The 57,549-nt window shown below is 64.4% G+C and carries 47 protein-coding genes and 2 pseudogenes (1 of these 49 only partly in view); 30 read left to right on the top strand and 19 right to left on the bottom strand.

Annotated elements, in window-relative coordinates; all coding sequences use genetic code 11:
* The 7 genes from ECTPHS_RS04560 to ECTPHS_RS04535 all read left to right on the top strand — a co-directional run.
* Positions 1–336, top strand: partial view of a flagellar motor protein gene (locus tag ECTPHS_RS04560; RefSeq protein ID WP_008931517.1) — the final stretch only. 405 nt of this gene lie to the left of the window's left edge; the window shows 336 of its 741 coding nt (coding positions 406–741); the start codon falls outside the window, past its left edge; it ends in the stop codon at positions 334–336.
* Positions 337–391: 55 nt separating this feature from the next.
* On the top strand, positions 392–1,282 hold the full coding sequence (gene motD / locus ECTPHS_RS04555; protein WP_008931516.1) for a flagellar motor protein MotD: 891 nt from the start codon (positions 392–394) through the stop codon (positions 1,280–1,282).
* The gene (locus tag ECTPHS_RS04550; RefSeq protein WP_008931515.1) at positions 1,279–2,076 is read left to right on the top strand and encodes a ParA family protein; all 798 of its coding nucleotides are present in this window, start codon (positions 1,279–1,281) and stop codon (positions 2,074–2,076) included. The genes motD and ECTPHS_RS04550 overlap by 4 nt, the downstream gene beginning before the upstream one ends.
* Positions 2,073–2,777: a chemotaxis protein CheW gene (locus ECTPHS_RS13900; protein ID WP_008931514.1), complete on the top strand. Its 705-nt coding sequence runs from the start codon at positions 2,073–2,075 to the stop codon at positions 2,775–2,777. The genes ECTPHS_RS04550 and ECTPHS_RS13900 overlap by 4 nt, the downstream gene beginning before the upstream one ends.
* A 91-nt stretch (positions 2,778–2,868) precedes the next feature.
* The gene (locus tag ECTPHS_RS04540) at positions 2,869–3,339 is read left to right on the top strand and encodes a chemotaxis protein CheW (protein ID WP_040405135.1); all 471 of its coding nucleotides are present in this window, start codon (positions 2,869–2,871) and stop codon (positions 3,337–3,339) included.
* A gap of 31 nt (positions 3,340–3,370) precedes the next feature.
* Positions 3,371–3,595, top strand: a complete 225-nt coding sequence (locus tag ECTPHS_RS14190; RefSeq protein WP_083838765.1) for a hypothetical protein — start codon at positions 3,371–3,373, stop codon at positions 3,593–3,595.
* Positions 3,592–3,984 (top strand): DUF2802 domain-containing protein, encoded by a 393-nt coding sequence (locus ECTPHS_RS04535; RefSeq protein WP_008931511.1) that lies wholly within the window; start codon positions 3,592–3,594, stop codon positions 3,982–3,984. Before ECTPHS_RS14190 ends, ECTPHS_RS04535 begins: the two co-directional genes overlap by 4 nt.
* Here the strand turns inward: ECTPHS_RS04535 and ECTPHS_RS04530 are convergent.
* Both ECTPHS_RS04530 and ECTPHS_RS04525 read right to left on the bottom strand, forming a co-directional pair.
* Complete coding sequence (locus ECTPHS_RS04530) at positions 3,969–4,277, bottom strand: EscU/YscU/HrcU family type III secretion system export apparatus switch protein (protein ID WP_008931510.1); 309 nt, start codon at positions 4,275–4,277, stop codon at positions 3,969–3,971. The two genes, ECTPHS_RS04535 and ECTPHS_RS04530, sit on opposite strands and share 16 nt — an antisense overlap.
* On the bottom strand, positions 4,277–5,536 hold the full coding sequence (locus ECTPHS_RS04525) for a flagellar hook-length control protein FliK (RefSeq protein WP_008931509.1): 1,260 nt from the start codon (positions 5,534–5,536) through the stop codon (positions 4,277–4,279). The genes ECTPHS_RS04530 and ECTPHS_RS04525 overlap by 1 nt, the downstream gene beginning before the upstream one ends.
* Positions 5,537–5,667: 131 nt before the next feature.
* Between ECTPHS_RS04525 and ECTPHS_RS04520 the strand changes: the two genes are divergently transcribed.
* On the top strand, positions 5,668–6,165 hold the full coding sequence (locus tag ECTPHS_RS04520) for a low molecular weight protein-tyrosine-phosphatase (protein ID WP_008931508.1): 498 nt from the start codon (positions 5,668–5,670) through the stop codon (positions 6,163–6,165).
* A 37-nt stretch (positions 6,166–6,202) separates the two neighbouring features.
* On the opposite strand, the gene ECTPHS_RS04515 is transcribed toward ECTPHS_RS04520, so the two are convergent.
* Positions 6,203–9,094, bottom strand: a complete 2,892-nt coding sequence (locus ECTPHS_RS04515; RefSeq protein ID WP_050814210.1) for an Rne/Rng family ribonuclease — start codon at positions 9,092–9,094, stop codon at positions 6,203–6,205.
* A gap of 430 nt (positions 9,095–9,524) precedes the next feature.
* On the opposite strand from ECTPHS_RS04515, the gene ECTPHS_RS15400 reads away from it, so the two are divergent.
* Genes ECTPHS_RS15400 through ECTPHS_RS04495 form a run of 4 tightly spaced genes read left to right on the top strand, consistent with a single transcriptional unit; the run spans position 9,525 to position 12,203 of the window.
* A complete protein-coding gene (locus ECTPHS_RS15400; protein ID WP_008931505.1) occupies positions 9,525–10,109 on the top strand; it encodes a pseudouridine synthase in 585 nt (194 codons plus the stop codon).
* Positions 10,106–10,492, top strand: coding sequence for a pseudouridine synthase (locus tag ECTPHS_RS15395; protein ID WP_008931504.1), 387 nt, complete (start codon positions 10,106–10,108; stop codon positions 10,490–10,492). The genes ECTPHS_RS15400 and ECTPHS_RS15395 overlap by 4 nt, the downstream gene beginning before the upstream one ends.
* 12 nt (positions 10,493–10,504) lie before the next feature.
* Complete coding sequence (locus ECTPHS_RS04500; protein ID WP_008931503.1) at positions 10,505–11,185, top strand: HAD family hydrolase; 681 nt, start codon at positions 10,505–10,507, stop codon at positions 11,183–11,185.
* A gap of 46 nt (positions 11,186–11,231) precedes the next feature.
* Entirely contained in the window at positions 11,232–12,203 is a 972-nt protein-coding gene (locus ECTPHS_RS04495; protein ID WP_040405131.1) for a S49 family peptidase, read from the top strand.
* A 24-nt stretch (positions 12,204–12,227) separates the two neighbouring features.
* Here ECTPHS_RS04495 and ECTPHS_RS04490 read toward each other — a convergent pair whose 3' ends face one another.
* Complete coding sequence (locus ECTPHS_RS04490) at positions 12,228–12,824, bottom strand: DUF502 domain-containing protein (RefSeq protein WP_008931501.1); 597 nt, start codon at positions 12,822–12,824, stop codon at positions 12,228–12,230.
* A gap of 167 nt (positions 12,825–12,991) precedes the next feature.
* Between ECTPHS_RS04490 and ECTPHS_RS04485 the strand changes: the two genes are divergently transcribed.
* Entirely contained in the window at positions 12,992–16,780 is a 3,789-nt protein-coding gene (locus tag ECTPHS_RS04485; protein WP_040405129.1) for a magnesium chelatase subunit H, read from the top strand.
* Between the two features lie 106 nt (positions 16,781–16,886).
* Here ECTPHS_RS04485 and nspC read toward each other — a convergent pair whose 3' ends face one another.
* The 3 genes from nspC to ECTPHS_RS04470 all read right to left on the bottom strand — a co-directional run bounded on the left by nspC (position 16,887) and on the right by ECTPHS_RS04470 (position 20,084).
* Positions 16,887–18,047, bottom strand: a complete 1,161-nt coding sequence (nspC, locus tag ECTPHS_RS04480) for a carboxynorspermidine decarboxylase (RefSeq protein ID WP_008931499.1) — start codon at positions 18,045–18,047, stop codon at positions 16,887–16,889.
* A 6-nt stretch (positions 18,048–18,053) separates the two neighbouring features.
* On the bottom strand, positions 18,054–19,253 hold the full coding sequence (locus ECTPHS_RS04475) for a saccharopine dehydrogenase family protein (RefSeq protein WP_008931498.1): 1,200 nt from the start codon (positions 19,251–19,253) through the stop codon (positions 18,054–18,056).
* Between the two features lie 162 nt (positions 19,254–19,415).
* On the bottom strand, positions 19,416–20,084 hold the full coding sequence (locus ECTPHS_RS04470) for a hypothetical protein (protein ID WP_008931497.1): 669 nt from the start codon (positions 20,082–20,084) through the stop codon (positions 19,416–19,418).
* An 81-nt stretch (positions 20,085–20,165) separates the two neighbouring features.
* Here ECTPHS_RS04470 and ECTPHS_RS04465 point away from each other — a divergent pair, with 81 nt between their 5' ends.
* Positions 20,166–20,999, top strand: a complete 834-nt coding sequence (locus ECTPHS_RS04465) for an HDOD domain-containing protein (RefSeq protein WP_008931496.1) — start codon at positions 20,166–20,168, stop codon at positions 20,997–20,999.
* 34 nt (positions 21,000–21,033) lie between these two features.
* Here ECTPHS_RS04465 and ECTPHS_RS04460 read toward each other — a convergent pair whose 3' ends face one another.
* Both ECTPHS_RS04460 and ECTPHS_RS04455 read right to left on the bottom strand, forming a co-directional pair.
* On the bottom strand, positions 21,034–21,966 hold the full coding sequence (locus tag ECTPHS_RS04460) for a 1-phosphofructokinase family hexose kinase (protein WP_008931495.1): 933 nt from the start codon (positions 21,964–21,966) through the stop codon (positions 21,034–21,036).
* A gap of 30 nt (positions 21,967–21,996) precedes the next feature.
* Positions 21,997–23,565, bottom strand: coding sequence for a S9 family peptidase (locus tag ECTPHS_RS04455; protein ID WP_008931494.1), 1,569 nt, complete (start codon positions 23,563–23,565; stop codon positions 21,997–21,999).
* Positions 23,566–23,806: 241 nt separating this feature from the next.
* Here ECTPHS_RS04455 and dauA point away from each other — a divergent pair, with 241 nt between their 5' ends.
* A complete protein-coding gene (gene dauA, locus ECTPHS_RS04450; RefSeq protein WP_008931493.1) occupies positions 23,807–25,540 on the top strand; it encodes a C4-dicarboxylic acid transporter DauA in 1,734 nt (577 codons plus the stop codon).
* Between the two features lie 67 nt (positions 25,541–25,607).
* On the opposite strand, the gene putP is transcribed toward dauA, so the two are convergent.
* Positions 25,608–27,080 (bottom strand): sodium/proline symporter PutP, encoded by a 1,473-nt coding sequence (gene putP / locus ECTPHS_RS04445; protein WP_040405170.1) that lies wholly within the window; start codon positions 27,078–27,080, stop codon positions 25,608–25,610.
* 266 nt (positions 27,081–27,346) lie between these two features.
* Here putP and putA point away from each other — a divergent pair, with 266 nt between their 5' ends.
* Complete coding sequence (gene putA / locus ECTPHS_RS04440) at positions 27,347–30,532, top strand: bifunctional proline dehydrogenase/L-glutamate gamma-semialdehyde dehydrogenase PutA (protein WP_008931490.1); 3,186 nt, start codon at positions 27,347–27,349, stop codon at positions 30,530–30,532.
* Positions 30,533–30,670: 138 nt separating this feature from the next.
* Here the strand turns inward: putA and ECTPHS_RS04435 are convergent, their stop codons facing one another.
* Positions 30,671–31,057 (bottom strand): hypothetical protein, encoded by a 387-nt coding sequence (locus ECTPHS_RS04435; protein WP_141565254.1) that lies wholly within the window; start codon positions 31,055–31,057, stop codon positions 30,671–30,673.
* Positions 31,058–31,403: 346 nt separating this feature from the next.
* Here ECTPHS_RS04435 and ECTPHS_RS04430 point away from each other — a divergent pair, with 346 nt between their 5' ends.
* Entirely contained in the window at positions 31,404–32,135 is a 732-nt protein-coding gene (locus tag ECTPHS_RS04430; protein ID WP_008931487.1) for a DUF4197 domain-containing protein, read from the top strand.
* A 20-nt stretch (positions 32,136–32,155) separates the two neighbouring features.
* Here ECTPHS_RS04430 and ECTPHS_RS04425 read toward each other — a convergent pair whose 3' ends face one another.
* Positions 32,156–33,229 (bottom strand): tartrate dehydrogenase, encoded by a 1,074-nt coding sequence (locus ECTPHS_RS04425; RefSeq protein WP_008931486.1) that lies wholly within the window; start codon positions 33,227–33,229, stop codon positions 32,156–32,158.
* Between the two features lie 134 nt (positions 33,230–33,363).
* Between ECTPHS_RS04425 and ECTPHS_RS04420 the strand changes: the two genes are divergently transcribed.
* From ECTPHS_RS04420 to hcp, 3 genes are all read left to right on the top strand, one after another.
* Positions 33,364–34,959 (top strand): DUF4139 domain-containing protein, encoded by a 1,596-nt coding sequence (locus ECTPHS_RS04420; protein ID WP_008931485.1) that lies wholly within the window; start codon positions 33,364–33,366, stop codon positions 34,957–34,959.
* A gap of 3 nt (positions 34,960–34,962) precedes the next feature.
* Positions 34,963–36,384, top strand: coding sequence for a DnaJ domain-containing protein (locus ECTPHS_RS13895; protein ID WP_008931484.1), 1,422 nt, complete (start codon positions 34,963–34,965; stop codon positions 36,382–36,384).
* A gap of 93 nt (positions 36,385–36,477) precedes the next feature.
* The gene (gene hcp, locus ECTPHS_RS04410) at positions 36,478–37,767 is read left to right on the top strand and encodes a hydroxylamine reductase (protein WP_008931483.1); all 1,290 of its coding nucleotides are present in this window, start codon (positions 36,478–36,480) and stop codon (positions 37,765–37,767) included.
* Positions 37,768–37,769: 2 nt separating this feature from the next.
* On the opposite strand, the gene ECTPHS_RS04405 is transcribed toward hcp, so the two are convergent.
* From ECTPHS_RS04405 to zapE, 4 genes and pseudogenes are all read right to left on the bottom strand, one after another.
* On the bottom strand, positions 37,770–41,093 hold the full coding sequence (locus ECTPHS_RS04405) for a PAS domain S-box protein (RefSeq protein ID WP_008931482.1): 3,324 nt from the start codon (positions 41,091–41,093) through the stop codon (positions 37,770–37,772).
* Positions 41,090–42,186: pseudogene (locus ECTPHS_RS04400) on the bottom strand (HD-GYP domain-containing protein). Before ECTPHS_RS04400 ends, ECTPHS_RS04405 begins: the two are co-directional and overlap by 4 nt.
* 90 nt (positions 42,187–42,276) lie before the next feature.
* On the bottom strand, positions 42,277–43,446 hold the full coding sequence (locus ECTPHS_RS04395; protein ID WP_008931481.1) for a nuclease-related domain-containing protein: 1,170 nt from the start codon (positions 43,444–43,446) through the stop codon (positions 42,277–42,279).
* Positions 43,447–43,568: 122 nt separating this feature from the next.
* Complete coding sequence (gene zapE / locus ECTPHS_RS04390) at positions 43,569–44,666, bottom strand: cell division protein ZapE (RefSeq protein ID WP_008931480.1); 1,098 nt, start codon at positions 44,664–44,666, stop codon at positions 43,569–43,571.
* Positions 44,667–44,885: 219 nt separating this feature from the next.
* Here zapE and trpB point away from each other — a divergent pair, with 219 nt between their 5' ends.
* From trpB to ECTPHS_RS13890, 3 genes are all read left to right on the top strand, one after another.
* Positions 44,886–46,115 (top strand): tryptophan synthase subunit beta, encoded by a 1,230-nt coding sequence (trpB, locus tag ECTPHS_RS04385; protein WP_008931479.1) that lies wholly within the window; start codon positions 44,886–44,888, stop codon positions 46,113–46,115.
* A 186-nt stretch (positions 46,116–46,301) separates the two neighbouring features.
* Positions 46,302–46,523, top strand: a complete 222-nt coding sequence (locus ECTPHS_RS04380) for a hypothetical protein (protein WP_008931478.1) — start codon at positions 46,302–46,304, stop codon at positions 46,521–46,523.
* A gap of 69 nt (positions 46,524–46,592) precedes the next feature.
* Positions 46,593–47,012: a hypothetical protein gene (locus ECTPHS_RS13890; RefSeq protein ID WP_008931477.1), complete on the top strand. Its 420-nt coding sequence runs from the start codon at positions 46,593–46,595 to the stop codon at positions 47,010–47,012.
* A gap of 126 nt (positions 47,013–47,138) precedes the next feature.
* Here ECTPHS_RS13890 and ECTPHS_RS04370 read toward each other — a convergent pair whose 3' ends face one another.
* Positions 47,139–48,308: a DUF5610 domain-containing protein gene (locus ECTPHS_RS04370; protein ID WP_008931476.1), complete on the bottom strand. Its 1,170-nt coding sequence runs from the start codon at positions 48,306–48,308 to the stop codon at positions 47,139–47,141.
* 226 nt (positions 48,309–48,534) lie between these two features.
* Here ECTPHS_RS04370 and ECTPHS_RS04365 point away from each other — a divergent pair, with 226 nt between their 5' ends.
* The 3 genes from ECTPHS_RS04365 to ECTPHS_RS04355 are packed head-to-tail and all read left to right on the top strand — an operon-like array spanning position 48,535 to position 52,108.
* The gene (locus ECTPHS_RS04365; protein ID WP_141565253.1) at positions 48,535–49,614 is read left to right on the top strand and encodes a hypothetical protein; all 1,080 of its coding nucleotides are present in this window, start codon (positions 48,535–48,537) and stop codon (positions 49,612–49,614) included.
* Between the two features lie 50 nt (positions 49,615–49,664).
* A complete protein-coding gene (locus ECTPHS_RS04360) occupies positions 49,665–50,759 on the top strand; it encodes an AAA family ATPase (RefSeq protein WP_008931474.1) in 1,095 nt (364 codons plus the stop codon).
* Complete coding sequence (locus ECTPHS_RS04355) at positions 50,756–52,108, top strand: VWA-like domain-containing protein (RefSeq protein ID WP_008931473.1); 1,353 nt, start codon at positions 50,756–50,758, stop codon at positions 52,106–52,108. The genes ECTPHS_RS04360 and ECTPHS_RS04355 overlap by 4 nt, the downstream gene beginning before the upstream one ends.
* A gap of 3 nt (positions 52,109–52,111) precedes the next feature.
* Here ECTPHS_RS04355 and pdxH read toward each other — a convergent pair whose 3' ends face one another.
* Together pdxH and ECTPHS_RS04345 are read right to left on the bottom strand one after the other, a co-directional pair.
* Positions 52,112–52,750 carry a pyridoxamine 5'-phosphate oxidase gene (gene pdxH, locus ECTPHS_RS04350; RefSeq protein ID WP_008931472.1) on the bottom strand — a complete coding sequence of 213 codons (639 nt, stop codon included), beginning with the start codon at positions 52,748–52,750 and terminating at the stop codon, positions 52,112–52,114.
* The gene (locus ECTPHS_RS04345) at positions 52,750–54,234 is read right to left on the bottom strand and encodes an NAD(P)/FAD-dependent oxidoreductase (protein ID WP_008931471.1); all 1,485 of its coding nucleotides are present in this window, start codon (positions 54,232–54,234) and stop codon (positions 52,750–52,752) included. The genes pdxH and ECTPHS_RS04345 overlap by 1 nt, the downstream gene beginning before the upstream one ends.
* Before the next feature lie 264 nt (positions 54,235–54,498).
* Here ECTPHS_RS04345 and ECTPHS_RS04335 point away from each other — a divergent pair, with 264 nt between their 5' ends.
* From ECTPHS_RS04335 to ECTPHS_RS04320, 4 genes and pseudogenes are all read left to right on the top strand, one after another.
* Positions 54,499–55,467 carry an MBL fold metallo-hydrolase gene (locus tag ECTPHS_RS04335; RefSeq protein WP_008931469.1) on the top strand — a complete coding sequence of 323 codons (969 nt, stop codon included), beginning with the start codon at positions 54,499–54,501 and terminating at the stop codon, positions 55,465–55,467.
* Positions 55,468–55,525: 58 nt separating this feature from the next.
* Positions 55,526–56,731, top strand: coding sequence for a TMEM43 family protein (locus ECTPHS_RS04330; protein WP_008931468.1), 1,206 nt, complete (start codon positions 55,526–55,528; stop codon positions 56,729–56,731).
* Between the two features lie 104 nt (positions 56,732–56,835).
* Positions 56,836–57,048, top strand: a pseudogene (locus ECTPHS_RS04325) (IS607 family transposase); the annotation flags it as partial.
* Positions 57,045–57,549, top strand: a 505-nt coding sequence (locus ECTPHS_RS04320) for a helix-turn-helix domain-containing protein (RefSeq protein ID WP_008931466.1), incomplete at its 3' end; no start/stop codon positions are given. The pseudogene ECTPHS_RS04325 and the gene ECTPHS_RS04320, both read left to right, overlap by 4 nt.

The following is a 57,549-nucleotide window of genomic DNA, read 5'->3' as shown; positions in this document are numbered from 1 at the left end:
GAAGATTTTCACACCCAGGCCGCCAAGGTCTATGAAAGCATGGGCATCTACGCGCCGACCATGGGCATCATCGGCGCGGTGATGGGCCTGATGGCAGTGATGCAGAACCTGGCCGATCCCAGTCGCCTGGGTGCCGGCATCGCGGCGGCCTTTGTGGCCACCATCTACGGGATTGCCTCGGCCAACCTGTTTTTCCTGCCGGTGGCCAACAAGCTCAAGGCCATCATCCAGAATCAGGGGTCTTATCGGGAAATGATCATTGAAGGAATCATCTCCATTGCCGAGGGTGAGAATCCGCGCAATATCGAAACCAAACTGCAGGGGTATCTGCACTGATCCGTTGGGCCATGCACCATGGCCGCGGCTCTGAGGAGGTTGCTGGAAGCCTGTCATGTCGAGACGTCGCAAAAAACACGAGGATCATGTCAATCACGAGGCCTGGGCGATCCCCTATGCGGATCTACTGACCCTCCTGTTGGCCTTCTTCGTGGTGATGTACGCGATCTCGTCGCTCAACGAGGGTAAATACCGGATTCTTTCCGAGTCCCTGGTCGAGGCTTTCAGGGCTACCCCCAGGACCATTGAGCCGGTTCAGGTGGGTGATCTGACCCGCTCACCACGTCCTTCCGTGGTGGAGCCGCCGCCCATCGCCTCTCTCGCGGAGCTAGGGCAGATGACCCGCAGCCTGGAAGAGATTCTGGTGGACATGGATCTGGATGGGCTGTCGGTGGCCATCGAGGGGATCAATGCCATGGCGGACCAGATCGAGGTGGCCATGGCGCCGTTGATCGAGGCAGGCCTGATCGAGGTGGGACGGGATCGACTCTGGATCGAGGTCCAGATCAATACCAGCATCCTGTTCGCCAGCGGCAGTGCCGAGCTGGCATCGGAAGCGGTACCGATACTGGAGAGACTGGCCGCCATCCTGGCCCAGTTTCCCGCGCGCATCCATGTGGAAGGTCATACCGACAATATCCCCATCAGCACGCCGGTCTATCCTTCCAATTGGGAGCTGTCATCCGGGCGGGCCGCCACCGTGGTCAACCTGTTTGCCCGCAATGGGGTGGATCCGGAGCAGATGGCGGCCATCGGATTCGGCGAATATCGCCCCAAGGCCGACAATGCGACACCGGAAGGGCGTCTGCAGAATCGTCGTGTCAATATTGTGGTGCTGGCGGGGCGTCGTCCCGGCATGGGAGAGGGTGCCCCACCGGAGATGCTGCGCGAGGACATCCAGATACTGTTGCATCAGGGACGACGAAGCATGGAGGATCAGCCATGACCGTAGTATGGGCTGTCGCCAATCAGAAGGGAGGGGTGGGAAAGACCACCACCACGGTATCCCTGGGCGGGCTGCTGGCAGCCAGGGGACATGAGACCCTGCTGGTGGATCTTGACCCGCACGGCTCCCTGACCGCCTATTTCGGCGGTGACCCGGAAGGTGCGACCGGTGGTGTCTACAGCCTGTTTCACCAGGCGGCGGAAGGCCGCCCGATCCAGGCAGCCGGAGCGGTACGCGCTACCCGGTTCGATCATCTGTACATTCTGCCCGCATCGACGGCCCAGGCCACGCTGGATCGTCAGCTGGGGACCCGGGAAGGCATGGGTCTGGTCATCAAGCGGGCGATCCAGGGACTTCAGGGGCGCTTTGAGTACGTCCTGCTGGATTGTCCGCCCATGCTGGGAGTATTGATGGTGAACGCCCTGGCGGCCTGCAGCAAGCTGCTCATCCCGGTACAGACGGAATATCTGGCCATTCGCGGGCTGGACCGCATGCTGCAGACATTGAAAATGATCCAGCGTTCCCGCAAGGACAGCCTGGAATATGTGGTGGTACCCACCTTGTTCGATCGCCGTACCCGCGCCTCCACCCAGGCGCTGTGGGAGCTGCGTGACAATTACAGCGACTGCCTCTGGCAAGGCGTGATCACCGTGGATACCAAGTTCAGGGAAGCGGCCATCGCCGGCATGCCCCTGCCCATCATGGTGCCGGATGCCCGGGGTACGGAAGCCTATGCCCGCTTGCTGGCTGCTTTACTGGGCCAGGACGACTTTCACCAAAGGGCCGCATCATGAATCAGCGGGATGACAGGCCGGAGGTGCACAAGCAACGGATCACGGTGGTGGATGAGCCCCAGGCACTCACCGCCTATCTGGATGATCTGCTGCAGGAAATCGCGGAAGTCACGCCGCATTCGTCCGTGCCTGAGGCACCGCCGGCCGTCGCCAAGCCCACGCCCCCCACTCCCGCACGCTCCCTGGTGACCCCGATCAGGCCTGCGCCGGTCGCCGTACCGCCGCCACCGCCCACACCGCCGGTGCAGGATCATCCCCCGGCCTGGGCACGAAAACCCTTTCAGTGTCTGCTGTTCCGGCTGGGCGGGGTGACGCTGGCGATTCCACTGGTCAAGCTGACCGGCATTCTGGCAATGCCCAGGGAAATCACCCCCATGCCTGGTCACAGTGCCCTGTTTCTGGGATTGACGGAACACCATGGCCGCAAGGTGAAGGTGGTGGATATCAGCCCCCACGTGCTGCCGCCGGATCGTCTGGCGCAAAGGCCGCCTCCCGGCAACCTGATCCTCATCGACGAGGGGCGTTGGGGACTGGCCTGTGATCGGGTGGAAGAAACCCTGATCCTGTCTCCCGAACTGGTGCGCTGGCGTTCGCCAAGCGGCAAGCGACCCTGGCTTTCCGGCACGGTGATCAAGCACCTGTGTGCGATACTGGATGCGGACTACCTGGCCCGGAGCCTGGAGCAGGGTACCTGGGGCTGAGGGCGCCTTCTGCAGCCTGAACATTCCGATATCAAGAACCATCGCCGGTCACATGACACGATGTTCCCGGCCCGAACAGAGGTTTCATTTCATGGCAAAAGAATCCCAGGCGGCAGCTGCCACTCAGTACGTCACTTTCCGGCTTGCGGAGGAGACCTATGCCATCAACGTCATGCAGGTGCAGGAGGTGCTGCGGGTGACGGAGATCGCGCCGGTGCCTGGGGCACCCCATTACGTACTCGGCATCATCAATCTGCGCGGCAATGTGGTCACGGTGATTGATGCCCGCCGTCGCATGGGCCTGATGGACAAGGACTCCGACGATGCCTCCAGGATCGTCATCATCGAGGTGAGTGGGCAGGTGGTCGGCATCATGGTGGACAGCGTGGCTGAAGTCATCGAGCTGGCGGCCCGGGATGTGGAGCCGGCCCCGAACGTGGGCAACGATGAAAGCTCCAAGTACATCCAGGGCGTGGCCAGTCGTGACGGCGAGCTGACCATCGTGGTTGACCTCAACAAGCTGCTCACCGATGATGAGTGGGCCGAGGTGGCAACCCTTTAAGAGGGATGACCTTCTTTTCCGGAGGCACGCCATGGCCGCAGATCTCCCGATTCCGCCTGCCCACCCACTGGTGCCGGGGCGCCCCGTGCCCGAGGAAGGGGACGAGCGGGGGCGGTTTCCCCGTTCTCCGCCCCGTCGCAAGCGACCGGAAGGCGATGCGGACGACGAGAGTCAGGATGACGGCAAGCCGCCCTCCGGGCCGCCGCGCAGGTCTGACCGGGATGATGACCCCAACCACATAGACGAATACGCATGATTCCTTACATCGTCATGACCCTGGCCTTACTGATTGCCATGGCAAGTGCCGCGGCCTGTTTCTGGCTCAAACACCAGCTGGATGGCATGCGCAAGCGACTGAACCTGCAGGAAACCTCTGTGCTGGCCCTGAGGGGTGCGCTCAGTGCGCTGCACAGCGAGGAACAGCAGTTCGAGGCCTATCGCAAGAAGGTGGATCAGCAACTGCGGCGTCTGGCGGAGCAGCAGGAGCAGGTACTCATGCGCGATGTGGATGAAGGCCCTTACCGGCAGGCCATGCGCATGGTCAGACAGGGGGCGACCCGGGATGACCTGGTGGCCAGTTGCGGGCTCTCATCGGGGGAGGCGGAACTGCTGCTGGCCATGCATCGCGATCAGTCCGTGTCCTGATGTCTGCCGGCATCGGCGGGCGTCCTGCCGCTGAGCAGGTAGACGAAGGCCAGGACTTCCGCCACCGCCACATAGAGATTTTCCGGAATCTCCTCGCCCAGGGGGACGCGGGAAAGGGTCATGCTCAGGGCGGCATCCCGATGAACGGGCACATCATGGGCCCTGGCGATGTCCAGTATCCGCTCCGCCAGCTCCCCTTCACCCTTGGCCGTCAGGCGTGGGGCGCCGCTGCCGCCGTAGTGCAACGCAATTGCCTGCCGCCGGCCCTGCTTGTGTTCGATGGGTGTCTTCATCAGGCGTGGCTGTCGATCCAGGGGCCGTCCGCGGCGGTGGGCGAGGGTTCCGGGGGTGTTCCGGTGCGGCAGTTCAGGCTGTGAACCTGAAGATTCCTGGCTTCCAGGTTGTCCTTGAGCCGGGGCAGGGCGTCTTCAAGGCGTCGGCGTGTCTCTTCCGAGTCGACCCGGAAGTGGGTGCTGACGTCCTGTCCCCGGACCACGATCCTGACATGCACCGGTCCCAGTTCAGGCAGATCCAGGGCCAGATCCGCTTTCCAGGCATGTTCATGGGCATCATCCCCGTGACCCTGGCGGGCCTCCCGTTCCAGACGCATATGGACGATGTCGACCCCCTGTTCTGCGCGCAGGGCCAGTTCCAGCAGCCAGCGCGGCGGAGAAACCTCGTCCGGTTTCTCCGTGGATGAAAGCTGATGGACCACCAGTCTGGCCAGGGATCGCTCCACCTGCTGGCGCAATGCGTCCAGCAGCAGAGGGGCGGGCAGGAGTGCGGCTCCGGCGGCCGCCGGTGCGCGAGGCTGGGCGGTCGGTGAGGTGTTGGGCAAGGGTGGCGGTAGGTCCGCCGTCGCTTGGCCACCCCGGGGCAATGCGGTGCGCGGCTGCAGGGGCAGGGCGCGCAGTTGTTCGGCCAGAGACAGCAGGCGTGCTTTCAGGTCCTGGGGGAGATCCGTGCGCGCCGAAGGCGCGGGGTGAGCGAGCCGGGCTTCGTAGAACAGGCCCGAAGCCAGTATCGCCTGGCGCAGACCTTCCGGGTTGGCAATGTGTGAGGGGGTGGGCAGGGTCTGCCACAGACGCTGCAAGGCCTGGGCTAGCGGTTCGGGAAGCCCCGGAACAGCGGCCTGTCCCGGCTGGTTCAGTGCGTGCAGGTTTGCCAGCAGGGGGGCCTGTCCGGACTGCTGAGGCGCCCACTGCCTGAGCAAGATCGGCAGGATTGCCTGCGGCGTATTCGGCAATGGAGAGTGTGGCGCGGACGGTTGTGGCGACGATGCTTCCCGCAGCAGAGCAAGTTCCAGTCTGGGGTTGACGGCGGTGACCTGCATCCGCAGGCTATCCCCGGCGCGTACGGCCACCGGCAGGCGTAGCGCCAGGATTTCACCCGCCAGCCGCAGCTGCACGGTCTCTCCTGCGCTCAGACTGCCGGTCAGAACCCTGGCCTGGAGGATCTGTCCGGTCTGGAGGCGTTGCAGGAGATTGCTCAGCGTGCCGGCCTGCAGGTCGGCAGGTGGGAGACGAATCAGCTGGGGAGCGGAAGTTTCCATGGATGGTCTAACCATAGCCTGCGTCGATGCCCCCTGGCAACGCGCCCGGAGAGTATCGGGATGGATGGTGAATGATCAAGAAATGGTTTCAGCGGCTCAGGCAGTCCGGGCCTGTTGGTGGAGATTTTGAGATGAAAGTGAATGTCCTGTTCGTTTGCATGGGGAATATCTGTCGATCCCCCATGGCTCAGGGTGTCTTTGAACATCATGTGGCACAAGCGGGTCTTGAGGATCTGATTTATGTGGATTCCGCGGGGACCCATGCCTACCACGTGGACGAGCCGCCGGACGAGCGGGCGCGACGCACGGCCCAGGCCCGAGGAATTGACCTGTCCGGACAACGGGCCCGGCGCATTGATCGTGCGGATCTGGAACGGTTTGATTACGTGATGGTGATGGACCGGGACAATCTGGAGAACGTCCGACTGATGGGCGAGGGACGTCCCGGCATGCGTCTGTCCCTGTTCATGGAGTTCGGCAGCCAATGGTCCGAGCAGGAGGTGCCGGACCCTTACTATGGCGGTTCCGCCGGTTTTGAGCGGGTCATGGACATGGTGGAAGATGCTTCCAGAGGATTGTTGTTGCACCTCTGTCAGACTCACGATCTTCCGTTGAAGGGCCGGGGGTAGTTCCCCCGGCCACTGGGTGGCAGAGCGGGTCGCGCCGTCAGCGATCCGTGGCGTCCGGTCCCTTGCCGCTGTCCACCGGCGGTGTTTCCTTAACGCTGTCCACCGGGTCGGCGGGAGCGGGTTTTTCGACCGCGGCCGATGTTTCCGGAGCGGTGGCTGCGACCGTGCCGGCATGCTCCTTCGCCGTCCTGGCCGCCTCTTCCTTGCTGGTGCCGGCGGTCGTGCGCCGGCCTTCACCGCGACGGGGGCCGGCGGGTCTCTGGGCCTTGACGGAGCCTGAGCGACGAGGCTCACGGGTGTCTTCCGTGACGCCCTTACCACCCTCGTCAGGCGTGGCCGAGGGGGTTGCCTGCGGGTCCTTGTCTCCCGCGCTCTCCTTTACCGGTGCCGGTGATGCCTTTTCCTGGGAGGACTGAGACATTTCACGGGGCAGCTCCACCTTGGGCGCCGGTGGCTCGGCAGAGCGAGGTTCCGTCGGGACGGCAAGAGGCTTGGCCGCCGCCGGTGGGGGCAGCTGGCGATTGGAATCGACAGCGGCATTTGTCCGGGTTTCCTGTCCGGGCTGCTCGGTTTTTGGCATGGATGTTCCAGCATTGTCCGGAGCGGCCTGGGCGGGTTCCCGGAGACGGCTGTATTCACGCTGTCCGGCAGTCTGTTCCACGACGTCGGAAGACGCCTTGCGGGCCTCCCCTGTTGTCTCCGGAGAGTTCTGAGCTTCGTCTTGACGGCCGTTTTCCGTGGCACGGGACTCATCACCCGAGCCGGTGCTGCGACGACGGCGACGGCCGCCCCTGCGTCCTCGACTCCGGGTACCGCCGTCCCGCTCCCGACGCTCCTGTGCGGGGGACTGGGCGGTTTCGCTGGGGCGGGATTCCTCCTGGGGTGCTGCTGGCGGTGTCTCGGTTGCAATAGGGGGTACGGGTTTGACGGCGTCGGCTTCTTCGGTGCGTCTGGTGGGTTCCGGGCGCTGACCGCCGTTGCCGCGCGAGCGCTCATCGCTGCCTGCATCCCGGCCGCGCCGGGAACGAGGGGTGCGTCGGGAGCGCCCCTTGCTCGTATCGGCATCCCCTTCCTGGGGCGGGCGTTCGCGCCGGGCGGGCGACGTGCTGCCTTCGGTCCGTTCTGTGCGGCCTTGGTTGCTCCGGGGCTCGGGGCTGCGGGCAGGCTGGCTGCGTTGTGCCGGGCGGGGCGCAGCCTGCGTCACCTGACGTTCCTCATTGGAGAACAGGCTGCTCCAGATGCGGCTGAACAGACCGGGCAGGGATACCGGGGAGGCGCTACGCCGATCCTGAGCGGCGGCTACCTGGGGCCGCGGCTGGGACTCCCGTGGTGCCGGGGAGGTGGTGGCGATGGTCTGCACCATGGCCTTCTCAAGACGGCTCTTGCGGGTCTGGTTGACCAGTTCAGGCTCATCTTCCGCCAGGAGCTGGTAGCTGTTCCTGCCCTCGAGTTCCTCCGCCACTTCCTCGCCGCGCATGCGTCGTACCGTGAAATGGGGTGTCAGCATGCCAGGGCTGGGTACCAGGGTAATGTCTACCCTGTAACGGGTTTCGATGGTGGAGATCACGTCCCTTTTTTCGTTCAGCAGGAAGGTGGCCACGTCTACCGGCAGGTGAGCCAGCACGCACCCGGTCTTCTCTTTCATGGCCTCTTCTTCCACCAGTCGCAGCACGGACAGGGACAGTGACTCCACGCTGCGGATGTGGCCGTGACCATTGCAGCGGGGGCAGACGATCTGGCTGGACTCTCCGAGGGAGGGGCGCAGACGCTGGCGAGACATTTCGAGCAGACCGAAGCGTGAGATGCGTCCTACCTGGACACGGGCCCGATCCACTTCCAGAGCCGAGCGCAGACGGTTTTCCACCTCGCGCTGGTTCTTGTTGGGGGCCATGTCGATGAAGTCGATGACGATGAGACCGCCCAGATCTCGCAGTCGCAGCTGTCGGGCAATCTCCTCGGCGGCTTCCAGATTGGTGTTGAGGGCCGTTTCCTCGATGTCGCTACCCTTGGTGGCACGGGCGGAGTTGACATCGATGGAGATCAGCGCCTCGGTGTGATCGATGACGATGGCGCCACCGGAGGGCAGGGTGACCTCCCGCTGGAAGGCGGCCTCGATCTGGCTTTCGATCTGATAGCGGTTGAACAGGGGGACGTGGTCTTCGTAGAGCTTGAGCTTGCGCAGGTTATTGGGCATCACCTGCTGCACGAAGTCCCGAGCCTGGTCGAAGACCTTGGCATCATCAATGATGACTTCGGCGATGTCGTTGCGCATGTGATCCCGCAGGGTACGGATGATGACATTGCTTTCCTGATAGATCAGGAACGGGCCCTTGCGGATTTCGGCGGCCTCGGCGATGGAGATCCAGAGGGTCTTGAGGTATTCCAGATCCCACTGCAGTTCTTCCACGCTGCGGCCGACACCTGCGGTGCGGGCGATCAGCCCCATGCCCTGCGGCACATCCAGTTGAGCCAGGGATTCGCGGATCTCGCTGCGTTCCTCGCCCTCGATGCGGCGTGACACGCCGCCGGCCCGGGGGTTGTTGGGCATGAGCACCAGATAACGCCCTGCCAGGCTGACGAAGGTGGTCAGGGCGGCGCCCTTGTTGCCCCGTTCCTCCTTTTCCACCTGGACGATGAGTTCCATGCCCTCCTTGAGGGAGGTTTTCGGCGAGGCTTCGGGGTTGTCGGGCTGGTTCAGATAACTGCGGGAGATTTCCTTGAAGGGCAGGAAACCGTGTCGCTCCGCGCCGTAGTTGACGAAGGCAGCTTCAAGGCTGGGTTCGACGCGGGTGACGACACCCTTGTAGACGTTGGCCTTTTTCTGTTCGCGGGAAGGTAGCTCGATGTCCAGATCGTAGAGTTTCTGGCCGTCCACCATGGCCACTCGCAGCTCTTCCGGCTGCGTGGCATTGACTAGGATTCGTTTCATGAAGTGTGTCTCGGGTGCAATGCCCGTCCACGCCCCGGCGCTCACAGGGCTTCGGCAGTGCTGCATGGAGGGGGCGCACGCCGCCGATCATCAGGGCGCATGCGAACAGCCATGGGAGCACGATGCCCGCATGTGCAGGGCATGGGGTCGTGGGGGCAAGATTGTCCAAAAAACCGCTCAGAATATTCAAAGGTTCTTTAATTTCTAGAGCGTGGATATCCATGACGGGGAACGACACATGCCCCTTGGGCAGGCATTCTCCGTTTGGTGTTCTGTCGGTCGCGGGAGGTGGGCGATTCGGGAGGGTTTGCGGCAACCGCGAGGCCGCGGGGCCGCCCCGATATCTGCCGAGTCAACCCAGCGCGACGCGTCATGATAGCAACCCGGTATAATTCCATCAAACCTTTGAGCGACCTGTTATTATTCGATCATGCCCAAAACCCCTGAATCCAGCCCTTCGACGGTTGTCCACGTCCAGGTCGGTGCGGCCGATGCCGGACAGCGCCTGGACAATTTCCTCCTGCGCCATCTCAAGGGTGTGCCCCGTACCCGGGTCTACCGACTCCTGCGTAAGGGTGAGGTGCGTGTCAACAAGGGTCGCGCCAAGCCCGATTACCGGGTCGTGACCGGGGATAGTGTGCGGATTCCACCGGTCAGCCGTAGCGAACCGCGACAGGATGACCGGCCGTTGCCCCAGGGGCTGGCGGATCTGCTGGAGTGGTCGGTGCTGCTGGAAGACGACGACCTGCTGGTGATCAACAAGCCCGCCGGTTTGCCGGTGCATGGGGGCAGTGGCGTGGCTGTGGGGGTCATCGAGGCTCTGCGCAAGATGGGCCGGGGCAAGCCCTTCCTGGAACTGGCCCACCGCCTCGACCGGGAGACCAGTGGCTGTCTGGTGCTGGCTCGTAATCGTCCGGCGCTGCTGGCCTTTCATGAACTTCTGCGTGGCGGCGGGATCGACAAGATCTATCTGACCCTGCTGGCGGGGCGGTGGCCGGGGGGGAGCGTCGAGTGAACGCGGGCCTGGCCCGTAATGCCCGTCGTGGTGGTATCCGGCTGGTACAGGTGGATGAGGAGGAGGGCCGCGACGCGGATAGCCTGTTCATCCCGGTGCGGCGTTTTGACCAGGCCACCCTCATGGATGTCCGCATCGGCACGGGGCGCACCCATCAGATCCGTGTGCACGCGGCCCATGAGGGGCATCCGGTGGCGGGTGATCGGCACTATGGTGATTTCGAGTTCAATCGCCGCTTGAAGAAGCTGGGACTCAGGCGCCAGTTCCTGCATGCCCGTGCCCTGCATTTCACGCTGCCGGGCAGTGATCGCACCTATGCCGTCGAAGCCCCGCTGGAACCGGAACTGGAGCAGGTGCTGGGGCGGCTTGCACCGTTGGATTGAGGTCTTTTCCCTGTGACATCTGAAAACCCCTATCAACTGCTGGTCTTCGACTGGGACGGCACCCTGATGGATTCGGTGGCGCGCATTGTGACCTGCATGCAGTCCACCATTGAGTTCCTGGGTATTGCCCCGTTGCCGGAACAGCGTCTGCGTCATGTGATCGGCCTGGGCATGCGGGAAGCCATCCTGCAGCTCTATCCGGATGCGGACGAGGATCTGTTCCATGCCTTCACCCAGGCCTATCGGGAACGGTTCCTGTTCACCGACGACACCCCCATGCCCCTGTTTGCGGGTGTGCCGGAACTGCTGGATGACCTGCGTGGACAGGGATACTGGTGTGCCGTGGCCACCGGCAAGTCACGGATGGGGCTGGATCGGGTGCTGGAGGAAACGGGCCTGGGGCCTCGCTTTCTGACGACCCGGTGCGCGGACGAGACACTCTCCAAGCCCCATCCCCAGATGTTGCTGGGCATCATGGACGAGCTGGGCGTCATGCCGGCGCGGACATTGATGATCGGCGACAGCACTCACGACCTGCTGATGGCCCGCAATGCCGGTACCGACGCCCTGGGTGTCACCTCCGGTGTCCATTCCGCCCGGGAACTGCAATCCCATGCCCCCAGGGGCCTGCTGGAAGGGGTGGCGCAATTGCCGGAGTGGCTGAAGCGCCGGTGCCAGGGGCGGTCCTCATAGGGCCTGTGGTCGAAAACATCATGTGCAATCAAGGATACTTCAACCGATGAATGCTTCAATGGATCCCGATGACGGCCAGCGCCGTTCCGCCCCGGAAAATTGGGAGCGGGAGGCGCTGCGTGAGATTGCCCTGGCAGGTGTCAAGGAGCGTCGCGCCGCCCGCCGCTGGGGTATCTTCTTCAAGCTGCTGGGCTTTGCCTACCTCTTCTTCATCCTGTTTGCGGTGATGGACTCCATGCCGGGCCGGGACGCGGATCGCAAGGCGCCCCACACCGCCCTGGTGGATGTCCAGGGCATCATTGCCGAGGGGAGTGCCGCCAGTGCCGACCTGGTGGTGAGGGGCTTGCGGGCCGCCTTCGAGAACCGCAATACCGTGGCGGTGATCCTGCGCATCAACAGCCCGGGCGGCAGTCCGGTACAGGCCGGTTACATCAATGACGCCATCCGGCACCTGCGGGAGCAGCATCCCGATATCCCGCTCTATGCGGTGATCTCCGATGTGGGGGCTTCCGGCGGCTACTATGTGGCCGTTTCCGCGGACCGGATCTATGCCGACAGGGCCAGCATCATCGGTTCCATCGGGGTGCGCATGGACAGCTTCGGCTTTGTGGACGCCATCGACCGCCTCGGCATCGAACGCCGTCTGATGACGGCGGGTGGCAACAAGGGTCTGCTGGATCCCTTCATGCCCGTGCAGGCGGATGAAAAGGCCCATGTCCAGGCCATGCTGGATCGTATCCACATGCAATTCGTGGAGGCGGTGAAGACCGGTCGTGGCGATCGGCTGGCGGATGATCCCCGCCTCTTCACCGGCCTGATCTGGACCGGCGAGGAAGGCGTTGAGCTGGGTCTGATCGACGGCCTGGGCAGTGCCGGTTATGTCGCCCGGGAGGTGGTCGGCGAGGAGCGGATCGTGGACTTCACCCGGCGCCAGGATCTGTTCACCCGTCTGGCGGAAGGCCTTGGGGTGGCTGCCCTGAGGGTGTTCCAGGACGGGTTCCAGGGCACCTTGAGATAGCGCCGGCAGCGGGAGTGTGCAGGATCAGTCATCGTTCTTGTGGGCGGAGACACCGGCGGTGAGGGTATAGCGCATGGCATCTTCCAGGGACAGATCCAGTGGTTCCACCCGCTCCCGCGGCAACATCAGGGTGTAGCCGCCGATCTGATAACTCATGGGCAGGTAGACGGCGATCATCCCTTTGCCGCCCAGGTTGTCGGGCAGTCCGGTAAAGTCCTCCCGGGTGACGAATCCCACCAGCTTGCCTTCCAGCCCCGGCAGGGTGACCAGCACCGCCTCACCGAAGCGCTTCTGGATGTCGCTGGAAAACAGCCGGGTCACGTCCCGCACCGTGCCGTGAATGGTCTTCACCACCGGGATGCGCTGCATCCAGCCTTCCACCCAGTTGAAGATCCCCTGCACGATATAGGCCCGCATCAGCAGCCCCAGAGCGAAGATCAGGCCGATACCAGTGATAAGCCCCAGGCCCGGGAAGTACAGCATATCGGGCAGGACCCATTGCAGCACCGCGCCCAGCAGGTTTTCCAGGGTGTTGCTCAGCCACAGCAGCAGCACAACAGTGACCAGTAACGGCAGAATGGCCGCCAGGCCGGTGAGGAAGGTTCGGGTAATTCCTTTCAAGACAGGTCTCCACTTGAACTGAACACGATAAAGCTCAACTATACCCCGGGTTGTTGTCTAGCTTGGTTGACACCCGGGGCAGGGCGATCTAATTTGACACGCATTCCAGGGTGAATTCGTCCGACCGCCTCACCCGGCCCAATCTATCAACAGGCACCAAGAGCATCATGGCAACAAAGCCCAAGTCCACAGTTGATCATACTCCCGTCCGGGTTGTCATCGTGACCATGGACACTCATCTGGCCAGTGCCACGGACCGGGCACGGATCAAGCTACAGAAAGACCTGCCGGGCCTGACGCTGAGCCTGCATGCCGCCTCCGAGTGGCAGGGCGACCAGGAGGCCCTGGAGGCCTGCCGGTCGGACATCGAGAAGGCAGACATTATCATCGCCACCATGCTGTTCCTGGAAGACCAGTACAAGCCCATCGTGCCGGCCCTGGAAGCCCGTCGCGACAACTGCGATGCCCTGGTCTGCGCCATGTCCGCCGCCGATGTGACCAAGCTGACCCACATGGGCAGCTTCGACATGTCCAAGCCCAGCAGTGGCCCCATGACCCTGCTCAAGCGCCTGCGGGGCAACAAGGGCAAGGAATCCGGCGGGACCGCCGGCGCCCAGCAGATGAAGATGCTGCGGCGCATTCCCCAGCTTTTGCGCTTCATCCCGGGCACCGCCCAGGACGTCCGCGCCTACTTCCTCACCCTGCAGTACTGGCTGGGCGGTTCGGAAGAGAACATGAGCAACATGATTCGCTTCCTCGTCGACCGCTATGCCTCCGGCCCTCGCGCCGCCCTCAAGGGCAAGGTGCCGTCCTCCATGCCGGTGGAATATCCCGAGACCGGCATCTATCACCCGGACATGAAACCGCGCATCTCCGACCGTCTGCAGGACCTGCCGGCCCGCTGGTCCGACAAGAATGCCAAGGGTCGGGTCGGGGTATTGGTGCTGCGTTCCTATGTCCTGGCGGGTAATGCCGGCCACTACGATCCGGTCATCCGCAGCCTGGAAGAGGAAGGCATGCAGGTGGTGCCGGCCTTCGCCTCCGGCCTGGACTCCCGTCCCGCCATCGAAAAGTTCTTCATGAAGGATGGCCGCCCCACGGTGGATGCCGTGGTGTCCCTGACCGGTTTTTCCCTGGTGGGCGGTCCCGCCTACAACGATGCCCGCGCCGCCGAGGAGATCCTGTCCAAGCTGGATGTGCCCTATGTGGCCGCTCATCCGGTGGAATTCCAGACCCTGGATCAGTGGGGCAACTCCGACCGCGGCCTGTTGCCGGTGGAAAGCACCATCATGGTGGCCATCCCGGAGCTGGACGGCAGTACCGTGCCCATGGTCTACGGCGGGCGTCCCGGCGGCGAAGGGGCGGTCTGCCAGGGTTGCGACACCCCCTGTACCTTCAGCCAGATCGAGAATCCTCAGGACATGTCCACCTGCAAGGAGCGTACCGCCATGCTGGTGGCCCGGGTGCGCAAGCTGGTGGAGCTGCGCCGCTCCGAGCGCGCCCAGCGCAAGGTGGCCATCGTCCTGTTCAACTTCCCGCCCAATGCGGGCAATACCGGCACCGCCGCCTACCTGGCGGTGTTCGAATCCCTCTTCAATACCCTCAAGGCCATGAAGGCGGAAGGGTACCAGGTGGATTTGCCCGAGAACGCCGACGCCCTGCGCGAGGCGGTGATCAACGGCAACCGGGAGCAGTACGGCTCCGATGCCAACGTCCATACCCTGATCCCCGCCGAAGAGCACGTGCGCCGGGAACGCTGGCTCAAGCAGATCGAATCCCAGTGGGGCGCCGCGCCCGGCAAGCTGCTCAGCAACGGCAGTTCCATCCTGGTCCAGGGACGGCAGTTCGGCAACGTGCTGGTGGCCGTGCAGCCGTCCTTCGGCTACGAAGGCGACCCCATGCGCCTGCTGTTCGAGCACGGCTTTGCCCCCACCCATGCCTTCTCCGCCTTCTATCGCTACCTGCGGGAGGATTTCAAGGCTCACGCGGTGCTGCATTTCGGTACCCACGGCGCCCTGGAGTTCATGCCCGGCAAGCAGGTGGGCATGTCCGGCACCTGCTGGCCGGACCGTCTCATCGGCGATCTGCCCAACCTGTACCTGTACGCTTCCAACAACCCCTCGGAAGGAGCCATCGCCAAGCGCCGCGCCGGTGCCACCCTGATCAGCTACCTGACCCCGCCGGTGGCCCATGCGGGGCTGTATCGCGGTTTGCTGGATCTGAAGAGCTCCCTGGAGCGCTGGCGCGGTCTGGAGCCGGAACAGGCCCATCAGCGGGAGGAACTGGCGGCCCTGATCCAGTCCCAGGCCGCCGAGCTGGAGCTGTGCAAGGCCGAGCCCCTGTGGGATGTCTCCGATGCCGGGGATGCGGACACGCAGATCCTCAAGCTCAACGAACAGATCCTGGAACTGGAGTACACCCTCATTCCCCACGGCCTGCACGTGGTGGGGCAGCCCCTGTCCGAAGAGGAGCGGGTGGACATGCTCCTGTCCATGGCCGAGGCCACCGACGAGAGTCGGCCCGACCGTGACCTGATCGAGGCCCTGGTCCGCACCGGTTCCGCCGACAAGGCGGTGAAGCAGACCGGCGCTCAGGTGGACGACGCCACCCTGGAGCGTCTGCGTGAATTGGCCAACGCCGACCATCTGCTGGCCCAGGAAACGGAGCTGGAAGGCATCCTCAAGGCCCTGGACGGACGCTACCTGCGCCCGGCCCCGGGCGGTGACGTCATGCGTACCCCCGAGGTGCTGCCCACCGGTCGCAACCTGCACGGCTTCGATCCCTTCCGGATCCCCAGTGCCTATGCCCTCAAGGATGGCGCCCGCCAGGCGGAACGCCTGCTGGCCCGCCATGTGGAAGAAGGCAACCCGCTGCCGGAATCCATCGCCCTGGTGCTGTGGGGCAGTGACAACCTCAAGACCGAGGGCAGCCAGATCGGTCAGGCCCTGGCCCTGGTGGGTGCCAGACCCCGGTTCGACAACTATGGTCGCCTGGCCGGCGCCACCCTGATTCCCCTGGAGGAGCTGGGGCGTCCCCGGGTCGACGTGGTGATCACCCTGTCGGGTATCTTCCGCGATCTGCTGCCGCTGCAGATCAAGCTGCTGGCCGAGGCCACCTTCCTGGCCGCCAGCGCCGATGAGCCGCTGGATCAGAACTTCGTCCGTGCCCATGCCCTGGCCTACCAGGAGAAGCACGGCTGCGATCTGGAAACCGCCGCCCTGCGGGTCTACGGCAATGCCGACGGTGCCTACGGCTCCAACGTCAACAACCTGGTGGAGAACGGCCGCTGGAACGATGAGGACGAACTGGCCGATACCTATACCCAGCGCAAGGGCTTTGCCTATGGTGTTTCCGGTCGTCCGGTGAAGCAGGATGCCCTGCTCAAGAGCATGCTGGCGGACGTGCAGCTCACCTATCAGAACCTGGATTCCGTGGAGTTGGGCATCACCACGGTGGATAACTACTTCGACACTCTGGGCGGTATCAGCCGTGCGGTGCGGCAGGCCCGCGGTGGTCAGGATACCCCGGTCTACATCGGTGATCAGACCAAGGGTGACGGTACTGTTCGCACGTTGTCGGAGCAGGTTTCCCTGGAGACCCGGACCCGGATGCTCAATCCTAAATGGTACGAAGGGGCCCTCAAGCATGGCTACGAGGGCGTGCGCCAGATCGAGGTGCATATCACAAACACCATGGGATGGTCCGCCACCACCGGTCAGGTGCAGCCCTGGGTCTACCAGAAGCTGTCCGAGACCTTCATGCTGGATCCGGAGATGCGCGAGCGTCTGGCCTCGCTTAACCCCACCGCCTCGGCGAAGATGGCCAATCGTTTGCTGGAGGCTTCAGAGCGCAACTACTGGCAGCCCGACGAGGAGACCCTGGAAGCCCTGCGCCGTGCCGGCGAGGAGCTGGAGGACCGTCTGGAGGGCACCTACGAGCAGCCCCCGGCGGCCTGATGGGGTGAAAGGGATGACATGAAAAAAGGGCGGGATATCCCGCCCTTTTTCGTGCCTGTCTTTCTGGTTTCGGCGTGTCCGGGTTCCTGTCGTCCCGGAGAATCCGTCAGCTCAGTCGCTGCATGTAGTCTTCATAACCGAAGGTCTTCACCGTCCTCACGGCCCGGGTATCCTCATCCACCCGGCAGATGGCGGGCAGGCGGATGCCGTTGAAGGTGGTGGTCTTGACCATGGTGTAGTGGGCCATGTCGGTGAACACCAAGCGCTGTCCGATCTCCAGGGGCCGGTCGAAGGAATACTCCCCGATGATGTCCCCGGCCAGACAGGTGGAGCCGCCCAGGCGGTAGGTGAAGGTCTTCTCCCCCGGCATGCCCGCGCCGATGATCTCCGGTCGATAGGGCATCTCCAGCACGTCCGGCATGTGGGCGGTGGCGGAGGTGTCCAGGATGGCGATGGGACCGGCGTTCTGCACGATGTCCAGCACCGTGCACACCAGGTAGCCGGTGCGCAGGGCGATCGCCTCGCCCGGCTCCAGGTAGACCGTCACCCCCGGATGGCGGGCACGGAAATCCCGGATCAGGCGGATCAGCCGCTCCACGTCATAGTCGTCCCGGGTGATGTGGTGTCCGCCGCCGAAGTTGATCCACTGCCGGCCGGGGATGTACTGCCCGAACCGGGCCTCGAAGGCCTCCAGGGTGTGCTCCAGAGCATCGCTGTTCTGTTCGCACAGGGTGTGGAAGTGCAGGCCCTCCAGGCCCGTCAGGTCCACGCCGGCCAGATCCACCGCCCGGGTCCCCAGGCGGGAGCCGGGGGCGCAGGGGTCGTACAGGGCCACCTTGCCTTCGGAATACTCCGGATTCACCCGGATGCCGCAGGAGATGTGCCGGGCCGCCCCGGCCACCTGCTTGCGAAAACGCTGCCACTGGGTGGGGGAGTTGAAGCTGATGTGGTCGGCATATTGCACCACCACTTTCATCTCCTCCTCGGTGAAGGCAGGGGAGTACACATGCACCTCCCCGCCGAACTTCTCCGCCCCCAGGCGGGCCTCGTCCTGGCCGCTGGCGGTGGTGCCCACCAGGTATTCCCGGACCATGGGGAAGGTATCCCACATGGCGAAGCCCTTCAGGGCCAGCAGGATCCGGCAACCGCTGTCGGCCTGGACCTGCTTGAGCAGGGCCAGGTTCTTGCGCAGCAGGGCGTCGTCCACCACGAAGGCGGGCGACGGGCAGGCATGGACGTCAAAAAAAGGAGGGGTCGTCTTGTCCATGGGCGATCAGGCCAAAGGATCGCTGTCGGGATCCAGTTCCACCATCTGCCAGGGCAGGCCCATGTCGCCGATGCGCTCCATGAACGGATCCGGGTCCAGCTGCTCCACGTTGAACACGCCGGCACCCTGCCAGATGCCCTGCACCATGAGCATGGCCCCGGTAACGGCGGGCACGCCGGTGGTGTAGGAAATGGCCTGGGACTGCACTTCCCGGTAGCAGGCCTCGTGGTCGCAGATGTTGTAGATGTAGACCTTGCGCCGCTTGCCGTCCTTGATGCCGTCCAGGATCACGCCGATGTTGGTCTTGCCCTTGGTGCGCGGCCCCAGGGACGCCGGGTCGGGCAGGATGGCCTTGAGGAACTGCAGGGGGATGATTTCCTTGCCCTCGAACCGGATGGGCTCGATGGAGGTCATGCCCACGTTCTCCAGCACCTTGAGATGGGTGATGTACTTTTCGGAGAAGGTCATCCAGAAACGGATGCGTTTGAGGCCCTTGATGTTGCGGCACAGGGACTCCAGCTCCTCATGGTAGAGCAGGTAGATATCCTTGGGACCGATGCCGTCGAAGTCGAACACCCGCTTTTCCGCCAGGGGGGCGGTTTCCTTCCACTCGCCTTCCTCCCAGTAGCGGCCGTTGGCGGTGATCTCGCGGATGTTGATCTCGGGATTGAAGTTGGTGGCGAACGGGTAGCCGTGGTCGCCGCCGTTGGCATCCAGGATGTCGATGCGGTGGATTTCGTCGAACAGGTTCTTCTGACCCCAGGCGCAGTAGATGTTGGTCATCCCCGGATCGAAGCCGCAGCCCAGGGTAGCCATGAGGTTGGCCTTGGCGTAGCGGTCCTGGAACGCCCACTGCTCCTTGTACTCGAACTTGGCCTCGTCGGGGTGTTCGTAGTTGGCGGTATCCAGGTAGGGGGTGCCGGTGCGCAGGCAGGCTTCCATGATGGTCAGGTCCTGGTAGGGCAGGGCCACATGGATGAGGACATCAGGCTTGAAGGACTCGATCAGGGCCACCAGGGCCTCCACGTCGTCCGCGTCCACCTGGGCGGTCTGGATGGGATGGTCCAGCTGGGCCGCGATGGCGCGGCACTTGGCCTCGTTGCGGCTGGCCAGACAGATCTCCGTGAAGACCTCCGGATGCTGCGCGCATTTGTGGGTGACAACTCCGCCAACGCCGCCGGCGCCGATAATCAGGACTTTGCTCATAGGCCTCGAATCAAACTGGGAAAGATGTGAGAAAAAAGGCGGATCGGACCGGGGTCCGAGACAGGATCATGTTGCAGTGGATGAATTGTGCACCGGGTCCATGACACTCCGGTGTCACGAACCCGTTTGACCGGGGATGATGCCCCTTGATGGGCGCCGGTATCAAGCCCTCTCCACCGCAAAACTCACTGCATAGCGTCGGTTGCTGCCGAACACCAGGGCCATGCGGCCCTGTCCGTGGGTGTCGATTCCCAGGTCCTTGATCCGGTGGAGGGCCTGGGCCTGGTTGAGCCTGCGCAGGGAGGTTTCCACGCTGCCTTTGTGACGGCGGATGTAAAGATTCAGGTCGGGGCGGACGGTGGCCTCAATGTCCTGTTCCGCCTGGTGCATGTCCAGGTTGCCGGAGAGGGTGCGAAGGCCCTGGGGGGATACCTTGAACAGGCGCTCCAGGATGCGTTGCATGCCTTCGATGGGGTCTTCCCCCAGATACAGGTTCCACAGGAAACGGCGGACGCCGTAGTCATCGTTCCACCAGCCCCGTTCCGGATTGAGCACATGCACGCCGACGGGGAGGAGGCGATAGGCACCCAGGCCCACGTCATCGGTGAGGATCTCGAAACTCACCTGACGACAGGCCAGATGTCGACGGTTTTCCTTCATCATCAGGGCGGCATTGCGCGGAGTCAGCAGTTTCAGGGCCATGCGGTCCCGGGACTGCAGGGGTCGGCCGCGCTGCACACGGATGGCGTCGATGACTTCCAGGGCACAGCGGGTGATCATGCCCTGGTCGCGGATCAGGCCATGGGGGTCTTCCTGCCTGGTGCTGTTCATGCGACTACGCAATCGGCTGTCAATGGATTACTCTCCGCGAAAGGAAGCTATCGCGCTTGTGCCCGACAGGATACTGGATTCATGCAGGTTGAAGAACACGACATCGTCGACAAGCTGGTCATCCCTCCCCAACCGGAGGTGCTGCGGGTGGTGGTGGCGGAGTCCAGAAGGGAGGATCCCGACCTGGGGCGGGTCGCCCGGCATATCGCCGGCGATGCCAGTATCGCCGGCGGCGTGTTGCAGATCGTCAATTCCCCCCTGTTTCGACGGGCCCGGGAGATCAGTTCCATTCAGCAGGCGGTGATGTTGCTGGGTTTTAACCGGGTTTACGCCATTGTCCGTACCGTCGCACTGCGCAATGCCATGGCTCAGTATCCCGGCATGGCGGCCTTCTGGAAACGCGGGGTCCATGTGGCGGAGTCGGCGGCCCGGGCGGCACGGGTGATCAAGCGCCCGGATCTGGTGGACGAGGCCCATCTTTTGGGGTTGTTCCACATGGTGGGGATTCCAGCCCTGTGCAGTCTGATGGGCGATGAGTATGTCGCCCTGGTCAAGGCGGCGCCGACGAAGGGATGGTCGGCACTGTTGCCGGAGGAGATGCGCTTGTTCGGTGTGCAGCATCCCCGGGTGGGGGCGCTGATCACCCAGCGCTGGCATATTCCCCCGGCGGTGGTCCACGCCATCGACCAGCAGTATGCGGTGGACCAGATCACGCATCTGGGAACCCTCCATGAAGACGTGCCGGATCTGGTCGTCATTCTCAAACTGGCCCTGCGTTTTGCCACGGCGGTGGATGCCTCCCTGATGACCTATGCGGAATGGAGCATCAGCAGCGAGCATCTGGTGGATTATCTGGCATTGCCCGATCCGGCGGCGCTGGATGCCCTGGTGGACGAGGTGGCGATGCAGGACTGAGCCGAAAGCGAAAGGCAGGCATGGGATCATGCACCTAATCCTGCTGCGTCAGCATTTCCCAGAAGTGCATCACGTCGGACTTGTGGCACAGTTCGGTACCCGAGGTGAGCACCGTGGCCGTTCCCGCCGCCACGCCCAGGGCGAAGGCCCGGGAGATGCTTTCACCGGTGGAAAGGCCGTGGGTCATGCCGGCCACGAAGCTGTCACCGGCACCGACGGCGCTCTTGGCGGTCACTTCCGGTGTCTTGAGCCAGGCGATGCCGTCCCGGGTGGCCAGCAGGGCGCCATCATGCCCCAGCGTTACCGTCAGGATCTCGACGCCGCCGGAGGCCACGATCTCCCGGGCCGCTGCTTCCAGTTCCCTGGGGTCTTCCAGATCCCGTCCCATCAGCGCGGCAAACTCACCCCGGCTGGGCTTGGCCAGGTAAACGCCTTCTTCCAACGCGGCCGCCAGTGCCGGTCCGGAGGTATCCAGGACCATCCGGGCACCGCGTCGCTTGGTCATCACCGACAGACGGGCGTAGACATCTTCCGGTGTCCCCCGCGGGATACTGCCGCTGGCGATCACGTAGTCGAAGTCCAGCAGTTCGATGAAATCCAGGGCGGCCTTCCACTCGGCCGGCTGCACCGTGGGACCTTCCGGGGTGAAGCGGAATTCCTGTCCTGAACTCTGTTCGTAGACCACGTGGCTGACCCGGGTGGTTTCGCGGGTGTGGACCCGGTGAGCCATGACCCCGGCATCGGCCACCAGTTCGTCGAGCACGTCACCGGACCGTCCACCGGCCAGATAGACGGCGAAACTCTGCCCGCCAAGCTCGTTGACCACCCGGGCCACGTTGATGCCGCCGCCGCCCGGGTCCATGCGCTCGTTGGTGGTGCGGATCTTGTGGACCGGTCTGACCTTGTCGGTGGCGCATGAGGCATCCACGGCCGGATTCAGGGTCAGGGTGACGATTCTCTTTGTCATTGGTTGTCCTCTTGGTTGTCCCGCTTCATCTTATGCCCCCACCAGGGGGAAGGTCACGCTCATGCCCCAGGCCAGGGCCAGGGCCACCGCCGTCGCGCCCACCCAGGGGTGCCCCGTGGCGCGATATATCCACCCGCTGAGCAGGCCGTAGACGGTGAGACACACCAGGATCGCCGGCAGGATGATGATCAGGAAGAACAAGGTCTCCAGCCGCAGGGCCACGGCCAGGATCAGGGACAGGAATAGAAAGACCTTGGTCAGGGCATAGGCCCCGCGGGCCGCTTCAGACCCTCGGGTCATCCATTCGTCGGCGGAGAAGAACAGGAGCATGCCCAGAAACACCAGCGGCAGGATCAGCGCCCGCTCCGGTCCGGGCAGATAGCCGGTGACATAGAGATGAACGGGGATGCCGATGGCCAGGGTGAGATAGCCGGCCGCCAGCAGCACGGCCGGAGCCAGGGCCTGCCAGCGGAGGGTGGCCCCGGCGGATTCCCGGTGGCGACGGGCCGACCATCCCAGCAGGCCCCAGCAGAGCAGGCCATAGACGGCAAAATGCAGGGCCAGGTAGTCCACCAGCAACAGGGGCAACAGCCCCACGGGCACGGGCCAGAGCAGCAGGGGCGTGAGCAGGGCCGGTAACCAGAGGATTTTCAGCAATTGCCGACGGGGCAGGCCCAGACCCACCGGCGGGACCGCCACCCGGGGCAGCAGGCGGGAGAGGGGCCAGGCCAGGGCGATGATGCCCAAAAACAGCAGGCCCAGCCAGGGGCCGCGCCGGTCCAGATCACCGTCGTGGCTTGCACCCGCCGGGCTGACGCTGGCGTTCAGCCACGCCAGGGACTCCCGCAGCATGTCCCGCGCGTAGAGCACGCCAATGTGTTCCACCCCACCGGCCAGAGCCAGGCGCCGGGCCGAGCCGTCCGCCATGTTGCCGTAGGTGACGCCCGTCTCGGGGGTATCCGTCAACGGGACAAAAGCCGCCAGGGCGGCCTGATGGAGGCCGGCGGGTTCGAGCCCGCCGAACACGAACAACAGGTTGTTCAGTGTCTCCATGGGAAAGGCGCCCGAGATGTAGGGGGAGAGCAGCACGGCGGCCCGGACCCGGTCGGGGTGTTCATGCATGTGCATGAGTATGATGTCCCCGGCCATGGAGTGCCCCAGCAACGCCAGGCGTCCATCCGAACGGGGCAGGGCCAGGCCCGTGGTCACCGCGGTCTCCAGCGCTCCGCCCAGCAGGCCGCGACGCTTGTCCTCGTCCAGCAGATCGGCGACGAAGGGCTGGGTATTGGCGCCGTGACCGGGGAAGTCGAAGGTCAGGGCGATGTACCCGTTGCGGGCCAGGGTGATGGCCAGAGGCTGCATCATCTGCCGTGAGCCGGCAAAGCCGTGGGCAATGACCGCGACCGGGGCGGGAGTCTCCCGGGCCGGCAGATATAGGGTCATGGGTACGCCATCCACCTGAATCTGACGTATCTCGAGCCCCCGGGTACCGGCATGAAGTTGCCAGAGGGCGGTCAGAATGGCCGCCAGGGACACCAGCGCCACCACCCAGAGGGCCAGGGTCCGTCCGTTGCCTGAAGAATGGAATGCCTTTGCCATGCCTTGCTCCATGATTCTGGATGCCCAGTTCCGGATGTTCACCGTTTACGGCTCGCCAGGGCAAGACCGTGACGCGTGAATCCCCTGATTTGTGTCAGAAGTGATACCATCATTCCGTTTGGCAATATCTGCCACGACTCCCGTCACCTTGCATCAGGCACAGGCCGTGGTCTGCCCCGGGCAGCTGTCTGCCATCCCCTTGCCGTCGTCGAACCGTCAGCACCTTTGAGGAGTGTCATTCATGCACAATTCCCCCTGGTCCGGCCGCATGCCCGGTCTGTTCATGGGGCTTCGGGCCGCCTGGAAGGAAGGCTACGGCCTGGCCGACCTGCGCAAGGATGTGATGGCCGGCCTGACCATTGGTATTGTCGCGGTGCCCCTGGCCATGGCGCTGGCCATCGCCGTGGGGGTGCCGCCCCAACATGGCCTGTACACGGCCATCGTGGCGGGGGCCATCATCGCCCTCACCGGAGGCTCCCGTTTCAACGTCTCCGGGCCCACGGCGGCCTTCGTGGTGATCCTCATCCCGGTGGTGCAGCAGTACGGTCTGGGCGGCTTGCTGGTGGCCACCGTGATGGCCGGACTGATCCTGATTGCCCTGGGGTTGACCCGCATGGGTGCCCTGATCCAGTTCGTGCCCTATCCGGTGGTACTGGGGTTCACCGCCGGCATCGCCGTGGTGATCGCCACCCTGCAGTTGCCGGATTTTCTGGGGCTGACCGTGGATCATCCGGGAGAGCACTATCTGGCCAACCTGGGGAGCATCGTGTCCGCCTTCCCCAGCATCAACCCGATGGAGTTGGGGGTGGGCATCTTCACCCTGCTGATCCTCATCTTCTGGGGACGTCTCAAGGTTCCCGTGCCCGCACCCCTGGTGGCACTGGTGGCGGCGGCCCTGGCCACATGGGCCCTCAATCACTGGCTGGGCGGTGGGGCCGTGGATACCATTGCCTCCCGTTTCACCTGGGAATACCGGGGGGAGTCGGGGCAGGGGATTCCGCCCATTCCCCCCGCCTTCGCCCTCCCGTGGCATCTCCCCGGTCCCGACGGGCAACCGTTGCAGCTGAATTTCGATCTGATCCGGGCATTGCTGGGGCCGGCCTTTGCCATTGCCATGCTGGGCGCGATCGAATCCCTGCTCTGCGCCGTGGTCGCGGATGGGCTGAGCCGAACCCGCCATGATCCCAACTCGGAATTGATCGGGCAGGGCCTGGGCAACGTGGTGGCACCCTTCTTCGGCGGCATCACCGCCACCGGCGCCATCGCCCGGACCGCCACCAACATCCGCAGCGGGGCCCGATCCCCCATTGCCGCCGTGGTCCATGCCCTGGTGGTGCTGATCGCGGTGGTGGGCCTGGCCGGCGTGCTGGGCCACGTCCCCATGGCGGCCCTGGCCGCGTTGCTGTTCATGGTGGCCTGGAACATGAGCGAGGCCCACCTGTTTGCCCGCACGATCCGCTCCGCTCCCAGGCCCGATGTGGCCATCCTGCTGATCTGCTTCGGCCTGACGGTGCTGTTCGACATGGTGCTGGCGGTGGCCGTGGGCATGGGGCTGGCGGCGGCCCTGTTCATTCATCGCATGTCCCTGATCACCCACTCCGACCGGGTGCAGACGGACCGTCATCCGGATACCCGCTCACTGCCGGCGGCGGTGGCCCTTTATGACGTCAACGGACCCCTGTTCTTCGGTGCCGCGGAGAAGGCCATGTCTTCCCTGCGGCTGGTGGACCCCGGCGTGAAGGTGGTCATGCTGGACATGCGGGATGTCCCCAGCATGGACGGCACCGCCCTGGTGGCCTTGCAGAGCCTGATCACCGACCTGCGTCAGAAGGGGATCGCCCTCATCTTCGTGGGCATGAAGGCCCGCCTGATCGTCAAGCTGCGCCGGGCCGGGGTGCGCAAGGAGGCGGGGGGCCTGACCTATGTGACGGACATGGAGGAGGGCGCTAGGGTGGCCCGGCGTTGGCTGGGGTGATGGCGGCAATCCGGCGGCAGGTCACGCAGGCTACGTGACCTGCCGCCGGGTTCGGTCAGGGCCGGCGTCAGCCTTCCCGCTGCGCCCGTTGCACCGCGTCGAACTCCCGTTTCATGTCCTCGGTCGGGCCCTTGCCCACCCGACTGAACAGGAAGATGGCCAGGGTGGCCAGGATGAAGCCCGGCAGGATCTCGTACATGTCGAACAGGCCGCCCTCGTAACGTTCCCAGATCAGTACCGTGAGCGCGCCGGTGACGATCCCCGCCAGGGCGCCGTTGCGGTTCATGCCGCGCCAGAACACCGACAGGATGATCACCGGCCCGAAGGCCGCGCCAAAGCCCGCCCAGGCATAGGACACCAGATCCAGCACGGCGGCGTCCGGATTCAGCGCCAGCAACGTGGCCAGCACGCCGATGCCCAGCACCGTGCCCCGGCCGATCCAGACCAATTCCGTATCCGAGGCAGCGGGGCGGAAGAAGCGCTTGTAAAAGTCCTCGGACAGGGCCGACGAGGACACCAGCAGCTGGGAGTCGATGGTGCTCATGATGGCCGCCAGCACCGCCGCGATCAGGCATCCGGCCACCCAGGGATTGAACAGGGCCTGAATCAGCAGGATGAACACCGTCTCCGGGTTCGTCAGTCCCGCTTCGCCGAAATAGGCAATCCCGGCAAAGCCCGTGAGCATGGCGCCGAACAGGGCCACCACCATCCAGGTGATGCCGATGAAGCGGGCCAGGGGAATGTCGCCGGGACTGCGAATGGCCATGAACCGGGCCAGTACATGGGGTTGCCCGAAGTAACCCAGGCCCCAGGCCATCAGGGAAATGATGCCGAACAGGGTGATATCGTGAAAGGCATCCAGGGCGCCGGGATTGAGCTGCGCCACCATCTGGCTGGTTTCGGTCCAGCCGCCCAGGTTCATGATGGTGATGACGGGTACCAGGACCAGGGCCACGAACATCAGGATGCCCTGGATGAAGTCGGTCCAGCTCACCGCCAGAAAGCCTCCCAGCAGGGTATAGACCAGGATCACCGCGGCGCCGATGGCCAGGGCCAGCTCATAGTCGATGCCGAAGGTCCCCTCGAACAGGGTGCCGGCGGCCACCAGGCCGGCGGAGGTGTAGAAAGTGAAGAACACCAGGATCACCAGGGCCGATACCACCCGCAGGGCCGAAGTGTCATCCCGGAAGCGGTTCTCGAAATAGGCCGGAATGGTGATCGAGTCCCGGGCGGCGGCGGTGAACCGCCGCAGGCGCTCGGCCACGAACTGCCAGTTCAGATAGGCGCCGATGGTCAGCCCGACCGCGATCCAGAGCTGGTTCATGCCGGCCGCGTAGACTGCTCCCGGCAGGCCCAGCAGCAGCCAGCCGCTCATGTCCGAGGCCCCGGCCGAGAGGGCGGCCGTGCCCGCGCCCAGCCGTCGTCCGCCCAGGATGTAGTCCGACAGATTGCTGGTCACCCGGTAGGCCAGCAGGCCCACCAGGATCATCAGGATCAGATAGACGATGAGGGTCGCCAGCAGGGCGAAGTTGATTTCCACGCTACCGGTCATCACCCGTGCCTCCCCAGGCTGTGGCGCAGCAGGCTGACGAGCGACAGCAACACCAGCAGGGGCATGGGCACCAGCAGCCAGAACCAGGTGGCGGTGGTCAGGGTTTCTTGCATCACGGACTCCCGTTGAGAAGGACAGGTCAGGATCGTGGAATGATCCTCATGCGAGCGGCTATTCTAAGAAGGACACCTCGTCGGGGCCAACCGCGGACGCCCCGCCGACATGGCGTGCATTTGCCACAGGACAACAAGAACATGAGCCGATACGTGTACCCGGACCTCGACGCGCTGTCCATCCAGGATCGCGAGTCCATCATGCTGGCCTGCCGCATGGATGAAGCGGAGGCGGTCAAGGCCCTGCTGTCCCATGCCTCCCAGGAGGAAGAGGCGGCGACCCGCGTGCGTTTCCTGGCCCGGGGGCTGGTGCGGGGCATGATCAAGGCCCAGGAACACCAATCCGGCATCGGGGCGCTGCTGCATGAATACGACCTTTCCTCGGAAGAGGGCATTGCCCTCATGTGTCTGGCCGAGGCCCTGCTGCGGGTGCCGGACAAGGCCACCGCGGACCAGCTGATCCAGGACAAGCTCTCTGCCGCCCACTGGGATGCCCACCTGGGCAAGGACCGGCCCTTTTTCGTCAATGCCGCCACCTGGGGACTGTGGATCAGCGAGCGCATCATCGACACCGAGGATCGCCGCCACTGGCTGGGGGGAACGGTCCATCGTCTGCTGGCCCGGGCCGGTGCTCCCCTGGTCCGTTCCGCCGTGCGCCGCGCCATGGCCATGCTGGGCGATGCCTTCGTGCTGGGGCGCACCATCGACGAGGCCCTGAAACGGGCACGTCCCCGGGAGCAGGAGGGCTATTGCCATTCCTACGACATGCTGGGGGAGTCGGCCCGCACCGAGGAGGATGCCCGGCGCTATTTCGAGTCCTACCGGCAGGCCATTCAACGCATCGGCGAGGCGGTGGACCTGCGCGCTCCATTGCGGGAACGACCGGGCATTTCGGTGAAACTCTCCGCCCTGGATGCCCGCTACGAACCCGGCCAGGAAAGCCGTCTGCAATGCCGGCTTCTGCCCCGTATCCTGGAGCTGTGCCGGCTGGCCCGGGATCAGGGTATCTCCCTGTGCATCGATGCCGAGGAATCCTGGCGCCTGGATCTCTCCCTGGACGTGATGGAGGCCCTGATCGCCGATGCGGACCTCAACGGCTGGGATGGCCTGGGCATGGCCGTGCAGGCCTATCAGAAACGGGCCTGGGCCGTGCTGGGCTGGCTGGAGCGGCAGGCCGCCCGGCATCGTCGTACCGTCATGGTGCGACTGGTGAAAGGCGCCTACTGGGACACGGAGATCAAGGACAGCCAGCAGCAGGGATTGAACGATTATCCGGTCTTCACCCGCAAGGCGGCCACCGACGTGTCCTATCTGGCCTGTGCCCGCCGCCTGCTCCAGGACAGTCCCCACCTCTACCCCCAGTTCGCCACCCACAATGCCCAGACGGTGGCGGCGGTGATGGAGATGGCCGGCGCCAGGGAATACGAATTCCAGCGTCTCCACGGCATGGGGGAGGGGCTCTACGGGCAACTGGTGGAACGGTCCGGCCAGGGTCGCCGCCATTGCCGGATCTATGCCCCGGTGGGCAGTCACGAGACCCTGCTGCCCTATCTGGTGCGGCGCATGCTGGAAAACGGCGCCAACTCGTCCTTTGTTCATCGCCTGCACGAGGAACATCTGGAACAGCTCATCACCGATCCGGTGACCACCCTCAAGGGTTACGGTACCTGGCGCCATCCACGCATCCCCCTGCCCGGCGCCCTCTATGCCCCCTCCAGACGCAACAGCCGGGGCCTGGACTTTGCCGACCGCCAGACCCTGCGGAAGCTGGCGGCGGACATGAATCGCATCGGGGCGCGTGCCCCCTGGAGCGGTGGCCCCCTCTGCGGCGGGCGGCTCAGGACCGGCCATGGACATGGGGTCTACGCGCCCTCCGATCGAGGGCGGGAAGTCGGCCGCGTCACCTGGGCTGGTGACGAGGATCTGGAGACGGCCCTGGCGGCCGCTCACCAGGCCTGGACGGCCTGGGATGAACGCCCGCCGGCCCAGCGGGCGGCGATCCTGGACCGGGTGGCCGATCTGCTGGAGCAGCACACGGCGGAGCTTATGGTCCTGTGCGTGGAAGAGGCGGGCAAGACCCTGCGGGATGCCCAGGCCGAGGTGCGCGAGGCGGTGGATTTCTGCCGCTATTATGCCGCCCAGGTCCGGGAACGGTTCATCCGGCCCCTGTCCCTGCCCGGGGTCACCGGGGAGCGCAATGAACTGTCCCTGCGGGGCCGGGGGGTGTTTCTATGCATCAGCCCCTGGAATTTCCCCCTGGCCATCTTCACCGGCCAGGTGACCGCCGCCCTGGCGGCGGGTAACGGGGTGATCGCAAAGCCCGCGGAACAGGCCAGCCTGGTGGCGGTGCGGGCCACGCAACTCATGCATCAGGCCGGCGTGCCGGTGAACGTGCTGCACTGTCTGCCCGGTCGGGGAGAGGAGATCGGCCCCCGATTGGTGGCCGATCCGCGCATCGCCGGGGTGGCCTTCACCGGCTCCACCGAGACCGCCCGTCTGATTCACCGGGGGCTGGCGGCCCGGGAGCATGGCCCCATCGTCCCCCTGATCGCGGAAACCGGCGGCATCAATGCCATGGTGGTGGATGCCACCGCCCTGCATGAGCAGGTGGTGACGGACATCCTGCGTTCGGCTTTCTTCAGTGCCGGTCAGCGCTGTTCGGCGCTGCGGGTGTTGTGCGTGCAGGAGACGGTGGCCGAACCCCTTCTGGAGATGCTCAAGGGCGCCATGGACACCCTGGTGGTGGGAGATCCCCACTGGCTCTCCACCGATGTGGGACCGGTGATCGACGACCGGGCCCTGGCGGCCCTGCAGGCCCATGACGAGGAGATGAGGCGCAAGGATCGGCTGCTTCACCGTGCCCGTCTGTCGGGCGGCTGTGAGCGGGGCAGTTTCATGATCCCGAGCCTGTATCGGCTGGAGCGGCTGGATGAGTTGCCGGGGGAGGTGTTTGGTCCCATGCTGCATGTGCTGCGCTGGCGTACCGGTGAACTGGACGGGTTGATCCGTCAGATCAATGCCACCGGCTATGGTCTGACACTGGGAATTCATAGCCGGATCGATGCCGTTGTCCACCGGCTGGCCCGTCAGGCGCGGGTAGGGAATACCTACGTCAATCGGGATATGGTGGGGGCGGTGGTGGGCAGCCAGCCCTTCGGCGGCGAGGGGCTGTCGGGGACCGGTTTCAAGGCCGGCGGCCCCCACTATCTGCTGCGTTTCGCCACCGAGCGGGTACTGACGGTGAATACCACGGCCACCGGCGGCAATGCGGGTTTGCTGGTGATGGGGGAGGCGCGAAATGCCGGACGCGGCAAGGGGAAAACGTGACCGGCAACCCGGAAGCCGGGTAGGTGTTGTCTGCATCTCCCCTGTGGGAGCCGGCCTTGCCGGCGAGAGCGGTGTTTCCAGTGGCACCGCGGCTCGCGGGCAGGCCTGCCCCCACAAGGTGGCTTCCGTGAGGCGGAATCAGGAAGGCGTGTTGCTGCCGGAGGCCGAGGGGGTCTTCTTGGCACGGGGACGGCGAGCGCGGGGCTTGGGCTTGGGTGCCGGGGCTTCCTCCTCGTAGTCATCATCATCCAGTTCCGCCTCGATCACCCGGGCGCGGGCCGACGTGCTGCCGCGCCGAGGGGCACTGCTGTCGGACGGCCAGAAACCACTGCGGGCACGACCGATCCAGCCATTGATGTGGCCTTCGATCATGTCCTGGGTATCCTGCGGCAGGTCGCGGAAGATCAGGGTGGCCGCCACCGCGATCACAAGTATCCCGCCGAGGAAGGTCAGCAGGGGCTGGAAGAAGACGATGGCCACGAAGGCCGCCGCGGCGATCAGGATCATACGTGTTCTGGCAGGCATGGTCTCTCCGGGAATGAGTGGACAAATCGGAACGGGCCCCGGGACATCCCCGTCGGTTGGAGATGCTTGGGCACAATAACATTACATAGTGTGCATGAATTGCCGGCCGGTTCCTAGTTTCAGCGGGTTGTCCGGTACATGTCTGAACTCGGGTGGCCTTCCGGTTGCCGTCACTCCCGCGAAAGCGGGAGTCTGGAGATTCGACAGTCTTCCTCTGGATTCCCGCCTGCTCGGGAATGACACGGGGTCAGTGTTTGCTCTGCAGTGCCGCTATACTTCCGCGATATTCCGGCCGAATCCTTATGATGGGATTATCGCCGGGACCACAACAGATGGGAGATGTTCGATGTTGAAAATCCAACCTCCGGGGGTGATCGTTGCCCTACTGCTGTCCCTGTGTGTGCCGATCCACGCCCAGGCCGACTGGGGTGAGCGTCTGCGCGGTGCCTTGCCGGGCAATAATGGCGCCCAGGCCCCGGCATCGGGACAGGAGGCGGGCCTCAGGGATTTGCTCGGCACCAGCAGCGACCATGCGGTTTCCATGGCCGGGCAACAGGGTGGATTCCTGGACAACCCCGGGATCCGGATTCCTTTGCCGGGCATCTTGAAGGATGCCCAGGGACTGCTCAGCCGTCTGGGCCTTTCGCAGCAACTGGATGATCTGGAGACCGCCATCAATGCGGCGGCGGAACGGGCCGCGCCGGCGGCACGCCCCATCCTGGCGGAAGCCGTCCGGGATCTGCGTTTCGAGGATGTGCAACCGATTCTGGGGGCGGCCGATGGGGCCACCCGCCATCTGCAGGATCGCCAGGGGGAGCGAGTCACCCAGGCCCTGCTGCCCGAGACCCGCCACGCCCTGCAGGAGACCGGTGCCACCCAGGCCCTGTCCAGTCTCATCGACCGAATCGGCACCCGTCTGCCAGGCATATCGGCGTTGCAGGATTTCGATCTCGATACCTACGTGAACGACCAGACCGTGGCCGGCCTGTTCGATCTGATGGCCGAGCGCGAGGGCATGATCCGGGAGGATCCGATGGGACAGGGCGGCCAGATGCTCAGGGGATTGTTCGGGCGTTGACATGGCCATCCCGGGGCGGGTCAGCCCCCGATCCGGGCGGCGATTGCTTCGCCCAGGGTGCGGGTGTTGCCTTGTCCGCCGATGTCGGGGGTCAGCACCCGGGGATCACCCTCGGTCAGCACCGCTTCAAAGGCCGTCACGATGGCCTGGGCCGCCGCCTGGTGGCCCAGGTGTTCCAGCATCATCGCCGCCGACCAGATCTGGCCGATGGGGTTGGCGATCCCCCGTCCGGCAATGTCCGGGGCACTGCCGTGCACGGGCTCGAACAGGCTGGGGAAGGTGCCGTCGGGATTGATGTTGGCCGACGGGGCCACGCCGATGGTGCCGGCACAGGCCGGTCCCAGGTCGGAGAGGATGTCGCCGAACAGGTTGCTGGCCACCACCACGTCGAACCAGTCGGGGTGGAGCACGAAGTTGGCGGTGAGGATATCGATGTGGTACTGGTCCACCGTCACCTCCGGATAGTGCCCGGCCATGGCCTTCACCCGCTCGTCCCAGTAGGGCATGGTGATGGAAATCCCGTTGGACTTGGTGGCGGAAGTCAGTTTCCGGCGGGGGCGGCGGTTCGCCAGTTCAAAGGCATACCGCAATACCCGGTCGATGCCGATCCGGGTCATCACCGTTTCCTGGATCACCACCTCCCGCTCGGTGCCTTCGAACATGCGACCGCCGATGCTGGAATATTCGCCTTCGGTATTTTCCCGCACCACGTAGAAATCCATGTCGCCGGGGTCGCGGCCCGCCAGGGGACTGCGGATGCCGGGCAGCAGCTTGCAGGGGCGCAGGTTGATGTACTGGTCGAAGGCGCGGCGGAACTGCAGCAGGGAACCCCACAGGGAGATGTGATCCGGTACTCGTGCCGGATCGCCCACCGCACCGAAGAAGATGGCGTCAAAGCCCTTGAGCCGGTCGAACCAGTCCTCGGGCAGCATGCGGCCGTGGGCCAGGTAGTAGTCGCAGCAGGCGAAGTCGAAATGGGTGTAATTCAGGTCGATGCCGAAGCGTCGAGCCGCGGCCTCCAGGGCGCGCAGGCCCTCGGGCATGACTTCATTGCCGATACCGTCACCGGGGATGACGGCGATTGAATGTGACATGAAAGACTCCAGTGGCCGTGCCTGCCCTGGCCGGATCAGTGAGTAATGGTGCAACGCACCCGGATCTGGCATATGGTATCGCCTGAATCCCCGATTGTGTCATCCCTGCAACGCTTCCCGGGAGTCCCTGCATCATGTACCTCTTCAGGATGTCGCTGTCCCTGCTGTTCGCCGCCGTTTCCGGTACCGCCTGGGCGGGCCAGGTGGTGGAAGTCACCGTGTTCCCCAGCCAGGCCGGCGTGGTGATGGAGCACACGGCCACCCTGTCCGCCGGGCAGGGGGTGATCACCGTGGACCGGCTGCCCGCCGATCTGGACACGGCCGGCTTGCGGGTCAGCGCCCGGGGGCCCGAAGGCCTGATGCTGGGTACCCTGGAGACCCGGGTGGTGCATGGCCGTGATCTGGCCCACCCCGCCGAGCAGGCCCTGACGGAAAGACTGCAGGCGCTGGAAGACAGCAAGCGGAGCATCACCGACGAGATCCGCGCCGGCGAGATCCAGTTGCGTCTGGTGGAGCGGATGGGGCAGGCCTCGCCGCCGGGGGAGACGGGCCTTGATCCGGACCAGTGGCCGCGCGCCTGGCGGGTGGTGGGGGAGGGCGCCCTGGACATCCTGCGCGCCATCCAGAACCACGAACAGTCCCTGCGCGACGTCGAGGCGGACATCCGGCGCATCCGTGATGAACTGGAGACCCTGCAACGGGGCCGCCGGGATACCCTGGAGGCGCGGGTACATTATCAAAGCCCGGTGGCGGGAGAGGCTGTCCTGAGGCTGGAATACCGGGTGCGCCATGCCGGCTGGCGTCCCATTTACGAGGCCCGTCTGGATACCGCCACCGGTGAACTGCGGTTGGTGCAGCGGGCGGAATTGAGCCAGAATACCGGCCAGGACTGGAACGACGTGATCCTGCGACTGTCCACCGCCCGCCCCGAACTGGGCGGCCGGCTGCCGGAACTGCAGCCCTGGTATGTGGACGTGGCCCGGCCGACACCGGCGCCCATGGCACGACGCGCCCAGGAAGCGGCCATGGATGCCCTGATGTCCATGGCACCGGCGCCGGAAATGAAGGCGGGGGAGCAGGTGGCCGACCTGGAGGCGGCGCAGTTCAGCGCCCTGTACCGGATCGCGGGGCAGGTCACCATCCCTTCGGACAACCAGCCTCATCGTCACGCCCTGGCGGAGCATCACCTGGAGGCCACCCTGTCGGCCCGCGCCGTGCCTCGGCTGATGCCCCATGCCTACCTGTTTGCGGAAACCACCTTCGAGGGCGAAGCGCCGCTGCCGGCCGGACAGGTGAACCTGTTCCAGGACGGCACTTTGGTGGGCCAGGTGCCGCTGGCGGCCCTACAGCCCGGCAGTCCCCTGCGTCTGGCCTTCGGCGTGGATGAGCGCATCGGCATCCGCTATGAACTGGACCGGGACAGCCGCGGCCAGGAGGGACTGATCCGGCGTCAGCAGCGGCTGGAGCGGGCCTACCTGATCTCGGTGCATAATGCCCATCCTCGGCCGGTGGACATCACCGTGCTGGATCAGCTTCCGGTGGCCCGGGACGAACGCATCAAGGTGGAACTGGGCAGTCGCGCCACCCCGCCCAGCGAGCGGGACGTGGACGGCAAGCGGGGGGTGCTGGCCTGGCACCAGTCTCTGGAACCGGATGCCCGGACCCGGATCCGTTTTGCCTATACCCTGACCTGGCCGGAAGACGTGGAGGACATCATTGGATTGCGCTGAACCATGAAGCGGTTAAGAACCCATTACGAAAATCTGCAGGTCACCGAGAACGCAAGTCCCGAGGTGATCCGGGGGGCCTACAAGTTCCTGTCCCAGAAGTGGCACCCGGACAAGAATCAGCATCAGCGGGAGAAGGCGGAGCGGATCACCAAGATCATCAACGATGCCTATACGGTGCTGTCCGATCCGGAGCGGCGCCGGGAGCACGACACCTGGATCGCCAACCAGCGCTACGCCCGGGGATTCCAGCCACCGGAACCGGCGGCCAGGCCCAGTCGTGCCCGCCGCTATGCCTATCAGTATTCCTACGCCCTGTCCCCAGCCCCGATGGGACGGGGCGAGCGTTTCATCGATCTGGGCGACGGCACCGTGATGGACCTGAAGACGGGCCTGCAGTGGTTCGTCCACTCGGTGGGGGAGTCCTGGAGCGGCGGCACGGTATACGGCAGTCCCGATGTCTTTTCCGCCGAGTCGGCCATGATCCGCTTGCAGTATTTCAACAGCAGCGGTCATGCCGGATTCCGGGACTGGCGCATCCCCAGCAAGAGGGAACTCAAGTCCCTCTATGCCCGCAGTCTGATCTCGTTTCGGCGAGGCCTGGACGAGTCGGTCTTTTCCCGGGATTACAAGGCGCCCTACTGGACCCTGCACGATAACCCCTGGCTCTACGAGAACCGGCCCCAGGTGGTCTCCCTGACCACGGACAATTCCTCCAGCGACACCGACGAGCCCTTCGGGCGGTTGCGCTGGGTGCGCGGCCCCGATCCGGCCATGCTCGTCGAACTGCTGCATCAGATGGCGCGGGAGTGCATGAACCAGCGTGCCTTCGACAAGGCCATGGTCCATCTGGAGTCCGCGTTGAAGCTCGCGGCGGAGCCGGGACGGGTGGACCCCGATAATCTCATGGTCATCCAGCGGGATCTGGCGGTGGCCTGTTTCGAGGCCCGGGATCATGAGGCAGCGGAAGGCTGGCTGCTCAAGGTGCTGGCAGGGAAACAGGAGGAATACGGCCATGCCCACATGGAGGTGTTCCATACCCTGGTGGACCTGGCCGCCCTGCAGAAATCCACTGATCGTCTGCCCCAGGCCCGGGATACCCTGCTGGAGGCCTATGAACTGCTGGGCCGCCTGGACGAGTATGACCAGGCGGCCCAGTTGGGGGTGCTCTACGATCTGCTGGTGCTGCTGATCTGGAGCCGGGATTTTGCCCGGGCCGAGGCCCTGATGACCGAGTACGTGGAGGGGCTGGGCGACGAGGGCTTCAGCCACCTGCCCGAGCGCACCATCCTCATGTTCCTGGTGCTGGGCCTGCTGCGGGAGACCATGGGGCAGGGGGACAGCGCGGCGGATCTGTACCGCCTGTTCCTGCGCATGGCCCCGCCGCCCCTGGCGTCGGCGGGGGACTTCAAGCGAGTGGGGGAATAAATCCGCGGATCGCCTTGATGCGAGTCAAGGCCGGTCCGCCGGCTGGTTACCGATACTGCGCCCACCTTTTCAGATCCTTCCAGGAGCGCAGACATGAATTGCAACCAGTGCGAACAGACTTTCCGCCAGACCGCCTGCGTCAGCTCGCCGGGCACCTGCGGCAAGGACGAGAACATGCACTCCCTGCAGGAGTTGCTGCTCTACGGCCTCAAGGGCATGGCCGCCTATGCCCACCATGCCCGCCGTCTGGGCCAGTCCGATCCGGACGTGGCCGCCTTCATGGAGGAAGCCCTGTTTGCCACCATGACCAACGTCAACTTCAACATGGACAGCCTGCTGGCGCTGTGCATGCGCTGCGGCGAGATGAACCTGAAGGTGATGGAGATGCTGGATCGGGGCCATGTGGAGACCTTCGGCCAGCCCGCCCCGGCCACCGTCAGACACGGCACGGTGGCCGGCCCCGGCATTCTGGTGACCGGCCATGATCTGCTGGATCTGTGGAACCTGCTCAAGCAGGTGGAAGGCACCGACATCATGGTCTATACCCACGGCGAGATGCTGCCGGCGCACATGTATCCCAAGCTTCATCGACATCCGAACCTGGCCGGCAACTTCGGCGGCGCCTGGCAGGATCAGAAGCGGGAGTTTGCCCAGTTTCCCGGCGCCATCCTGGCCACCACCAACTGCGTGCTGATCCCGCCGGAAAGTTATCGGGATCGCCTGTTCACCACCCGGGCCACGGCGGTGCCCCAGGGACAGTGCATCGAGGGTGACGATTTCTCCGCCGTGATCGAGGCCGCCCGGCGCTGCGCGCCTTGCCCCGATGCCGTGACCGGTGAGTCGGTGGTGGGTTTCCATCACAGTGTGCTGCTGGCCCATGCCGAGACCCTGCTCGACGCGGTCAAGGCCGGTCAGATCCGTCGCTTCTTCGTCATCGGCGGCTGCGACGGCGCGGCCAAGGGCCGCAACTACTTCAGCGACTATGCCGAGGCCACGCCCCAGGATACCTTCATCCTCACCCTGGGCTGCGGCAAATACCGCATCCGCGACCACGACTACGGCGAGCACCTGGGTTTCCCCCGCCTGCTGGACATGGGGCAGTGCAATGACGCCTACGGCGCCATCCGGGTGGCCACCGCCCTGGCCCAGGCCATGAACTGCGGGGTCAACGAACTGCCGCTGACCCTGGTGATCAGCTGGTTCGAGCAGAAGGCGGTGGCGGTGTTGCTGACCCTGTTGAGCCTGGGGGTGAAGGGGATCACCCTGGGGCCGAATCCGCCGGCCTTCATCACCCCCGACGTGTTCCAGGTGCTGCAGGAACGGTTTGATCTGCGTCTGACCGGTGGTGATCCCCGCGGGGATGCGGCCCGCGCCGTGGCCTGAGCCTAGCGGCGCAGGTGTCTGAGAAGTGCCAGGGCTGCGGGGTAGTCGAAGTGTTCGATGTGCCGCCGCAGCGCCTGGACTTCCGTCCCCAGTGTCCCGTGCAGCCAGTGACGGTGTGCTTCATAGACATCGACGATGTCGGTGTCGTCACTGTCCAGCAGCGCTTCCATCCGATCCAGTACCCGCTCTCCCTCTTCAGCGGACAGGGCCTTGGCGTCGTGGTCTTCGGCATCCGCTCGGCAGAGGGCTGCATCGGTGGCCGGGAAGCCGGCCCGCAGGCTGTCCAGGGTCTGCCGCAATTGTTCGCACAGGGTGTTGAGCATCTTCGTGTCCTGTGTGTCCCGTCCCAGCCGTTCCAGTTCGCGGGCAATGACAGCGATGGTATCGGCACCCAGATTGGCGGCCGCCCCCTTGAGGGCATGGGCCCGTCGGCTCAATGCCTCCCAGTCCCTTCGCCCGGCCAGATCCCTGAACAGTACAGGGTCTTCACCATGGTATTCCAGGAAGCGGGGGATGAGCGTCCGATACCGTGCATGGTAGCCGGCGGCGGTGGCCAGTCCCCGGGGAGCCACATGCATCGGATCACGATCCCGCACCTGCTCCGGTTCTGCATCGGCGTTATCCGGCGTGTCCGGATCCAGCCATCGCACGATGGTTCGGTAAAGCAGCTCCGGGTCCACGGGCTTGGGAATGAAGTCATTCATCCCCGCCGCCAGGGCGGTGCGTCGGTCTTCCTCGAACACATTGGCGGTCATGGCCAGAATGGGGGGGTGGTCATTGCGGCCGGGCAGGGCACGGATGCAACGGGTGGCGGTCAGGCCATCCATGTCGGGCATGTGGACATCCATCAGGATCAGGTCATAGTCCGTCGTCGACGCCATGGTCAGGGCCTCAGCCCCATCCCGTGCGCTGTCCACCGAAAGGCCGACCCGGTGCAGAAGCTCCGCGGCCACTTCCTGATTGATGGGATTATCCTCCACCAGCAGCACCCGCTTGCCGGCATGTTGCCTGATACGCTCCGCGGCGGGGATGCTCTCGTTTCCCTGATCGTCGGCGACGGTACCGCGGGCACGACCTTGATGGAGCCTGACATCAAACCAGAACAGGCTGCCCTTGCCGGGTTCGCTGCGGGCGCCGGCGCCTCCCCCCATGAGCTCCGCCAGTCGACGGGTGACCACCAAGCCAAGGCCGGTTCCGCCGTATTTTCGGGTGATGGAAGTATCCGCCTGCTCGAAGGGCTGAAACAGCAGGTCCAGGCGGCTTGCCTCGATCCCAATGCCGGTATCTTCCACCTCGAAGCGGACCCGAACCGTGTCCCCCCGGCTCGATAGCCGTCGGGCGCGCAAGGTGATCGTTCCCTGTTCCGTGAATTTCACCGCGTTGCCCGCCAGATTGAGCAGCGCCTGACGCAGTCGGGCCGGATCGCCTCGCAGCCAGACGGGTACCGAGTCGGTTTCGGTCTTCAGGGTGAGACCCTTGGCGCGCGCCGTCTCGGAGATCACCGAGCGCACATGATCCAGGATGGCGGAGAGGTGAAAATCCTGTTGATCCAGGCTGAACTTGCCGGCTTCGATCTTGGAAATGTCCAGGATGTCGCTGATGATGGAAAGCAGGTGATGGGCGGCACTGTCCACCTTGTTCAGTTTTTCCCGTTGCGCGGGGGTGGCGTCGCCTGTGCGCAACAGGTGTACCAGGCCCACGATGGCATTAAGCGGGGTGCGGATCTCGTGGGTCATGTTGGCCAGGAAGGCGCTCTTGGCCTGATTGGCGGAATCGGCTCGCCGACGGGCATCCTCCAGTTGCGCCGTACGCTCAGCCACGAGATTTTCCAACTGGTGCCGGTGGCGATCGAGTTCCGCCGCGGTGCGTTTCTTTTCGGTGATGTCTTCCTTGACCGCGACATAGTGAGTGATGCCGCCGTCCGGCTGTCGAAGCGGGGCGACATGGCCGAATTCGATGTACTCCGTGCCGTTCTTGCGTTGGTTGTAAAACTCCCCCTTCCAGGGTTGTCCCTGGGTCAGATGTCGCCACATGTCCTGATAATGGTCCGGCGGGGTTTTGCCGGACTGCAGGATGCGCGGGTTCTGCCCCAGGACTTCATCGCGGGTGTATCCCGTGGTCTGCAGAAACGCCTCGTTGACATACAGTATGCGCGCCTGTAGATCCGTGATGACGATGCTATCGGGGCTTTGCTCGATGGCCAGGGAAAGCTGGCGCAGGTGATTTTCCGATCGCCGGCGTTGCACCCGGTGCCAGGCCTGCTCGGCAATCAGTCGCAGGGTTTCCGTGTCGGTATCGGTGTAATCGGTTGGCTTGTTACCCACACCGGCCAGCATGACCACGCGGTCCTGTTCGATCACCGGCACGACCAGTATCCGTCGCGGGGGGGAATGGCCTTGCGGCAGACCGTCCCTGTCTCCGTGGCCGGCATAGTCGTTGATGATCACCGGTGCCTTCCGACGCACGGCATCCGCCCAGGGACCGGCCTGGCTCAACGCGTGATGTCGTTTGATCTCGGTCCGATAGAACCGGGCCAGGGTCTGTTCCGACCAGGCCGCCAGATCAATCCGGTCGCCGTCCTCATGCACGAAATGGATGAAACCGATACCGCTTTCGGTCAGGTCCTCCGCGATGGTCAGGGTGTGTTGCAGAAAGGTATTCTCGTCAAGAATCTCGGCCGTCTTGGGTAATTGGAGCAGGGCCTCGGCCCGCCGCGCCAGCAGGCGCAGGGTCCGGGCCTGATGGTGACGTTCGGTGATGTCCTCCGACAGGATCATGATGCCGCCGACGCTGCCGCCGTCATGGCGCCAAGGGCGTACTTCCCAGCGCAGCCATTGAACGGTGCCGTCGGCGTGCTCGAACCGGTCTTCCTCGGCACGGACGATCTCGCCGGCCAGTCCGCGCCGATGGACGGCTTTCCAGGCCTCGCTGATCTCGGGGAAGACGTCGTAATGATACACCCCCGGGATTTCCTGTTCGCCGCGGCCGTAGGTGTCCCGCCAGCGGCGGCTGGTGGCCAGATAGCGCATGTCCTGGTCGAACATGGCCAGACCCGCGGGGGCATGCTCGATGAACTGTCGCAGCAATTCTTCCCGCTCCCGCAGGCGGGACTCCGAGGCTTTGAGCTGCTGCTGGTGCTGTTCGGCCACGGCCAGACTGTCTGCCTTTTCCCGGCTGATGGCCCGTTCCAGCTGCAGACGGCGGCGCTGGTTCAGCAACATGGCCGTGGCCGTGGCCACCAGAAGGCCCATCAGGATGGCCATGAAGATCAGGATGACCCAGGACAGGTCTCCGCGTGCCTCAAGCAGCAGGGATTCATGGTTCATGGAGGTGGGGGTTCGGCATCGGAATGGCGATGGGCGATGCGCGCGAACTCATCATAGACGGCCATGAAGGCATCCGTGACGTCGGGATCAAAATGGCGGCCACGGGCATCGCCGATGAAGTCGCGGGCCTCGGTCATGGGGAGGGCCGGTTTGTAGACCCGGGGCGAGGTCATGGCATCGAAGACGTCCGCCACCGCCATGATCCGGGCCGATACCGGAATGTCATCTCCGGCCAGACCGTCCGGATAACCGCTGCCGTCCCATTTTCATGGTGCCAGCGGGCGATCTCCTTGGCCAGGATGAGAAAGGGAACCGGACGTTCCACGTCGGCCTCCGCCCGCTCGATGGCATCAAAGCCCAGTCGGGCGTGAGTCTTCATGATCTGCCATTCATCTTCCGTGAGCGGGCCGGGTTTGAGCAGGATGGCATCCGGGATGCCCACCTTGCCGATGTCATGCAGGGGCGCTGACTTGGTCAGGAGTTCGATGTTGGCGGGAGTGAGTTGGGACGCGAAACGGGGATGGTCCCCGAGCTTTTCCGCCAGCAGCCTCACATAGACCTGGGTGCGCAGGATGTGGTTGCCGGTTTCGGGATCACGGGTTTCCGCAAGATGTGCCAGGGCGCGGATACCGACCTGTTGGGCGATTTCGTGATCCAGCATCCGGCGTGCGATCTCCGCCTCCAGATAGTCGTTCTTGTTCTGCAGAAAATCGCGGGCCCGCTTTACGTCCAGCTGAGTGCGTACCCTGGCACGCAGCACGGCGGGCTTGATGGGCTTGGTGATGTAATCGTTGGCACCGCATTCCAGGCCCCGTTCCTCGTCGACGGCATCACTCAGGGCGGTGAGAAAGATGACCGGGATATCCCGGGTATCGGGCCGGGCCCGAAGGGTTTTCAAGACACTGTAGCCGTTGATCTCCGGCATCATCACATCCAGCAGGATGAGATCCGGAAGGGGACTGGAGGCTGCCGCCTTGAGCGCGTGGCGCCCCGAGCTGGCCGCTCTGACGCGATAATCGGCACGCAGCAACTCCGTCAGCAGGGACAGGTTGACGGGTTCGTCATCAACAATCAGGACAGTGGGCTTGTCCATGTGACCGGACTCTATGGCGGCATCCAACTGAAAGTATACCGGTCATGATCCGAACGAGCCCGTACCATCGGTATCTGGATTGTCTCAAGTCTATTTTTCTTGCTCTGATTCCGGATTCTGGAACAGGGCCTCCACCGCGGCTTTGGGCCAGGAAAACGAGCGGTTGCCGCCGCGTCCCTTGACCTTGCCGCCGAGCTTGCGTCCGGCCGGGGTCAGTTCCAGCTGATCCTTCTGATTCTTTTTCAGCAGACCCCGGGATTCCATCTCGGCGAGGAACTCGGGGGTCTTCAGCTTCAGTGCCGCGGCGATGCGGGATGAGGGCTGGCGATCCTCGTCGGCGGGCGCGGTGTTCTTCTTTCCTGCCGCCGTCCTGGGTTGGGGTTTCGGCTCCGGCTCCGGCTCCGGTTCGGGTTCGGGTTCGGGTTCGGGTTCGACGGCCGGCGTCTCGATGGCCGGGATGTCTGCCATCTCTTCTTCCTCCGGCGCCGGATGGTCGTCCGGAGATATCGGCGCCACCTGATCCAGACCCAGACGTTCGTAATAGTCCAGCGGCGCGGCATGGTGCCGATCCGCCAGATCGAAGCCGATCCGTTCCAGGCTGTTCAGATCCACCCGGTTGACCGCCCGTTGCATGAGGGCCTTCGCTCCCTGGGTGATGGGCGTCTTCATCCGCTGTTTGCTGTACCAGGGCAGGAAATCCCCCATCTTGATGACCCGGGAAGCGTAGGTATCCGGGTCATCCAGCACGATCCGGTCATGATCGTCCAGTACCAGGCAGGTTTCGATGGGGTGGGCCAGACGGATGCCCATCCGCTTGGGCCACCAGCCCGCATCCAGGATCTGCCCCAGGATCTGCGCCTTTTCCTCCAGTTCCTGGAGCGGTTGCCGGTACGCGGTCAGCCAGCGGTTGTTCTCTTCGGACCAGATCAGGCTGTCACCGGCTGCGGTGATCCGCAGGGAACCGCAGCCGACGAGGACGGAGTCCACCAGGGTGATCTGCAGGTTGCGGTTGATGAGCAGGTGATCAAACTCCACGAACCGGCCCTCGTGTTCCAGGCGCAGGTCATGCAGGATCACCACGTTCTCGTCCAGGGGGTCCATCTGCATTTCCAGCAGTTCGGCGAACATGTGGATGGATTCCCGGAGCTGCACCTGCAGCAGTTCCCGATGAATCTCGTCCGCCTGCCCGGGATAGGACTCCATCAGTCCGTGGAGCACTTCTGCATGGTGGGAATGATCGTCAGGATGCTTGATCAGCATGGTGAAACGCCTTGGCCGCTATGGGTGAGTACCGGCTGGACGGTCAATCGGTGAATCCCTGCGTTCAGTCCGGATAAGGGGGGACATTAAAATAATGTCCCGCCGGGATCAAATGATCCCCGTCAGGGCAGATGCGGGCTGGCCAGGTACGCCCGCGACTGCATCTCCAGCAGGCGGCTGACACAGCGCTGGTATTCGAACCGCAGTCGCTGCCCCTGGTAGATCTGTTCGGGTCGGACCTCGGCCGAGACGATCAACTTGACCTTGCGATCATAGAACTCGTCCACCAGGGCCAGAAACCGTCGTGCGGCATTTTCCATGGCGGCATCCATGACCGGCAGCCGGGAGATCAGCACGGTGTGAAATTCCCGGGCGATTTCCACGTAGTCCAGCTGGCTGCGGGGGCCGTCGCAGATATCCTTGAAATCGAACCAGACCACGCCGTCGGCCAGCCTTTGCACCGGGATGTCCCGTCCTTCCACGGTCAGTGTTCCCCCCTGGGTGCCGGGTTCCGGCGCCAGGGACAGGAAGGCCTCGTGGAGTCGCGCGTCGGCGGTGTCATCCAGTGGGGCGTGGTAGATCTCGGCCTGTTCCAGGGCCCGCAACCGGTAGTCCACGGCCCCGTCCAGATGGACCACCTCCAGATGGCGCTGCAGGATGTCGATGGCGGGTAGGAACAGGTCCCGCTGCAGGCCGTCCTTGTACAGCTCCCGGGGCGGGATGTTGGAGGTGGTGATCAGGGTCACCCCGTTCTCCATCAGCCCCGCCAGCAGGCGATGCAGGAGCACGGCATCGGTGATGTCGGAGACGAAGAATTCGTCCAGGCACAGCACCCGCGCCGTGGCCAGTCGGCGGCTGACGACGCGGATGGGATCGGGCTGGTCCTTGAGGGTCTTGAGTTCGGCATGGACCCGCTGCATGAAACGGTGAAAGTGCAGACGCAGCTTGTCTTCCAGGGGCAGTGCCTCGAAGAACCGGTCCACCAGGAAGGTCTTGCCGCGACCCACATCGCCCCAGAGATAGAGGCCGCGCACGGGTTCGGCGGGTGCGGGTGTCCGGCGCAGCCAGCGGGTGATGGCATGACTGCGGGCGGGAGGGCGGGGCGGGGCGGCCTGCAGCGCATCCAGGATGCGCTGCAAATGCTGCCAGGCCCGCTCCTGGGCCGGGTCCAGGATCTTGTCCTGGAAGTCATCTTCGAGCAGTGGGCGATGTTGCGGCATGGCGCAGGCTCAATCAGACGGTGATGTAGCGGTGCAGCATAACATGAATCTATTTGGTGATAAGCAAATACCGTATTTTCATTATGGTTTCAGGCGGGAAGCCGCCATGGCAGCCGGCACTGTTCAGGTCGGGGCAGGGCGGTTAGCATTACGGGTCGTTGACAGCCTCTTTGATCCAGTTTTGACTCCATCGCCGATTTTGAACGAGAGTAGACATCCATGAACAAAGCCCCGGCCACCGATCTGCAAGCCCTGCTCGAACAGCCCACCCCCGATGCCAATGGCTGTTTTGGTCCTTACGGCGGTCAGGCGGTGCCTCCCCATCTCAAGGCCATCATGGATGAGATCGCCGAGGCTTTTCTGGCCATCCGCCGGACCGAGGCCTATCAGAACGAACTGGCGGAGCTGTATACCTATTACGTCGGTCGTCCCAGTCCCATTTATCACGCCAAGCGCCTGAGCGCCCATTGCGGTGGCCGGGCCGAGATCTACCTCAAGCGGGAAGACCTGAACCACACCGGTGCCCACAAGATCAACCATGCCCTGGGGGAGGCCCTGCTGGCCAAGCACATGGGCAAGACCAAGGTGATCGCCGAAACCGGTGCCGGCCAGCATGGCGTGGCCATGGCCACCGCCTGCGCCCTGGTGGGCCTGCCCTGCGAGATCCACATGGGTGCCGTGGACATCGAGAAGGAACACCCCAACGTCACCAAGATGAAGATCCTGGGTGCCAAGCTGATCAGCGTGGAAACCGGCACCCGCACCCTCAAGGACGCCGTGGACAGCGCCTTCGAGGAATACATGAAGGATCCGCAGAACTTCTTCTATGCCATCGGTTCCGTGGTGGGGCCGCATCCCTTCCCCATGATGGTGCGGGACTTCCAGTCCATCATCGGCCGCGAGGCACGGGAGCAGTTCCTGGCCCTCAAGGGCGAGCTGCCGGACTATGTGGTGGCCTGCGTGGGCGGGGGTTCCAATGCCATGGGTCTGTTCTCCGGTTTCATGAAGGATCTGGGGGTGCGTCTGGTGGGCGTGGAGCCCTGCGGGCGCGGTCTGGGACTGGGCGACCATGCCGCCACCCTGACCTACGGCACGCCGGGCACCATGCACGGTTTCCATTCCTACATGCTGCAGGACGAGGCCGGTGAGCCGCAGCCGGTGTATTCCATCGCCTCCGGCCTGGATTACCCCTCCGTGGGTCCCGAGCACAGCTATCTCAAGGACATCGGCCGCGCCGAATATCATGCCCAGGATGACGAGGCCTGTCTGGACGCCTTCATGAGCCTGTCCCGTCTGGAGGGGATCATTCCCGCCCTGGAATCCGCCCATGCGGTGGCCTGGGTGATGAAGGCCGCCCGGGAAGCCGAACCCGGCACCCGCTTCCTCATCAACCTCTCCGGCCGTGGTGACAAGGACGCCGACTTCGTGGCGGAGCGTCTGGGCCTCTGACAAGTTCCCTGTGGGAGGGGCCTTTGGGAAGCCTTTGTTTGACATTCGTGGCCAAGGGCCGCTCCCACAAGCCCCGCCCATAAAAACCAGGCACGGCCCTCTTTTTGCGAGAGAGCGGATCTTGACCCGGAGAAGGGCTGGCGGTAGCCTGCTCGACAACTGTCTTGTCCCCAGGACGATCCCGACATGACGGAATCCCCGAAGGTTGAACCATCACACCAGGCGTTGCCGGAATCCCTGCCGGGCAAGGCGTATCGCCTCTGCACCGAAGGTGACTGGCGATGGTGCCTGCTGCGGCGCCTGATCAACCTGCTGTATTTCTGGAAGATCGATTACTGCGCCGGCCGTCACTATGAGGATTTGCGGCGTCGACAAATGTCGGAGCCGGGCAGGGAAGGCGGCCACTGATCCCCTTACCGATGCCACTTTCCCCGCTGCCCACGGTCCAACCTCATCATTGACTGATGAGGGCATGTCATGAAATCCATCATCGCCGAACACTCTCGCGGCGTCCTCCACGGGTGCCTGCTGCTGCCTTGGGGCGGGGCTCTGCTGGCTGTGTTGCTGGTGCTGGCACTGGGTGACCCGGCAGCGCCACGGGCCGTTGACGCCGATACGGCGGCCCTGCTGAAGGGGTTTGCCGGGCTCAAGACGCTGCTGACCCTGGGTGCGCTGACACTCGTGAGTTGGCGACTTTTGAGGCCCGTGGACCGTCGGTATCTATTGGGGTATGCCCTGGGGGTGGCGGCCATGGCCGGAGCCACGGCCATGGTCTGGCAGTTATCGCATCTGGGGGTGGCGTCGTTGTTCTTCCATGGTGGACTGTTCACCCTGCTGTTCATGGGTTGGCGGGACGTGGATCCACTGTCCGGCCTGGGGCGCAATCGGCGGCCGTGAACCTCCGGTGGCCCCTCTCGTCACTCCCGATTTCCCCGCCCGTCACTCCCTGCTCCCCCTCCGTCACTTCAGCTTCAACCTCCGTCATTCCCGCGCAGGCGGGAATGACGGATTTCGGATAGGCCTTCAACTCTGATCAGACATCCCATCCACTTCCTGCCGGAGCAAGGCACCCAACAGTCGATCCAGATTCTCCCGGAACCGCGCCTGCTGGGATTCACCGGCTTCAAGGAACCGCACATCCTGCTGCACCAGCGCGGACATGATCCGCCCCGCCTCTTCCTGGGGACGATCCAGGAATGCCAGCACGGAGCGGTTGAACTGCTCCTGCATCTCCCGCATGAGCTGACCAAGGCGCAGGCCGGGCCGGGCACGTTCGCCTTCCTCGATCTGCTGGGTCTGCTGATACCGCGCGGCGGCGGAATACTGCTCCACCCGGGTCATGCTCAGATCCATGGAGGCCAGCTGGCTGCCGTCAAAACGCAGATCGGGGACCATGTCGAAGGCTTTTTGCACATCCCCGTTGAAGAACTCATTGGCCAGGTTGCTGACATCCCGCACCAGGTTCTCGATGGCCTCCAGTTCCTGGGCATTGAGATCACCCTGCACCGAGAACCGATAGCCGCTCTGTTCGGCCCGGCTCACGTCCAGCCATTGCATGGACTGATTGCCGTCGCTGCGCATCCCGCCTCGGGCCTGGATGTCGGTGGCGCTCTGGAACTGGATGGTCACCTTGTCGCCTTCGCGGGTGGTCAGGGTCAGCTCCAGGCTCTCGGCGCGACTGTAACGCTGCATCACCGACAAATTGGTCAGGGACGACAGGGACTGCCCCTGCCCATTGGGTGCCAGGGCCGCCAGGCCCTCGAAAGTGAGCCGCTGCGTTTCGTCCACCTGTTCGGCGATGCGGCCGTTGAGCAGGTTCAGGCCGTCCAGGATCTCCCTGGCCTCCCTGAAGCCCCGTTCGACGCCCTTCATGGCGCTGTCGTACATGGACTGAAGCTGTTCTTCGGAAGCCCCGCGGGCGCGGGCGTTGGCCAGGCCCATTTCCACGAACTGGGTGATCCGGTCGGCCACCTTGTCCGGGGTGTAATCCTCTGCCTTGAGCTGCTTGAAACCGGCCGCGTTCATCCCGGGCGTGTGCTTGGCCAGGGCCTCCAGGATACGGGTCTGCAGATTCGAGAGTGCGCGGGTGCTGTCGCTGTCGGTACGGCCACCGGCCTGGGACATCCCCTGATTTCTGGCCTTGAAGTCGGGGGTGTTGGGAAGGACCGTGACGGGTGTGTTGATCTTGACCACGGTGAACTCCGGGAATGATGGGTATGCTGACTGTAGCGGCAGTCTCTTGAGCGACTTTAGGGATATGCTGGAAAAAATGATTCCTGAATCCGGACTGTCATTCCGGCCTTTGGAACCGCCGTCATTCCCGCGCCGGCGGGAATCCAGTGCGTGCAGAACCTCTGGACTCCCGCTTTCGCAGGAGTGACGGTAGGGTCAGCACATTCATGGGGAAACATATCGTACTATGACAGTCAGAAAAGCCATGCCCCTCGGCGCCACGCTGCGCTGGATGGTGGGCGCCGATCCAACACCGGAGCAAAATCCGGAACAGGGCGAAGGAGGGAAGGTGATCCCACTGACCCATCATGACATTCTCAAACTGGTGGCACCCTTTTCACGGGATGGCCGCCGGGTGGATCTGGCGGCCACGGACCGGCAGGCACGGACCCTGGTCTTCCAGCCCATTGAGCACGACTCGGTGGGTCTGGCCGGCCTGACCCTAACGGAAACCCTCACCCTGGAAAACCCGAAGGCCGACCAGTTCCGCCTGGTCCGGACCCTGACCCATGCCTCGGGACTCAAGGCCAGGCTGGAGGTGGAAGGACCCACGGTGGAAGGGGTCTACCGGCAGCTCACCAAGGTGGCCCCGGCGCAGCAGTTCATGCGGGTGGATAGCGTGCTGGCGGCCCTGGATTACCGCGTCCGGCGGGTGGCGCGGCGCCGTCTGCAGGGCGGGGAAATCTGGCCCATGCGCTTTGCGGGCGGAGAGGCCGTGGTGGCCGGTCGACGCCTGACCCTGGACGCCCGCCAGGTGGAAGGTCTGCCGGCCAAGCTGGTGCTGGAAAAACCATCCGCCGGGGAGGTGGCCCTGCCCGCCGATCTGCTGGCCGTGCGAGGCCGGGCCTGGCGTCCCCTGCAGGCCACCGACAGCGGCTGGAAGTCCACGATCAAGTTGGCCCATCGGGAACCCGAGCGTTCCGAGGACGCGGAAAACAAGTTTGCCCAGACCATTTCCCATCTGGTGGCGATCTTCTCCCGTCCTCCCGAGGATTTTCATGCCCGCTTCCTGCGTCGGCGCTGGCAGGTGGTCTTTCGTCGCAGCCTCCCGGTCCAGGGGGTACTGGGCATCCTGGCGCTGGTGCCGGTGCTTTACCTGCTGGGTCTGGGCCGCGAAGAGCCCTTGCCCCTGTGGACCACCGGCATTCCCCCGGTCCTGCTGCTGGCGGTCTTCTGGAGCTGGTCGCGGGAGGTCCCGGTACTGGAGATCCCGCCCCCGCCCAGACCCCTGGACCTGCCCGCCTGGACCCGGGATACCGATGCCTGAGCCGATATGGCACAGTCCCAAACGATCAACCCCGAGGACGGATATAACGCATGCAAGGCAACCCCATGAACATCCCCGCAGTTTCCATCGCCGCGGCCAAGCAGGCCCTGATCGAGCAATATGCCGATCCGGTGCTGCGGCGCCGGGCCTCCATGCTGTGGGGGACCCGGGGGGTGGGGAAATCCTCCATCATTGCTCAGTTGGCCCGGCATTATGATGTCCCCCTGGTGGATCTGCGCCTGACCACCATCGAACCGGTGGACATTCGCGGCGCCATCTACGCCGACGAACAGCAGTCCCGCACCGTCTGGTTCCCGCCGGAATTCCTGCCCGAGGCCGATACGCCCGAAGGGATCCTGTTCCTGGACGAACTGACCGCCGCAGACCAGCGCCTGCAGATCTCCGCCTATTCCCTGATCCTGGACCGCCGTGTCGGCCATTACCACCTGCCCGAAGGCTGGATGGTGGTGGCGGCCGGTAACGCCCGCTTCCACGGCGCCGTGAGCCACGACATGGGCACGGCCCTGGCGGACCGCATGTTCCATTTCAACGTGCAGACGGTGATCGATGCCTTTCTGGAACATGCCCTGGCACGGGGATTCGCCCCCGAGGTCATGGCTTACCTCAAGGTGCGCGCCGACAAGCTGGACGACACCCAGACCCAGCTGGCCAACGACTACCTGATCGGCGCCAGTCCCCGGGGCTGGGAGGATATCTCCAACGTGCTCAAGTCGGGGATGTCGGACAGTGCCAAGCGCCTGTTCGTCCAGGGACGCATCGGCGCCGCCAACGCGGCGGAATTCTTCGGTGTGTTGCGGGAAATCCAGGCCGGGGTGGACGTCACCCGTTTGCTGGACGCCGCCCCCGGCAAGGAGACAGCAGCCCTGCTGCCCCGCACCCTGGACGGCCTGTACGGCATGATTTACGGCCTGCTGGCGGCGGTGACGGGGGAGCACGGCATGGCCCGGGCCCTGGAGATCGTGGAGCAGTATCCGGACATCCGCGGCGATGTTCCCCTGCCCATCCGCGAAGCCCAGACCCTCACCATGGAACTGCTCATGCACCGGGCCCTGTCCCTGGGGCTGGAGAATGCCGTGCTGGGCAGCCCGGTCTACGGGCGCTACATGGAACAGCGTGAGGGATGAACACACCCGCCTTCACCTCCGGCCCCACCCACCGGGGCACCCGTGCCATCCAGACCCTGGTGGAGTTCGCGCCGTCCACGGGTGGCCTGGCCCTGTGGGTGCAGCACCGTGACCTGCCGGATGGCCGGGAGGCCATCACCGTCGCCAACGACGGCCATACCATTTTCTACGGCCCCGCCTTCGAACGACTGCCTCACCCCCAGCAGGTGGGCCTGGTGGCCCACCAGGTGTTGCATGTGGCCCTGCGCCACCCCCAGCGCATGCAGGCCATCGCCCGACTGAGGGGCAGCGTGGATCCGGACCTCTTCAATATCTGCGCCGACGCCATCGTCAACAGTAGCCTCGGGCACCTCACCTGGATGGCCCTGCCCAAGGGTTCCGTCACCCTGTCCAGCCTATTGGGCGACGTGTTGCAGATCCAGCAGAGCGAGGAAAAATCCTTGCTGGAATGGGACGTGGAACGCCTCTATCGCCAGATCGACGACCGTCGGCCCAGTAGTGATTCGTCTTCCCGGCAATCCAGTCAGTCATCCCGGGAGGGTGACGGCGGCTCGGGACCCGCCCGGGAAGGGCAGGGCGGTCAGGCCCAGGCCATGGAAGACGGCGCCCGGGCGGCTCGGACCCGTCAACTGGGGGCGGATATCCTCCGGGATCTACTGCCCTCCGACGAGGATGCCCTCAAACCGGAAACCGTGGCGGAGCAGAGCCGGGAATGGGCGCAGCGCATCACCCGAGCCCACGCCGGGGACGGAGACTTTTCCATGCTGCGGGGTCTCATCGCCGATCTGCCCCGGGTGAAGGTGCCCTGGGAACAGGTGCTGCGTACCCGGGTCAGCCGGGGACTGGCCCGCCGACCGGAAGTGTCCTGGTCCCGGCCCTCCCGGTCCTACCTGGCCAATCGGGGTCGGGCACCGGGGGGGCGACGCATGCCCTGGGAACCGGGTATGGTCACCGCCGCCTCGGTGCCCCGTCTGGTGCTGGTGGTGGACGTGTCCGGCTCCATCGACGAGGCCCTGCTGGGCCGTTTCGCCACCGAGATCGAGGCCATCACCCGGCGCACGGAATCCCGCCTGGTAGTAGTCATCGGCGATACCCGGGTGCGCGCGGTGGAGGTGCTGGAGCCGGGGGTATCCAACCTGCGGGATATCGTCTTTGAAGGGGGCGGGGGCACGGACTTTACCCCTCTGCTGCAGGCTGCGGATCGCTACCGGCCCGACATGGGGGTAGTGCTCACGGACCTGCAGGGGCCGGCCGGGTTTCGGCCCGGCTGGCCCGTGCTGTGGGTGGTCTCGGCGGCTTTTGAGGACGCCGAACCCCCCTTCGGCACCCGGCTGGTGCTGGCCGACTGAGGCTTACGGCATCAGCCGGGTCAGCCCCCAGCCCGCCTCATCCCGGTGGTAGCGGAACCTGTCATGGAGCCGGTTATCCCGGCCCTGCCAGAACTCGAAGGCCTCCGGCACCAGCCGGAAACCGATCCAGCTTTCCGGCCTGGGCACGTCCCCGTCCGGATGGCGTTCCTGCACCGCCTTGAGCCGGGCCTCCAGTTCATCCCGGCCGGCGATGGGGGCGCTCTGGTGCGAGGCCGCCGCCGCCAGTCGGCTGCCCGGCGGGCGGCTGCGGAAATACGCCTCCGCCTCCGCCTCGGTCAGACGCTCCACGATCCCCTCCACCCGAATTTGCCGCTCCAGCGGCGCCCAGTAGAACAGCAGACAGGCGCGGGGATTGTGGGCCAGCTCCCGCCCCTTCTGGCTGCGGGTATCGGAATACCAGCACAGCCCCCGAGTATCCAGATGCTTGAGCAGGACCATGCGCTGGGAGGGCTGACCGTGGTCATTCACCGTGGCCAGGGCCATGGCGGTGGCATCGGGCTGGTTCTCTGCGTCCGCCAGCCAGCGGCCCAGCTGTGCGAAGGGGTCGGCGGCCAGGTCCGCCCGGCGCAGGCTGCCCCGGCTGTAGTCACGGCGGGTCTGTCGGTGGTCGATCTCGGTCATCACTTTGCTCCGCAACGGCCCAGGATCTCGCCGGCGGCGATGGTCCCGGAAAGGATGGTGGGGGGCACCCCTGGTCCCGGCACGGTGAGCTGGCCGGCAAAGTACAGGTTGTCCAGCTTGCGGCTTTGCATGCGGGGCTTGAGGAAGGCGGTCTGCATCAGGGTGTTGGCCAGGCCGTAGGCATTGCCCTTGAAGGCATGATAGTCCTCGGTGAAGTCATTCTGGGCATAACTGCGGCAATACACCACATGCTCGCGGATGGACTGGCCGGTGATGGCCTCGATGCGGTCCATGATGAGGGTGTAGTAACGATCGCGCACGGCCTGGGTATCCTCCAGCCCCGGGGCCACCGGGATCAGGACCATGAGGTTTTCCTGGCCTTCCGGTGCCACGGAAGGGTCGGTCTGGGAAGTGACATTGATGTACAGGGAGGGTTCCGTGGGCCACTGGGGATCTTCATAGATCTGCGCCGCATGGGCCTCAAAATCCGCATCGAACAGCAAGGTGTGGTGCAACAGCCCCTCCAGCTTCCTGTTCACCCCCATGTAGAAGATCAGGGAGGAGGGGGACATGACCCGCTTGTCCCAGTAGGCCGGGTCGTAGGTGCGGGCCTCCCGGGGCAGCAGGACCTGTTCCATGTGGTGATAGTCGCCGGAGGCGATGATGAAATCCGCCTCGAACCGCCCCTGGTTCGTCTCCACCGCCACTGCCTTGCCGTCCCGGGTGTCGATGCGGGTGGCCTCGGTACTGAAGTGGAACGTCACCCCCTGTTCCTCCGCCAGCCGGTGCATGGCCCGGGCCAGCTGGTGCATGCCCCCCATGGGATACCAGGTGCCCAGCTTGATATCACCATAGTTCATCATGCTGTACAGGGCCGGGGTGGTGCGGCCCGTCCCCCCCAGGAACAGGATTGGGAACTCCAGCATGCGCTGGATGCGGGGACTCTTGAAGTAGCGGCTGATGTGGCTGCGGAAGGAGCGCAGCAGGTGCATGGAAAACAGATACTTGAGCAGCCGCAGCTGGGCGAACTCCATGATGGACAGACAGGGCTTGTTGGCGAACTCGCCGATGCCCACGGTGTACTTCACCTCGGCCTCCTGCATGAAGGCCCGCAGCTGCGCCCCGGCGCCGGGTTCGATGCTCTCGAACAGGGCTTCTGCTGCCTCCATGCTGGCGGGGATCTCCACGTAATCCTCCTTGCCGAAATAGATCCGATAGGACGGGTCCAGCCGTCTGAGCTCGAAATAGTCCGACACCCGACGGTCAAAGCGGGCGAAGAAGTCATCGATCACATCGGGCATCCAGTACCAGCTGGGTCCCATGTCGAAGGTGAACCCTTGCGCCGAGAACTGCCGCCCCCGTCCGCCGGGGATGTCGTGGCGTTCGATCACGGTCACGTCCATCCCTTCCCGGGCCAGGGTGGCCGCCGCCGCCATGCCGGAAAAGCCGGCACCGATGATGGTGATCTTCTTCTTGTTCGTCATGGAGTTATCTTGGATCTCTGGTCGATGGGAAGAAAGGCCACACGATACAAGAAAACGGGGGCGTGGGGCGCCCAAAAAACGCAATTCAAGCTGCATGTAGTCGAGAGTTCGTGCATGATGTTGGCGCACACCCCGGGCGCAGTCGTCACGATGGTGGTGACGGGGCCATTGGGGTCCAGGAGAACCGCCGAGGGTCGAATAATGTTCCTTGATACCAGCGTCATTTCCGAGTGTTGGCAGACGGCGATACTGCCGCGGAAAAGCATGCTTTTCCGTGCCCCTGTACTTTCCCTCGCCCTGGTTGGTGGCCTGTTGATCTCCCCCTTCGCCGCAACCATGGCGGATCAGGACCGCCCCATCGAACACATCCTCGAGCCACGGGCTATCACGGAGCAGATCCATTACTTTTACGGCTCACTGGAAAACCGAACCCCGGCCAACCAAGGCATGAACAACAATGTGGGTTTCGTGATCACCAACGAGGGGGTGGTACTGATCGATAGTGGTCCCAGTCGCCACGTGGCTCAGCGCATCGAGCAGGCCGTGGCTGGACTGACCGACCAGCCCATTACCCACGTGATCAATCTGGGCAGTCAGGATCACCGCTGGCTGGGCAACGACCACTTCCTCTCCCAAGGAGCAGAGATCCTGGCACTGGAACGCACCGCCTCCACCCAGGCAGCGTTCGCCCGGCAGCACCTGGAGCGTCTGACGACCACTCTGGGTGAAGCCGTCATGGCGGGGACCGAGCCGCGTCCCTCGCCGGTGCCCATCGCCGCTGATGATCATGAATTCGAGTTGGGCGGGGTGCGCTTCAGGATGGTTTATGCCGGCGACGCCCACTTCCCCGGGGATATCCTCCTGCACCTGCCCGACCATGGCGTGGTGTTCGCCGGTGACGTGGTCTATACCGAGCGTATGCTGGGCATTCATCCCTGGAGCAATCCGGTGGAACAGCTCAAGGCCTTCGAGATGATGGCTTCCTGGGAGCCGACAGTGATCGTCCCCGGCCACGGTGAGGCCACCGATCTGGCTACGGCGCAGCGGGATACCGGTGATTACCTGGCCATGCTGGTGCGTGAGGTCAAGGAAGGTCTGTCGCACTGGGAAACTCTGGACGAAGTGGTGACACGCCTGGCGGATTTGCCGGAATTCCGACACTTGCGCCATTACGACGATTGGCACCGGATGAACATCAATCGCACCTATCTGTTTATGGAGGTCGATTTCTAAAGCACGGTGCTTCGCGTTTGGCTCTGCACTGCCTTGGCATCAGGAGAAATTAACCGCCATGAATAGCAACGTCGTCATAACCCGCCGCAATGTCTTCCAGCGGCTGGGGGATTCGATCAAGGGGATCCTCCTCGGGTTCTTGCTGATCGCCATCTCTTTCCCCGTTCTCTTCCTCAACGAGGGCCGCGCGGTGAAGACCGCCAAGTCGCTACAGGAAGGGGCGGCGGCCGTGGTGTCGGTGAGTGCGGACGTCGTGGATCCAGCCCACGAGGGTGCGCTCGTGCATGTGATTGCGACCGTGGAGGTGGACGAGGCTCTGACGGACGATATTTTCGGGATCGTGGCGCACTCCGCAACCGGCCTCAAGCGCACGGTGGAGATGTTTCAGTGGCGTGAAGACAGCACCACGCAGACGCGCACGTCCGTGGGCGGCACCGAGGAGCGGGTGACCACCTATTCTTACCGGCAGGAATGGTCGTCGAACCTGATCCGGTCATCGAGCTTCAACGATCCGGGCTACCGGAACCCGACGGAAATGCCTTATCCCGAAATGACTCGGCACCCTTCGACAGCGGGTTTCGGCGCGTTTCAGCTGACGAGTGCGCACCTGACTCGCTTCACGAGCTTCCAGCCAATCCATTTGACCGACGAGCACCTCGACGCGGTGCCTGCAAGCGCGCGCGCGGGATTTGGAATCCACAACGGCGCGCTCTTTCGCGGTGCCGACCCCGCGAGTCCCGCAGTCGGCGATGTACGCATCACTTTTTCGCAGGCGCCCGCCGGCGCCGCCACCGTGGTCGGGCGCCAGACCGGAGACAGCTTTACCGCATACCCGACCCAGGCCGGACGGCCGCTCCTTTTCGTCCGTAGCGGCGTTGCCGCCGCCGACGAGGTCTTCAGTGACGCGATGGCCGCGAACACGTTCCTGACCTGGGTTCTTCGGTTCGTCGGCGGGCTCCTGATGTTCCTTGGCCTCACGATGGTGCTCAAGCCGCTCTCGGTGCTGGCGAGCGTGTTGCCCATGGCCGGCAGCATCGTGGCCACCGGCACCGGGATTGTCGCCTTCATCATCTCCGCTTCCGTCTCTCTGGTGGTCATCGCCATCGCCTGGATCGTCTATCGACCGCTCTTGGGCATTGGCCTCCTGGTCTTGGCGGGCGCCATCGCCTTGGGGCTCAAGACAGTGTGGAAGAAAGCACCCGGGGCCGCGGTGCCGAGTCCCGCACCTGCTTCCGGCGGTACGGAGCCTCCGCCACCGTTCTGAGGACGAAAGAGATTCGGGTCAGTTCGACAAGAGAGAACGACCATGCAATGGCAGCATTGGCAATCCGGGGGAATGGCGCTACAGGTACCAACGGTACCAGAGGCTTCGGGGCCGAGTTGGTCTTTGCCATCTGCGAAGCCAGGGAGGTCGAGGTGGTGATTCTCAACCAGGGTGAAGATACGACCTTTGAGGAAGACCTGGCGAAAGATGTGCTGGAGATCATCACCGTGTTCAGCGCCCGACTCTACGGCAGCCGCTCGCGCAAGAACCAGAAGCTGCTGGACGGCGTGAAGAAGGCCGTGGAGGACGCGACATGATCCGTGCCCACAGGATTGCGCTTGCGCCCAACAACAGGCAGGCGACCTATTTTGCCCGCGCGGCAGGCACGGCCCGTTTCGCCTACAACTGGGCGTTGGCCGAATGGCAGTGCCAGTACGCGGCGTGGAAGCAGGACAACAGTCTGCCCAAACCCTCGCAGGTCGCATTGCGTCGCCATTTGAACGCCGTCAAGCGCGAGCAGTTTCCATGGATGCTGGAGGTCACCAAAACGGCACCGCAGATGGCAATCATCCAGTTAGGCGAAGCGTTCAGGAATTTCTTCGCCGGCCGCGCCAGGTACCCGAGGTTTCGCAAGAAGGGCGTTCATGACCGATTCACCCTCACCAACGACCAGTTCCGCGTCGAAGGCTCCCGCATCCGCATCCCCAACCTTGGCTGGGTGCGGATGCGGGAGTCGTTGCGCTTTACCGGCAAAATCATGTCCGCGACGGTCTCCCGCGTCGCCGACCGCTGGTTTGTCAGCATCACCGTAGACACCG

The organism is Ectothiorhodospira sp. PHS-1, assembly GCF_000225005.1.
In the GTDB taxonomy this organism is placed as follows: domain Bacteria; phylum Pseudomonadota; class Gammaproteobacteria; order Ectothiorhodospirales; family Ectothiorhodospiraceae; genus Ectothiorhodospira.
This window is presented reverse-complemented; position numbering and strand designations above follow the sequence as displayed.

Bases quoted from the DNA above. Each gene is read 5' to 3' on its own strand.
- motD (WP_008931516.1), top strand. From the start codon at position 392: ATGTCGAGACGTCGCAAAAAACACGAGGATCATGTCAATCACGAGGCC.
- ECTPHS_RS04550 (WP_008931515.1), top strand. From the start codon at position 1,279: ATGACCGTAGTATGGGCTGTCGCCAATCAGAAGGGAGGGGTGGGAAAG.
- ECTPHS_RS13900 (WP_008931514.1), top strand. From the start codon at position 2,073: ATGAATCAGCGGGATGACAGGCCGGAGGTGCACAAGCAACGGATCACG.
- ECTPHS_RS04540 (WP_040405135.1), top strand. From the start codon at position 2,869: ATGGCAAAAGAATCCCAGGCGGCAGCTGCCACTCAGTACGTCACTTTC.
- ECTPHS_RS14190 (WP_083838765.1), top strand. From the start codon at position 3,371: ATGGCCGCAGATCTCCCGATTCCGCCTGCCCACCCACTGGTGCCGGGG.
- ECTPHS_RS04535 (WP_008931511.1), top strand. From the start codon at position 3,592: ATGATTCCTTACATCGTCATGACCCTGGCCTTACTGATTGCCATGGCA.
- ECTPHS_RS04530 (WP_008931510.1), bottom strand. From the start codon at position 4,277: ATGAAGACACCCATCGAACACAAGCAGGGCCGGCGGCAGGCAATTGCG.
- ECTPHS_RS04525 (WP_008931509.1), bottom strand. From the start codon at position 5,536: ATGGAAACTTCCGCTCCCCAGCTGATTCGTCTCCCACCTGCCGACCTG.
- ECTPHS_RS04520 (WP_008931508.1), top strand. From the start codon at position 5,668: ATGAAAGTGAATGTCCTGTTCGTTTGCATGGGGAATATCTGTCGATCC.
- ECTPHS_RS04515 (WP_050814210.1), bottom strand. From the start codon at position 9,094: ATGAAACGAATCCTAGTCAATGCCACGCAGCCGGAAGAGCTGCGAGTG.
- ECTPHS_RS15400 (WP_008931505.1), top strand. From the start codon at position 9,525: ATGCCCAAAACCCCTGAATCCAGCCCTTCGACGGTTGTCCACGTCCAG.
- ECTPHS_RS04495 (WP_040405131.1), top strand. From the start codon at position 11,232: ATGAATGCTTCAATGGATCCCGATGACGGCCAGCGCCGTTCCGCCCCG.
- ECTPHS_RS04485 (WP_040405129.1), top strand. From the start codon at position 12,992: ATGGCAACAAAGCCCAAGTCCACAGTTGATCATACTCCCGTCCGGGTT.
- nspC (WP_008931499.1), bottom strand. From the start codon at position 18,047: ATGGACAAGACGACCCCTCCTTTTTTTGACGTCCATGCCTGCCCGTCG.
- ECTPHS_RS04475 (WP_008931498.1), bottom strand. From the start codon at position 19,253: ATGAGCAAAGTCCTGATTATCGGCGCCGGCGGCGTTGGCGGAGTTGTC.
- ECTPHS_RS04470 (WP_008931497.1), bottom strand. From the start codon at position 20,084: ATGAACAGCACCAGGCAGGAAGACCCCCATGGCCTGATCCGCGACCAG.
- ECTPHS_RS04465 (WP_008931496.1), top strand. From the start codon at position 20,166: ATGCAGGTTGAAGAACACGACATCGTCGACAAGCTGGTCATCCCTCCC.
- ECTPHS_RS04460 (WP_008931495.1), bottom strand. From the start codon at position 21,966: ATGACAAAGAGAATCGTCACCCTGACCCTGAATCCGGCCGTGGATGCC.
- ECTPHS_RS04455 (WP_008931494.1), bottom strand. From the start codon at position 23,565: ATGGCAAAGGCATTCCATTCTTCAGGCAACGGACGGACCCTGGCCCTC.
- dauA (WP_008931493.1), top strand. From the start codon at position 23,807: ATGCACAATTCCCCCTGGTCCGGCCGCATGCCCGGTCTGTTCATGGGG.
- putA (WP_008931490.1), top strand. From the start codon at position 27,347: ATGAGCCGATACGTGTACCCGGACCTCGACGCGCTGTCCATCCAGGAT.
- ECTPHS_RS04435 (WP_141565254.1), bottom strand. From the start codon at position 31,057: ATGCCTGCCAGAACACGTATGATCCTGATCGCCGCGGCGGCCTTCGTG.
- ECTPHS_RS04430 (WP_008931487.1), top strand. From the start codon at position 31,404: ATGTTGAAAATCCAACCTCCGGGGGTGATCGTTGCCCTACTGCTGTCC.
- ECTPHS_RS04425 (WP_008931486.1), bottom strand. From the start codon at position 33,229: ATGTCACATTCAATCGCCGTCATCCCCGGTGACGGTATCGGCAATGAA.
- ECTPHS_RS04420 (WP_008931485.1), top strand. From the start codon at position 33,364: ATGTACCTCTTCAGGATGTCGCTGTCCCTGCTGTTCGCCGCCGTTTCC.
- ECTPHS_RS13895 (WP_008931484.1), top strand. From the start codon at position 34,963: ATGAAGCGGTTAAGAACCCATTACGAAAATCTGCAGGTCACCGAGAAC.
- hcp (WP_008931483.1), top strand. From the start codon at position 36,478: ATGAATTGCAACCAGTGCGAACAGACTTTCCGCCAGACCGCCTGCGTC.
- ECTPHS_RS04405 (WP_008931482.1), bottom strand. From the start codon at position 41,093: ATGAACCATGAATCCCTGCTGCTTGAGGCACGCGGAGACCTGTCCTGG.
- ECTPHS_RS04395 (WP_008931481.1), bottom strand. From the start codon at position 43,446: ATGCTGATCAAGCATCCTGACGATCATTCCCACCATGCAGAAGTGCTC.
- zapE (WP_008931480.1), bottom strand. From the start codon at position 44,666: ATGCCGCAACATCGCCCACTGCTCGAAGATGACTTCCAGGACAAGATC.
- trpB (WP_008931479.1), top strand. From the start codon at position 44,886: ATGAACAAAGCCCCGGCCACCGATCTGCAAGCCCTGCTCGAACAGCCC.
- ECTPHS_RS04380 (WP_008931478.1), top strand. From the start codon at position 46,302: ATGACGGAATCCCCGAAGGTTGAACCATCACACCAGGCGTTGCCGGAA.
- ECTPHS_RS13890 (WP_008931477.1), top strand. From the start codon at position 46,593: ATGAAATCCATCATCGCCGAACACTCTCGCGGCGTCCTCCACGGGTGC.
- ECTPHS_RS04365 (WP_141565253.1), top strand. From the start codon at position 48,535: ATGACAGTCAGAAAAGCCATGCCCCTCGGCGCCACGCTGCGCTGGATG.
- ECTPHS_RS04360 (WP_008931474.1), top strand. From the start codon at position 49,665: ATGCAAGGCAACCCCATGAACATCCCCGCAGTTTCCATCGCCGCGGCC.
- ECTPHS_RS04355 (WP_008931473.1), top strand. From the start codon at position 50,756: ATGAACACACCCGCCTTCACCTCCGGCCCCACCCACCGGGGCACCCGT.
- pdxH (WP_008931472.1), bottom strand. From the start codon at position 52,750: ATGACCGAGATCGACCACCGACAGACCCGCCGTGACTACAGCCGGGGC.
- ECTPHS_RS04345 (WP_008931471.1), bottom strand. From the start codon at position 54,234: ATGACGAACAAGAAGAAGATCACCATCATCGGTGCCGGCTTTTCCGGC.
- ECTPHS_RS04335 (WP_008931469.1), top strand. From the start codon at position 54,499: ATGCTTTTCCGTGCCCCTGTACTTTCCCTCGCCCTGGTTGGTGGCCTG.
- ECTPHS_RS04330 (WP_008931468.1), top strand. From the start codon at position 55,526: ATGAATAGCAACGTCGTCATAACCCGCCGCAATGTCTTCCAGCGGCTG.